The sequence below is a fragment of the Pseudooceanicola marinus genome (assembly GCF_002786295.1).
GTDB lineage: Bacteria > Pseudomonadota > Alphaproteobacteria > Rhodobacterales > Rhodobacteraceae > Pseudooceanicola > Pseudooceanicola marinus.
The window spans coordinates 1-57,671 of sequence record NZ_PGTC01000017.1 but is presented as its reverse complement, the minus strand read 5'-3'; the positions used below and the strand labels follow the sequence as shown (position 1 = coordinate 57,671).

The window sequence follows — 57,671 nt, the reverse complement described above, 5'->3', positions numbered from 1 at the left end:
AGAACGTCACCGCCGAGACGCTGCGCGAGTTCGCGCCCAAGGCCGTGATCTTCTCCGGCGGGCCCGACAGCGTCGTGCGCGAAGGGTCCCCGCGCCCCCCGAAGGAGGTCTATGACCTCGGTGTGCCGATCCTCGGCATCTGCTATGGCCAGCAGGTCATGATGCAGGACCTGGGCGGCATGGTCGAAGCCGGCGAAAGCCACACGGCCGAGTTCGGTCGCGCCTACGTCCAGCCCACGGAAGAGCGGATCGACCTGCTGAACGGCTGGTTCCTGGAAGGCTCGGGCCGCGAGCAGGTCTGGATGAGCCACGGCGACCACGTCAGCAAGCTGGCCCCGGGCTTCAAGGTCTACGGCACCTCCCCCGGTGCGCCCTTCGCCATCACCGCCGACCTCGAGCGCCGCTTCTACGCGGTGCAGTTCCACCCGGAGGTGCATCACACCCCGAACGGCGCGACCCTTTACGAGAACTTCGTCAAGGACGCGGGATTCTCCGGCGACTGGACCATGGCGGCCTACCGCGAGGAAATGATCGCCGCGATCCGCGAGCAGGTCGGCGACGCCCATGTGATCTGCGGTCTGTCCGGCGGCGTTGACAGCTCGGTCACCGCGATCCTGCTGCACGAGGCCATCGGCGAACAGCTGACCTGCGTCTTCGTCGACCACGGTCTGCTGCGGCTGAACGAGGCCGAGGAAGTGGTCACGATGTTCCGCGACCACTACAACATCAACCTGATCCACGCCGATGAAAGCGACCTCTTCCTGGGCGAGCTGGAAGGCGTCAGCGATCCGGAGGTGAAGCGCAAGACCATCGGCCGCCTCTTCATCGATGTCTTCCAGAAGTACGCGGGTGAGATCGAGAACGCGACCTTCCTGGCGCAGGGCACCCTTTACCCGGACGTGATCGAGTCGGTCAGCTTCTCCGGCGGACCCTCGGTGACGATCAAGTCGCACCACAACGTCGGCGGCCTGCCCGAGAAGATGGGCCTGAAGCTGGTCGAACCGCTGCGCGAGCTGTTCAAGGACGAGGTGCGCGCCCTTGGCACCGAACTGGGCCTGCCGGCGTCCTTCATCGGCCGTCACCCCTTCCCCGGGCCCGGCCTGGCCATCCGCTGCCCCGGCGAGATCACCCGCGACAAGCTGGAGATCCTCCGCAAGGCCGACGCGGTCTACATCGACCAGATCCGCAAGCACGGTCTCTACGACGAGATCTGGCAGGCCTTCGCCGCCATCCTGCCGATGCGCACCGTGGGCGTGATGGGCGACGGTCGCACCTACGACTACGCCCTGGCCCTGCGGGCCGTGACGAGCGTGGACGGGATGACCGCCGACTACTATCCCTTCAGCCATGACTTCCTGGGCGAGACCTCGACCCGGATCATCAACGAGGTGCGCGGCGTGAACCGCGTCTTCTACGATTGCACTTCGAAACCCCCGGGGACGATCGAGCTGGAATGACGTGATCCGGGAAACCGGAACGCAAAAGGCGCCACGGGAAACCGCGGCGCCTTTTGTCATGTCAGCTCTGGGCGCGTGGCCGGTCAGCGCGTCGACGCCATATCCGCGCCCTTGCGCAGGTTGCGCAGCTTCTTCCAGGTCACCTCGGGGTCGATCTTGCCGTAGCCCGCGAAGGTGCCGAAGCCGCAGTCGGTGCTGGCGATCACCCGGTCTTCGCCCACGATGTCGATGAAGCGCTGAAGGCGCTGCGCCACCAGTTCGGGACGCTCGACGTAGTTGGAACAGGTGTCGATGACGCCCGGCGCCAGGATCTTGTCCTCTGGGATCGCCGCATCGCGCCACACCACCCATTCGTGTTCATGGCAGGGGTTCGCGCCTTCGAAGAGGATCGTCGACGGGCGCGCAGACAGCACCACGTCGATCACCTTTTCCAGCGGGATGTCGTGGTCATGCGGGCCTTCGTAGTTGCCCCAGCACAGGTGCATCCGCATCCGGTCGGCGGGCAGGCCCTCGGTCGCGGCATTCAGGGCCTCGACGTTCATCGCGGCGACTTTCACGAACTCGTCCTGGTCCATGTCCTGGTAGCCGGTATGCGACGACATGGCGAGGTCGGGGCAGTCGAACTGGATGTCCAGCCCCGCATCGAGGATCGCCTCGTATTCGGGACGCATCGCGTCGGCCAGCGCGGCCAGGTAGGATTCGTGGTCGGGGTAGTACTTGTTCACCTGGAAGGCGGTGATCAGGCCCGGCGAGGCGGCGTTCATGAAGGCGCGGGTGCCCTGCCCCTCGGCCTCCAGCGCGGTCTTGAACCGGCGGATGTCATCCAGAGCGGGCTGCAGATTGACCAGCTTGATCTCGCCCACGCAGGAGGCACGGGTGAATTCCTGGCTGCCCATGATCGCGCTGAGCTTCTTGGCCAGGTTCGGATGCGCGGCGAGGTCCTTGGCGGGCTTGCGGTCGATATGGCCGCCGAAGCCCGACAGGCGTTCCTGCATGTAGGTGGAATAGCCCACCTTGCCCAACTCGCCGTCCGACACGATGGAAACGCCGGCCTCGCGCTGGTGGCGCACCGCCTCCTCGATGGCGGCCTGTACGGTGGCCTCAAACTCGGCCTCGTCATAGGCCTCGCCCTTGTCCTTGGCGATCAGAAGCGCCGACAGGGCGTCGCCGCGCGGCAGGCTGCCGACATGGGTGGTCTCGATGGTCATGGTCTGTCCAGTCCTCTCCCTGATTTTGTCGGCAACAGACCACCAAGGGTCGGAAAAGACAACCGGATGAGGAGGGCAACCCGGGTGGAACCGCGCTGGATGGGCAAAATGCAGACGCCCCGCGTGGTGGCGCGGGGCGTCGCAGGTTGGGCTCGTCCATCGGGGGGCGTGAGGTCAGAACCGCATCCCGGCGGTCAGCAGCACGCCCGCCTTGTCGTTCTCGTCGTACTGCCCTTCGATGCGCAGCGCCCAGGGGCGATCCGCGCCGGCCAGCTCGACCCCCAGGGTCAGTTGCGCGACCGAGCTGTCCGCGCCGGTGGAGAATCGGGTGGTGCCGTCGCCCAGGGTCATCGTCACATCCTCGCCGTCGGTGAACAGCACGTCGGCGCCGATGAAGGGGGTGATCGCCGTGCCATCCCGCAAGGCACGGGTCAGCCGCGCCTCGGCGGAGAGATAGCCGGTGGTCAGGTCGCGATCCCCGAAAGCCGCGCCGCCCAGGCCCGAGACGCGGAAGGCGTCGATTCTCTGGCGTTCGATGCCGGCGCGGGCGGTGAAGGCCAGCCCCCCTGCCGTCGGCGCCGTGGAGAGCGATCCCGCCAGGCCGAAGCTGCGGGTATCGGCCGAACCGTCACCGCTGGCCGTGGCCGCGCTGTCGAGATCCAGCGTGCCGAAGCCCAGGTAGGCCATCCCGGCCAGCGTGGTGCCGCCCGGCAGCGCCGCCGCCGAGGTCAGGCCCAGCAGGACCGCATCGCTGGTCAGGTCATGCCCGTCGGAGACCGTGGTGGCCGCGCGCCCATAGGACAGGAACAGGCCCACCCCGTCGAAATCGTGCCCCAGGGTCAGGCGACCCGATCCGTCCCCGTCAAAGACGGCGGCAGAGCCGGAGACCCACCAGGCCGGCGCGCCCAGGGGGCCCTCGGCGAAGGCCAAGGAACCCGCGCTGCCGGCGTCCTCGCCTATTGGCAGCAAGACGGATTTGCCCAGCGACAGGGTCTGGCCCGCCGCGACGCTGTCCATGCCCGCGAAGGCCTCGGGATCGGCCACCGCCAGCGTCTGGTTGCCGTAGACCGCCTGAGGCGCCTCCGACAGGTCGATCACCTCCGGATCGCTGACGAAACGGACGGCGCCGGCCTGCGCGGACGCGCGGGCGATCAGTGTATCCGTCCCCTCGCCCAGATCCACCACGCCCCGGATATCCATCGAATAGACATCCAGCGTATCGTGCCCCGCGCCCAGTTGCAGCGCCGTGCCGGAATGGCCGATGATCGTGCCGTGGTTCACCACCACCTGCGACTGCGTGTTCGTCGGATCGTGGCCGCCCAGTTCGACGTTGATGCCGATCTTGCCTTCGATCAGCCCGTGGTTGGTGATGGTGGAGACCGCCACCTCGGAGGCGTCGAAGTCGATGCCGTCCTCGCCCCCTTCTGAGATGATGCGACCGTAGTTCGTCACCTCGCCGCTGTCGATGTCGATGCCGTCCTGCGGCCCGGTGACCAGCAGGTCGCCGTAGTTGAAGATGGTCGCGTTTTCACCGGCGTTGATCGCATCGTCCAGCGTCTCGATGCTGCCGCGGTTGGTGATGACCGCGTTGTCCTCGGCCTCGATCCCCTCGGTCAGCGACAGGATCGTGCCTTCGTTGACGACCGTTGCATCGTCCTCGACGGCGATGCCCTTGTCGGCGCTGTCGATCAGCCCGTAGTTCCGAACCGTCACCTCGTCCTCGGCCTGGATGCCCTCGTCACCGGCCAGGATCGTGCCGTAGTTGGTAATCGACCCGCCGGTGCCTTCGAAATGGATCCCGTCGCCGTCGATCCCCTCGATCAGCGCGCCTTCGTGGTTGATGATGATGGTGGCATTGGGATCGCCATCGTCCTCGCCGCTGGTGTCGATGGCGTGGTCCGCGCCCGTGACCGTGCCGTAGTTGTGGATGGTGGCGTCAGCCCCGGTCTGGATGCCCTCGTCGGCGCCCGAAATCTCGCCGTAGTTGGTCACCGCGCCCTCCGCGCCGTCGATGCGCAGGCCGTCGCTGTCCAGCGCGGTGATCGTGCCACCCTCATGGTTGATGACGGTGGTGCGGGCGCCGGTATCGATGCCGCGATCCGTGCCGGTGATGGCGCCGTAGTTGTGGACGGTGCTGTCGTCACCGACCTGCACCCCCTCGTCGGTGCCGGTGATCATCCCGTTGTTGGTGATCAGCGCATCATCATCGAAGTTGATGGCGTCCTCGCCCACCATCTCGCCATCGTCTTCGTACCAGGCGGTCGAGGTGATGGTGCCGTTGTTGGTCAGCGTGGCGCGCTTGTCGGCCTTTATCGCCGGATCCTCGGCCGAGGTGATGCTGCCGTGGTTGGTCAGGGTCAGATCATCATCCACCTCGAAAGCCCGGTCGCCGTCGCCACTGATCTGGGCGCCGGGGTCGACCGTGATGGTCACGCCGTCCAGGTCGTCGTCGGTGAACCCGCTGCCCGTCCCCGTGCAGAGGACCAGATCATCGTCGGACGGCGACGAAGGCGTGCAGGCCGAGGCGACCGGCGCCGGTCGGGCCTGCCCGGCGAGCGGCATGGCAGCCAGGAGGGCAATGAGGGAGACGTGCGAAAGGGCGCGGGGCATAAGGGCTCCTGTGGTCCGGCAAGGCATCTCCGGTGGCACTGCCGCATCAAGGTAACAGGGGCGTGACGGCGCCATGACAATTGCCCGGCCCCGGCTTGACCGCCCGCCAGAAGTGCCAGCCCGCGCAAAGCTCTTGCCGCCCCCGCCCCGCTTTGAGAAAAGGAGGAAAGGGACCCGGGAAGACGATGGCCAAACGCGACACGATCCTTCATCGCTGCGAGACGGCGGGCCTGCGCATGACCGAGCAGCGCCGGGTGATCTCGGACGTGCTGGACGGCGCGCGGGACCATCCTGATGTCGAGGAGCTGCATGCCCGCGCCGCCGCCCGCGACCCGCGGATTTCGCTGGCCACGGTCTATCGCACGGTGAAGCTGCTGGAAGAGGCCGGGATCCTGGAAAAGGTCGATTTCGGCGACGGGCGTGCGCGGTACGAGGATGCGGAACGCGAACACCACGATCATCTGATCGACGTGACCACCGGCCAGGTGATCGAGTTCGTCGACCCGGAGATCGAGGCCCTTCAGGAGAAGATCGCGGCGAAGCTGGGCTATCGCCTGCAGGGCCACCGGCTGGAACTCTACGGCGTGCCCGTCCCCCGCAAGCCTGCCAAGGGCTGAGCCACGCGTCCGCCCATGCCGGGCCGTCGTCCCGAGGCCCGTAACCCTCACAACGCTTGCCGCCCTGCCGGCGCGGTGTTAGCGGGCAGCGTCGTCATTACGGAATACCCAGATGCAGAACGTCAGGGGCATCGCCCTCGTCATCCTCGCCATGCTCTTCTTCACCTTCGAGGACGGGTTCAACAAGTACCTGACCGGCGACCTGCCGCCCGGTCAGGTCATGGTCCTGCTGGGCGTGGGCGGCGTGGTGCTCTTCGGAAGCATCTGCCTGGTGCGGGGCTATCCGATCTTCGGCGCCGAAAGCCGCCGTGCGACGGTGATCTTCCGCACCATCTCCGAAGGCTTTGCCACGCTTTTCTTCATCACCTCTCTGGCGCTGGTTCCGATCGCGACGGTGGCCGCCGTCTTCCAGGCGATGCCACTGGCCATCACACTGGGCGCGGCTCTGTTCCTTGGCGAACAGGTGGGGTGGCGGCGCTGGTCGGCGGTGGCTGTCGGGTTCCTGGGTGTGCTGATCGTGATCCGCCCCGGCATGGCGGGTTTCCAGGTGGAGGCGCTGCTGGTGCTGGGCGCTGTCGTCGCCGTGGCCGCGCGGGATCTGCTGTCGCGCCGCATGCCGCCCGCCCTGCCCTCCACCGTTGCGGCCTTCCTGGCCTTCGGCGCCCTGATGCCGGCGGGCGGGATCCTGATGCTGATCCTCGGCGACAGCTGGGTGGCGATGGACGGGCTGAAAGCCCTGCTGATGCTGCTGTCCTTCCTGTCGATGGCCGCCGGATATTACTTCATGTTGCTGGCCACGCGGATCGGGGATGCCTCGGCGATCACGCCCTTCCGCTACACGCGCCTTCTGTTCACCCTGATCATGGGCGCGCTGATCTTTTCGGAAATCCCGGACGCGCTGACCTACCTCGGCTCCGCGCTGATCCTGGCCTCTGGCATCTATACCTTCCTGCGCGAACGCCGGCTGGCCCGGAGCAACCTGGCCCAGGCCCGCGCGACGCCGCTGCCCTGACGGCTGCGCGGACCCGGTCGAGCGCTCCGCCGACGCCCCCGAGTGGGCGCGGCGGGGCGCCATTCGGGCAAAGATCGCCCTGTTTGCGCTATTCTTTCGGCGCTCGCCTTTCCAAGAGCGCGTGGGCGGCTTACAACCCCGACAAAGGCCCCTGGACAGAGGATATTTCCAGATGAGCACCATTATCGACATCCACGCCCGCGAGATCCTGGACAGCCGTGGCAACCCCACGGTCGAGGTCGACGTGATCCTCGAAGACGGCACCATGGGCCGCGCCGCCGTGCCCTCGGGCGCCTCTACGGGCGTCCACGAAGCGGTCGAGCGCCGCGATGGCGACAAGGCCCGCTACATGGGCAAGGGCGTGCTGGAGGCCGTGGCGGCCGTCAACGGCGAGATCGCAGAGGCCATCGTCGGCTTCGACGCACTGGACCAGGTCGGTCTGGACATGGCGATGATCGAGCTCGACGGGACCGAGAACAAGGGCCGCCTGGGCGCCAACGCCATCCTGGGCGTGTCGCTGGCCGTGGCCAAGGCCGCTGCCGATTTCACCGGCCAGCCGCTCTATCGCTACGTCGGCGGCACCTCGGCCCGTGTGCTGCCGGTGCCGATGATGAACATCATCAACGGCGGCGAACATGCCGACAACCCGATCGACATCCAGGAATTCATGATCATGCCCGTGGCCGCGGAGAACATCCGCGAGGCCGTGCGCATGGGCTCGGAAGTCTTCCACACCCTGAAGAAAGAGCTCTCGGCCGCCGGCATGTCCACGGGCCTGGGCGACGAAGGCGGCTTCGCCCCCGAGCTGGGTTCGACCACCGAAGCGCTCGATTTCATCCTGAAATCCATCGAGAAGGCCGGTTACACCCCGGGCAAGGACATCTACCTGGCCCTCGACTGTGCCTCGACCGAGTACTTCAAGGACGGCAAGTACGAGATGAAGGGCGAAGGCAAGTCGCTGACCTCGGCCGAGAACGTTGAGTACCTGAAGGGCCTCTGCGACGCCTATCCGATCATCTCGATCGAGGACGGCATGGCCGAAGATGATTGGGAGGGCTGGAAGCTGCTGACCGACGCCATCGGCGAGAAGGTGCAGCTGGTCGGTGACGACCTCTTCGTCACCAACCCCGAGCGTCTGGCCATGGGCATCGAGCAGGGCGTGGCCAACTCGATGCTGGTGAAGGTGAACCAGATCGGCTCGCTGACCGAGACGCTGAAGGCCGTCGATATGGCGCACCGCGCCCGCTACACCAACGTGATGTCGCACCGCTCGGGCGAGACCGAGGATGCCACGATCGCGGATCTCGCCGTCGCGACCAACTGCGGTCAGATCAAGACCGGCTCGCTGGCCCGTTCTGACCGGCTGGCGAAATACAACCAGCTGATCCGCATCGAGGAAATGCTGGGCGAGACCGCCGAATACGCGGGCACCTCGATCCTGAAGTAAGGGCCCTGCCCTGACGATGCGCGCGCGTCCCGGCCCCTGGCTGCGGACGCGCGTTGCGTTTGAGGGGCCGCGCTCGGACGGGGCGAGGCCCATGGGCAGGATCGACAAACTTTTGGCTTCCGCGTCGCGCCCCGGGGCGCAGCCCTGCGGAGACCGGGACCGGGCTAACCAAACCGGCCTTGCGTCTCCCGGCTGGGCCCGAATAGCCCGGCCACCCCGTGCCCATCAACGGCACGCTGCGAAAGCCTGCCCTGCGTTCGCGGAACGACATGGGCCGCGCAACGAAAAAGGGCCCGGAGGATCTCTCCGGGCCCCGTGACCCCTGAGGGGCCTCAAGCTGTCTCAGTCAGGCCTCAGTTCCAGAAGCCTTCGTCGACGCCTTCCATCTGCTCCAGCTCTTCCTCGGTCTGGGAAACGACCACGGCATAGCTCTGGTCATCGACCGGAACCAGGCGCACGTCGTTCAGCTCCAGCATCACGTGCTTGTCCGCGATGTCGAGGAAGCCGCCGATCTCGGCAACCACGCCGATCATCTTGCCGGAGCTGTCCAGAACCACATCTTCGATCTCGCCGATGTCGTTCCAGCCGTCTTCAACCATGTCGAATTCGGTGTCGGCGGACCATTCCTGCGGGTCGCCGGTGGTGTAGATGTCGCCACCGGTGATGTCGCGGGTGCGGATCAGCTCCGCGTCAGCGATCTTCCGGGTGTCGGACATGGACTCGTTCATCTCCGAGCCTTCCGTCTGCATCGCGGTTTCGCCCTGGTTCATGGTCTCGGTTTCGGACATCGCGTCGCCGTGATTGTCGGCAAAGGCAGCGCCACCGATCAGGGTGAAAGCAGCAGTCGTGGCCATCAGGATGTTGCGGGTCATGAAGTGTCCTCCTTAACTTGTCTTCAGTGAGGCAACACCGCACTCTCCGCAGAGGTTCCAAAATTTTCTCAGACGGACCAATCTTATCCCTAAGTAAAGAAAGGAAGTTTGGATGACTGCTGAAGAGATCATCGCCTTGCTGGGTCTCGAACCGCACCCCGAGGGGGGCCACTACAGGCAAACCTGGATCGCCGAGACAGAGGATGGCAAGCGCCCGGCGGGCACCTGTATCTACTTCCTGCTGAGGGCCGGCGAACGCAGTCATTGGCATCATGTCGACAGTGCCGAGATCTGGCACCACTACGCCGGGGCCCCGGTCCTGCTTCGCATCTCGGAAACCGACGACGGCCCGGCCCGGCAGATCACCCTGGGCAAGGACCTGGCGAAGGGAGAGCGCCCGCAGGGCATCGTGCCGCCGCATCATTGGCAGGCCGCCGAGGCCGTGGGTGACTGGGCCCTCGTCGGCTGCACCGTCTCGCCCGCGTTCAACTTCGACGGCTTCGTGCTGGCGCCCGACGGTTTCGACATCCCCTCCGCCTGAGGCCCCTCCCCGTCTTCCGCGATTTTTTTCGGCCGGCCCGCATTTTTCGCGCCAGAGGCGAAACTCTCCCGCAGTCCCTACGTACCTTCACCGAGTTCTCCGCGGGACGGTGTGTGTGTACCGGTCCTGTTGTGTGGGTGTCCCGCGGAGACAGTTGTGTAGTGAGTGGACTGTTTCCCCTCGACGCCCGCCTGGCCGGCGGTCGTTCCCAAGATTGCGTGGCCTGCGCGCCGGTGACGTCCCTCCAGGGGCCCTGCCCCCGCCCGGCGCCTCGGCCGCTCTCTCTACGGTCTTCCGCTGCCCGCTCTCCGGGTCGCGGGGCCGGCGGGAGAAAAAACGACTCTGCGCCACATTTTTTGAAACTTCCCCTAAGCGCCTATCGTATCTGGTCAGAGGCTTTTCGGAGCCTGGGGCAATTGCCCTCCTGCGCGGATCACCGGCCCACCCGGTGGTTCGGTCCGAACGTCGTGGGGTCTGGTCGTGCGCCGCGTCCCTGGCGCATTCCCGACGGCCTGATCCGCGGCTGACGGGTGGCCCTTTTCGCATATTCCCACCACGTTTGCGAAAAGGGCCCGCGGACAAAGGCGGGCCCTTTCGGACAATCAGATCTGACAGTCAGACAGGGGTCAGGGCCACAGCCCCGGATCAGCGCGACGCGCGCAGCGCCGTGACAAGCCCCGCGGTCGAGCCGTCCTTGCCTTCGGTGCCTTCCTTGCCCGCCAGGATCGGCGACAGCTTCACCGCCAGTTCCTTGCCCAGCTCCACGCCCCACTGGTCGTAGGAGTTGATGCCCAGGATGACCCCTTCGACAAAGACCCGATGTTCGTAAAGCGCGACCAGCTGGCCCAGCACGTAGGGCGTCAGCTTGGTATAGAGCAGCGTCGTGGAGGGGCGATTGCCCGGGAAGACCCGGTGCCGCGCCTGGCGGTCCAGCTCGGCCCCCTCCAGCCCCTTCGCCGCCATGATGTCGGTCGCCTCCTTCAGAGAGCGGCCGCGCAGCAGCGCCTCGGACTGGGCAAGGCAATTCGCCGCCAGCAGGTCGTGCTGATGCGCCAGGTCGGGTTCATGCCCCTCGGCGCCCAGCATGAATTCGCAAGGCACCACGCGGGTCCCCTGGTGAATCAGCTGGTAGAAGGCGTGCTGGCCATTGGTGCCCGGCTCGCCCCAGACGACGGGGCCGCTGTCGATGGTCAGGTCGCGCCCCTCCATGTCGACGCGCTTGCCGTTGCTCTCCATCTCCATCTGCTGGAGGTAGGCCGGGAAGCGCGCCAGGCGCTGTTCATAGGGCAGCACGGCGCGGGTGGCATAGCCCAACCCCTGATTGTGCCAGATGCCGGTCAGCGCCAGAAGCACGGCCAAGTTTTCCGCGGCAGGCGCCTCGCGGAAATGCTTGTCCATGGCGTGCCCGCCGGCCAGGAACCCACGGAAATCGGTGGCCCCCACGGCGATCATCAGGGCCAGGCCGATCGGCCCCCACATCGAATAGCGGCCACCAACCCAGTCCTCGAATCCGAAGACCCGGCTGGGGTCGATGCCCCATTCCGCCGTCTTCTCGGCGTTGGAACTGAGCGCGGCAAACTGCGCGCCGGGATCGTCCAGCTTGGCCGCCATCCACTTGCGCGCCGTTTCGGCGTTGGTCATCGTCTCGATGGTGGTGAAGGTCTTGGAGGCGACGATCACCAGCGTCCGCGCCGGGTCCAGCCCCTTCAACACGTCATGGATATGCGCCCCGTCCACGTTCGACACGAAATGGCAGCGCGGCCCGTCGCAATAGGGCTTCAGCGCCAGCTCGGCCATGGCCGGGCCAAGGTCGGAGCCGCCGATGCCGATGTTGACGACATCGCTGATCCGCCCGCCGGCCCCGTGGTAATCGCCCGTGCGCACGGCTTCGGCGAAATCTTCCATCCGGCGCAGGGTGGCCAGCACCCCGGGCATCACGTCCTGCCCGTCGACCTTCACCGGATCCCCGGAGAGGTTGCGCAGCGCGGTGTGCAGGACGGCGCGTCCCTCGGTCTCGTTGATCTTGGCGCCGGTGAACATGGCCTCGCGCTTCTGCTCCAGTCCCGCTGCGTCGCAAAGGGCCAGCAGCGCGTCGCGCACCTCGTCGCAGATGTTCGTCTTCGAATAGTCGAACAGCAGCCCTCCGGCCCGCGCCGAGAAATGGTCGAACCGCGCCGGATCGGCGTCGAAGAGCGACAGGATGGAACGGTCACGATGGCGTTCGGCCAGGGCGGAAATGTCTTGCCACATGGGTCAGGGTCCCGTTGCTGAAATGGAATGGACCGGCGACACGAGGCCCCGGCGGATAAGAAACCCCGGCCGCGCAGGCGACCGGGGCAGGTCAGTCACGGCGCCCAGTGGACCACCGCATTGGGCAGGACGGCGGCAATGGGCGCCTCCTCGGGCTTCTTGCCCTGGGCCTCTTCCAGCACCCGCCGCTTTTCATCGCCCATGATGACCACATGGGTGGACAGCGCACCCTTCAGGTAGCGTGCGGTGATGGTGATGCGCGGCTCGCCCGCCCCCTCGGCCCGCATGGGCAGCAGGATCGGCGCGTCGGGCGCCAGGGCCTCGGCCAGGCGATCGGCACCGGGGAAGAGGCTGGCGGTATGGGCGTCGGTGCCCATGCCCAGCAGAAGCACGTTGATCGGCAGATGCGGGCGCAGCCCCTCCGACAGGGCATCCAGCGCCAGATCGGGTTCCTCGGTCTCGGTGTGCAGCGGCAGCATCGTCGCGCTCGCCGCATGGCCGGTCAGCAGCCGCTTGCGCAGCAGCGCGGTGTTCGAGCGCGGAGAGCTTTCGGGCACCCAGCGTTCGTCGTTCAGCACCACGTCGACCCGGTCCCAGTCCAGCGTGACGGCCGTCAGCGCATCGAAAATCGGCCCAGGCGTGGTTCCGCCGGGCACGCAGAAGGTGACCCGGTCATCGTGGCGCAGCGCGGCGCCCAGTTCCGAGGCCAGCGTGTCCGCCAGGTTCAGCGCCAGTAGGTCGCGGTCGGGATATTCCTTGAATTCCATGAGTTTGCCCCTTTCGGGTCCTCTCCCATTCTGGGCGGCCCGTCTGGGCGCGCCCGGTCTTTCAGTGAGGCCAGAATGCCTCAGGCGCGGATCTCGCGCCAGCGGCGGCCATCGCGGTGCATCAGCGCCAGCGCCTCTTCCGGCCCGGTGGAGCCGCTCTCGTAGGCCACCGGCTTGTCGCCGCGTTCCTCCCAGGAGGCGATCAGCGGGTCGGCCCAGGCCCAGGCGGCCTCGACCTCGTCGCCGCGCATGAACAGCGTCTGGTTGCCGCGGATCACGTCCATGATCAGACGCTCGTAGGCATCCGGCACATCCTCGGCATCGGGACCAAGCGCCTCGGCGAAGGTCATGTCGAGGGGCACATCGACCAGACGCATGCCGCCCGGCCCCGGTTCCTTGATGGTGACGAAAAGATCCATCCCCTCGTTCGGCTGCAGCCGGATGGTCAGCACGTTGCGGTGCCGCCCGGCATCTGCGCCGAAGATCGAATGCGGCGTTTCCTTGAAGACCACGGCGATCTCGGAACTGCGCGCCTTCAGGCGCTTGCCGGTGCGCAGGTAGATCGGCGTTCCGGCCCATCTCCAGTTTGACACGCGCAGCTTCATCGCGATGAAGCTCTCGGTCTTGCTGTCGGCGTTCTCGACATGCTCCAGGTAGCCGGGCTCGTCGGCACCGGCGGCGAGGTACTGGCCTCGCACCACGTCCTGCAGGGGCACCTGTTCCAGCGCGCGGATCACCTTCAGCTTCTCGTCGCGCACCGCGTCGTGGTCGAACTTCGCCGGCGGCTCCATCGCGATGAGGCACAGCAGCTGCATCAGGTGGTTCTGTACCATGTCCCGCATCGCGCCGGACTTGTCGTAGTATTCGCCACGCCCGCCAACGCCCACGGTTTCGGCCACGGTGATCTGGATGTGGTCGACGTATTGCGCATTCCACAGCGGCTCGAACAGCATGTTGCCGAACCGCACGGCCATCAGGTTCTGCACCGTTTCCTTGCCCAGGTAATGGTCGATCCGGTAGATCTGGCTTTCGTCGAAATGCGCCGCCAGATCGGCATTCAGCGCCTTGGCCGAGGCCAGGTCGTGGCCGAAGGGCTTTTCCACCACGATCCGGGTCTGGTCATCGGCGATGCCATGGGTGTGCAGCCGTTCCGCAAGCGCGCCGAAGAGGCTGGGCGCGACGGAGAAGTAGAAGGCGCGGACGCGGCCCGGCGACATCAGCGCCGCCAGATCCTGCCAGCCGGCGTCGCCCAGGGCGTCGACCTGGACGTATTCCAGCCGCTCCAGAAACTCCGCCCGCATCTCGGGCGTACCGCTTTTGGGATCGAACTCGGCGATGGCGTCGGCGACCATCTGGCGGAATTCCTCGGTCGAATGTTCCGACCGGGCGGCGCCGATGATGCGGCTGTTGTCTTCCATCTGGCCCGAGCAGAAGCGGCGATAGAGACCCGGCAGGATCTTGCGCCGGGCCAGATCGCCGGTGCCGCCGAAGATGACGAGGTCGAAGGGGTCGACGGGAATCACGCGCGAGACCATCGGGGTTCCTTTCCGCTTGGCTGTCCTCCGCCAGGCCGGGCCACGGCGGTTCGCCTGTTGCTGTGCGGGGCCTTGGCCCCTTGCGTCTCTGCCGGCCCGCAGGCCGATGCCGCATTGCGGCGCTTTCGTTCAGTCGCAGCATAGCAGAGAACCCGTGGCCGACAATGGGGGATGTTAGCGGTAACTCAGCCCACGGCCGTCCCTTGCCGCTGCGATCACGCCGGCGTCCGCGCGGGCGTCGACGGACGCGATATCTCACCTCCGCCGACGGCCATCCGCACCCCCGTCGTGCCTTCGCAGGAGGTCGGCAGCCCGTGCAGCACCCGCGCGGCGAGGAAGGCAAAGGCCTGCGCCTCCAGCATGTCACCGTCAAAGCCTGCGTCCTCGACCGGGCGCACGGGACAATCCAGCGACACCGCCAGCATTTCCATCAGCACCGGGTTCAGCCGCCCGCCCCCGGTGACCAGAAGCTGCGCCGGCGGTTCCGGCAGATGCTCCATCCCGCGCAGGACCGAGGCCGCGCAGATCGCGGTCAGCGTGGCGGCGGCATCGGCGTCCGACAGCCCGGCCACCAGCCCGGGCAGATCCCCGAACTGGTTCCGATCCAGGGACTTGGGCGGAATGCGGTAGAAATACCGATTGTCTAGGAAGGCCTCCAGCGTGCCCTCGGCCACGGAGCCTTGTGCCGCCAGCGCCCCGTCGCGGTCGAAGGGCTGGCCCCGGCGCGCCTGCATCAGGTCGTTCAGCGGCGCATTCGCGGGCCCCGTGTCAAAGGACAGCAGCGCCCCGGGCGCCTCGGGCTGCGCGAGGCGCGGATCGGCCCAAGTGATGTTGCCCACGCCGCCCAGGTTCAGGAAGGCCACCGGCGCCGCGGCCCCCATGTGGCGGGCCAGCGCATGGTGATAGAAGGGCGCCAGCGGCGCGCCCTCCCCGCCCAGCTGAACATCGGCGGAGCGGAAATCCCAGACCACCGGCACGCCCAGCCGGTCGGCCAGTGTCGCCCCGTCGCCGGTTTGGAAGGTACCGCGCCCGCGCGGTTCATGCGCCAGGGTCTGACCGTGGAAGCCCACCAGGTCGATGTCGTCGAACTGCGCCAGAAGATCGGCATGGGCCTCCAGCACCACCTGCTGCGCGGCCTCGATGCGCGGATCCGGGTCAGGCCCGGGCCAGAGGCCAAGCGCGTCCGCCAGCGTGGCGCGTTCAGCGTCGCTGTAGGGGCGGTAGGCGGAGGGCCCGAAGGCGCGGATCACCTGCCCGTCCGTCTCCACCACTGCGGCATCGACCCCGTCGAGCGAGGTGCCCGACATGGCCCCCAGGACACGAAGCACGGGCTTGTCGGTGGTGTGGCGCGTCATGGTCTTTCCCTTGGCTCCTGTGGCGACTATAGAGTGCCGCGCAAACCCCAGAGGGACAAGAGTGATGACATACACCCCCAAATCCGACTTCCTCAACGTGATGCAGGAACGCGGCTTCGTGGCCGATTGCACGGATTATCAGGGCCTCGACGAGGCGCTGATCAGCGGGGTGGTGCCGGGCTATATCGGCTACGACGCCACCGCGGCGTCGCTGCATGTCGGGCACCTGATGAACATCATGATGCTGCGCTGGTTCCAGAAACTGGGCGGCAAGCCGATCACCCTGATGGGCGGCGGCACGACCAAGGTGGGCGATCCCTCCTTCCGCAGCGATGAACGCCCCCTGCTGGGCCCCGACCAGATCCAGGCCAACATCGACGGCATGGGCCAGGTCTTCGCCCGCTACCTCGACTACGGCGAAGGCGACAACGGCGCCTTGATGCTCAACAACGCCGAATGGCTGGACGGGCTGAACTACCTGGAATTCCTGCGCGACATCGGCCGGCATTTCAGCGTCAACCGCATGCTGTCCTTCGAGTCGGTGAAATCCCGGCTGGACCGCGAACAATCGCTGTCCTTCCTGGAATTCAACTACATGATCCTGCAGGCTTACGACTTCCTGGAGCTGAACCGGCGCTACGGCTGTCTGGTGCAGATGGGTGGCTCGGACCAGTGGGGCAACATCGTCAACGGCATCGACCTGACCCGCCGCGTGCTGGATCACGAGATCTACGGGCTGACCACGCCGCTGCTGGCCACCTCGGACGGCAAGAAGATGGGCAAGAGCGCCAATGGGGCCATCTGGCTCAACGGCGAGATGCTCAGCCCGTATGAGTTCTGGCAATTCTGGCGCAACACCACCGACGCCGACGTCGGCCGCTTTGCCAAGCTCTACACCGAGCTGCCGGTCGAGGAATGCGAGCGCCTGGGTGCCCTCGGCGGGTCGGAGATCAACGAAGCCAAGGTGATCTTGGCCAACGAGGTGACCGCCCTTCTGCACGGGCGTGAGGCCGCCGAGACGGCGGAGGCCACCGCGCGCGAGGTCTTCGAGAAGGGCGGCGTGGGCGGCGACCTGCCGACGCTGGAGTTGACGGCCGCGGAAGTGGGCGACGGCATCTCCGTGGCCCAGCTGATCGTGCGCTCGGGCCTGGCCAAGACAGGCAAGGAAGCGAAGCGCCTGATCGCCGACAATGGCGCGAAGATCGACGACGCGCCGCTGACCGATGCGGGCCTCATGCTGGACGCTGCCGCGCTGGCCTCTCCGGTGAAGCTGTCGGCGGGCAAGAAACGTCACGCGCTGGTGAAACTGGCCGACTGATCCGACCCGCAGTTTCTTTCGAAGATCAACGGACGGGCCCCACGGGGCCCGTTTGCTTGTTGGCCCTACCCGCGCGCCCTGTCCCGTCGCCCAAACGGCGAAAAGCAGTGAGAATTTCCCGCAGATCCCCCTTCAAATTCACCTGCCACCGTCCTATATCTGCATTGTCGCTTCGGCGACTATGGGCATAAACGCGCATGTAATAAGCGGATCGGACCCGGGGGCGGTACCCGGCGGCTCCACCAAACATCCCTTGTTGGGGGATCATGGGGCCGAAATAGGATCGACGAACGTGTAAAGATGTAGCTTTGTCCCGGTGAGATACCACCGTTATCGGTTCACTAAGTACAATTGCCAACAACAATCGTGCTCCGGTTGCCGTTGCTGCGTAAGCAGTAACAAGACCGAAATCTAAGTCCTTGCGCCTAGCAGTGTAAGGCGGGGTTCGCAGGTACCTGGCAACAGAAACCTGCACTTTCCTTTCCCCTCCTCCGATGCCAAGCCGCCGTCCGTTCGGGCGGCTTTTTGTTTGATCGCGGCGTGGCACGCATTTCGACCTCGCGGGGGCACGGGAAAGCCTGTATCAGCCCCCTCATGAGCGCCGCATTCGAGATATTCCTGCAAGGCACGCCGGGGCTGGAAGAGGCCCTGGCCGAGGAGGCCCGGGCCACCGGGTTCGCAAAGGCCGAAGCCGTCCCCGGCGGTGCGACTTTGCAAGGCCAGTGGACCACCGTCTGGCGGGCCAACCTGAAACTGCGCGGCGCGGGTGCCGTTCTGGCGCGCATCGGCGGCTTCCCGGCCAGCCACCTGTCGCAGCTCGACAAGCGGTCGCGCGCCTTCCCTTGGGGCGACGTGCTGCGCCCCGGGGTGCCGGTGAAGGTCGAGATGTCGACCTCCGCAAAGTCGAAGATCTACCACGCGGGCGCAGCCCAGGAACGGATCGAACGGGCGCTGAGCGAGAGCTTTGGAGCCACCATCGACCCCGAGGCCACCGTGGTCCTCAAGACCCGCATCCAGCGCGACTACGTCCAGTTCAGCGTCGACACCAGCGGCGAGAGCCTGCACAAGCGCGGACACAAGCCCGCCGTTGGCAAGGCGCCGATGCGCGAGACACTGGCCGCGCTGTTCCTGCGCCAGGCCGGGTTCACCGGCGAAGAACCGGTGCTGGATCCGATGTGCGGCTCCGGCACCTTTCTGATCGAGGCGGGCGAGATGGCCGCGGGTCTCTGGCCCGGGCGCGACCGCCGCTTTGCCTTCGAGGATCTCGCCACATTCAAGCCCGACCTCTACGCCCGCATCCGTTCCGAGGCGCCACAGCCGCGCCCGCTGGAAGAGCTGCCAGGTCTTTTCGGCTCGGACCGCAATGCCGGCGCCATCGAGATGGCAGGCCGCAATGCCGAGGCCGCGGGGCTGGGCGGTGCGGTGACCCTCGCGCACCGGGCCGTGTCGGACCTCGAACGCCCCGCCGGCCCGCCGGGCCTGGTGATCGTCAATCCGCCCTACGGCGCCCGGATCGGGGATCGCAAGCAGCTCTTCTCGCTCTACGGGCGTCTGGGCGCGGTGCTGAAGGAGCGGTTCGGCGGCTGGCGTGCCGCCATCGTCACCTCCGACGGCGGGCTGGCACGCGCGACCGGCCTGCCCATCCTGCCCCCCGGCCCGCCCGTCGCCCATGGCGGGCTAACGGTGAAGCTCTACCAGACCGCCGCCCTGCGCTGAGCCGCGCATCGCGCGTCATCAAAGCTTGGCTTGACCCAGCCGACGGCGCCCGCGACAGTCGCCCGGCTGAAGCGAAGAGGTGCCCATGCCGAGCGATCCCCGCGCGCCTGCCTGGCGCGAACTGTTCCAGGCCTTCGGGCGTATCGGCGTGATGAGTTTCGGCGGCCCCGCGGCGCAGATCTCGGTCATGCATGGGGAACTGGTGGACCGCCGCCGCTGGCTGAGCGAGGACAGCTTCCTCGGCGCGCTGAGTTTCTGCATGCTGCTGCCCGGGCCGGAGGCCATGCAGCTGGCGACCTATTCCGGCTGGCGTCTACGGGGCGTCGCGGGCGGTCTGATGGCGGGCCTGCTGTTCGTGCTGCCGGGCGCCGCCGTCGTGGCCGCCCTGGCCCTGGCCTACGTGCAATGGGGCACGTTGCCGGGGGTGCAGGCGGCCTTCATGGGCATCAAGGCACTGGTGGTGGCTCTGGTGCTGCAGGCGCTCTGGCGGCTGTCGCAGCGGGCGCTTCCAGGCTGGGCCCAGCGGGCCTGGGCGGTGGCCGGGTTCGTCGCGATCTTCGCCCTGGGCGTGCCCTTCCCGCTGCTGATCCTGGTGGCCGCGCTCTGGGGGCTTTGGCGGGGCGGAGCGGCCCGGGCCCAAGCCACACCTGTGCCGCCCACGTCGGGCACCGCGCCCAGCTGGCGCCGTAGCCTGGTCACCGCCACGCTCTGGGCCGTGGCCTGGCTGGCGCCCGTCCTTCTGCTGCGGCTCAGCGGCGCCACCTTCCTCGCCGATCTCGGCGCCTTTTTCGCGCGTCTTGCGGTGCTCAGTTTCGGTGGGGCTTATGCGCTGCTGGCCTGGATGGCACAGGTCACCGTGGACCAGCATGGCTGGCTCACGCCGGGCCAGATGATCGACGCCCTCGGGCTGGCCGAAACCACGCCCGGGCCGCTGATCCTGGTGACGCAGTTCGTGGCCATGGTGGCGGGCGCCGTCCGTGCCGGGCCGGAGCTGGGGCTGGCCGCCGGAGCGCTGACCCTCTGGGTGACCTTCGTTCCCTGCTTCCTCTTCATCTTCGTGCTGGCGCCGCATGTCGAACGCCTGCTGGCTCTGCCCCGGCTGAAAGCCGCGCTGGCCGCCGTGACCGCCGCCGTGGTCGGCGTCATCGCCTCTCTGGCGCTGTGGTTCACGCTGCACGTCCTGTTCGACACGATCCGCGGGGCGGGCGCACCGCCGCTGCCGGTCTGGGAGAGCTTCCAGCCCCTCGCCGCCGCCTTGGTGGCCCTGGCCCTGGCGCTGGTCTTCATCCTGCGCACCGGGCTTCTGACGAACCTTGTCGCGATGGCTGCCCTGGGACTTGCCGCAGTGCAGCTTGGCCTGTGACAACTCCCCGGCCGGCCGCCGTCGCCGGTTACAGAGAATCTTCCCGCATCACCTTCCGTTTTGCTTCGAATCCCCTATGCTCAGCCGAAACTGAGCCCCCGGAAGACAGACATGGCCCAATCTATCGACTACGGAAATCTGATGCACCGCGCCATGCGCAGCCTGATCCAGGATGTGCTGAGCGACGTTGCCGCCAACGGACTGCCGGGCGCCCATCATTTCTTCATCACCTTCGACACGACCCATGAGGACGTGGATCTGGCCGCCTGGCTGCGCGACCGCTACCCCACCGAGATGACGGTGGTGATGCAGCACTGGTTCGAGGACCTGGAGGTCAACGACGAGGGCTTTGCCGTCACGTTGAACTTCGGTGACAGCCCGGAGCGGATGTTCATCCCCTACGACGCCATCGAAACCTTCGTCGATCCCTCGGTCGAGTTCGGCCTGCGGTTCGAGACCCAGGGCCAGGACGATGAGGACGAGGATGACGACGAGCCCACGCCGCCCGACGCCCCCAATGAGGGCGAGGACAGTGACGCCGCGGATGGAGCCGACGAGAAGACCGGCAAGGAGGCCGACGTCGTCAGCCTGGACGCCTTCCGCAAGTGAGCTGACAGCGCCTCTTTCAGGGCGCGCCGCATCCGCCCCCGACAGACTTCGAGACAGCCTCGGCAGACCCTGCCCGGGCTGTTTTCGTTACAGGTGTGGCGCAAGACGCTTGCCCCGCCCGCAGGATGCGGCCCGAATTGTGCCCGGGCGCTGGCGCCGTGTAACAGCGGGCCAAGCGTCCGGTGAATTTTTTGTAAATGCAAAGTATCAGGCTTGTCCGGAGACGACCGGCTTGCCAAACCATCTGCGAACGGCAGGCATTCAAGGGGACAGACCGGTGGCCAGCGACTTCGCAGTATTTCTCGGACAGATGATGCGCAAACCCAAGGAAGTGTCGGCGATCGCGCCCTCTTCCGCCGCAGTAGCGCGCATGATGACCGACGGTGTCGAGACCGTCGAGGGGCCGATCCTGGAAATCGGGCCGGGCACCGGCTCCTTCACCAAGGTCCTGCTGGAACGCGGCATCGCGCCCGAACGCCTGATCCTGATGGAGCTGAACGCCCGCTTCTGCGAGGAGCTGCGGCAGCGGTTCCCGGGGGTCCGGGTGCTGAACCAGCCCGCGCAGCAGATCGGCAGCATCGGGGTGGAGAACCTCGGGTGCGTGATCTCCGGCGTGCCGGTCCTGGCGCGTCCGCAGATCCAGCGCGAGGTGGTGGGCAACGCCTTCAAGGTGATGGCGCCCGACGGGGTCTTCGTCCAGATCACCTACAGCCCGAACGCCCCGATCCCGGAGGATGTGCAGGCCGAGATGGGCATCACCGCCCGCAAGCGCGGCACCGTCTGGGCCAACCTGCCCCCGGCGCGCGTCTTCGAATTCCGCAGCCGCCCGAACTGAGGGCGTCGCGATTTAACGGACCAAGCACACACGGAAAAGGCCGCGTCCCCTGGGGGCGCGGCCTTCTGCCATCCTGGATCCTCGCCGCGGCTCAGACGCGCACGGCGCCGCGTACCTCCGTGTAGGGCATGTCGCGATAGCGGTCGATCAGGCGGCGGAAACCGTCCATCAGCTCGATCACCGAGGTCTCCGCCCGGCGCGAGATCGCCAGGATCTGCACGCCGTATTCCACCGGCACCTCTGGCCCCTCAGGGACGATCTTGCGGAAGATCAGCGAGGTGCGCGGCGCCCCATCAAGGCCCGCGCCCGGTTCCACCCGCATCAGCGCCATTCCGACCTCCGGGTCGACGCCGGTAACGTGAGCCAGGGTCCAGCCCCCCTCGCCAGGGTCCGGCGCCACACGCGCGATCCGGTCCACCAGGCTGCCGCAGGTCTCGCCGTCGAACAGCTGGCGCCAGTCGCGCCCCTCGCTGTTGGGCAACTCCGTGCGGGCCTGTTCCAACACGTCGGTCTCATGGCTGCGCACAACGCGGAACTCCTCCGGCGCGGTGCCGAAACGCAGGAGCCCCTTCTCGTTCTTCTCGAAATCCCCGGCGAGGTAGTAGAGGTATTCTCCCTTGGGCCGGGACTCCCAGAGGATGTGCTCATAGGTGGGCGGCGTCTCGGACTCCGCCGGCTCCTCCACCCAGAGCGGCAGCGACAGGGCCAGGCTCTGCCCCTTGGTCTCCAGGTGGACGACCGGGTGCTGGGCTAGGGCAGTCTTCGGGTTGACCGTGGGGGTGACCTGCCGCGCGCGCGGCCCCGGATCCTGCCCCGCACCGAACAGCTTCTTCCAGAACCCGGCCATGATCGCACCTCTTGATCGTTCAAACCTGGGACTAGAAATGCACCGATGACCGCGGGCTTCAAGGCGGATCGCGCGGCGCCGCCCGCCCCTCTCGCCACGAAGCTGCGCGCCGGGCGGCATACGACGGTGCACAAATGCACCCCTGCGCCGTCCACGTTAGCGGGAACGGCATTGAAACTGGGCCACTTTGCGGTAAACCGGGCGCGACGTTCCTTTTGGGAGATCTGAAATGTCGCAGACCCGCACCGAAACCGACAGCTTCGGCCCGCTCGAAGTTCCCGCAGACAAGTACTGGGGCGCCCAGACGCAGCGGTCGATCATGAATTTCCCCATTGGCTGGGAAAAGCAGCCGGTTCCGATCATCCGCGCGCTCGGCGTGATCAAGAAGGCCTGCGCCATGGCCAACAAGGAGCTGGGCAACATGGACGCCGAGATCGCCGATGCGATCATCGCCGCCGCCGGTGAGGTGATCGAGGGCAAGTTCGACGACAACTTCCCGCTGGTGGTCTGGCAGACCGGCTCGGGCACCCAGTCGAACATGAACTCGAACGAGGTGATCTCGAACCGCGCGATCGAGATGCTGGGCGGCGAGATGGGGTCGAAATCCCCCGTCCACCCGAATGACCACTGCAACATGGGCCAGTCGTCCAACGACACCTTCCCGACCGCCATGCACGTCGGCATCGCCATGTCCGCCCGCGACACCCTGCTGCCGGGCCTGCGCAAGCTGCACGCGGCGCTGGAGCAGAAGTCGGAAGACTTCAAGGACATCATCAAGATCGGCCGGACCCACACCCAGGACGCCACCCCCCTGACCCTGGGCCAGGAATTCGGCGGCTACGCCCATCAGGTGGCCAAGGGCATCGAACGGGTCGAAGCCGCGCTTGGCGACATCTACGAACTGGCCCAGGGCGGCACCGCCGTCGGCACCGGGCTGAACACGAAGAAGGGCTGGGCCGAAATGGTCGCCGCCAACATGGCGGAAATCACCGACCTGCCCTTCGTCACCGCGCCGAACAAGTTCGAGGCGCTGGCCGGCCATGACGCCATGGTCATGTTCTCCGGCGCGCTGAAGACGGTCGCGGCCTCGCTGTTCAAGATCGCCAACGACATCCGCCTGCTGGGCTCCGGCCCGCGCTGCGGCCTGGGTGAGCTGATCCTGCCGGAGAACGAGCCGGGCTCCTCGATCATGCCGGGCAAGGTGAACCCCACCCAGGCCGAGGCGCTGACCATGGTCTGCGCCCACGTCATGGGCAACGACGCCGCCGTCGGTTTCGCCGGCAGCCAGGGTCACTTCGAGCTGAACGTCTACAACCCGATGATGTCCTACAACGTGCTGCAGTCGATGCAGCTTCTGGGCGACAGCGCCTCGGCCTTCACCGACAACATGGTGGCGGGCATCCAGGCCAACGAGCCGCGCATCGAAAAGCTGCTGCATGAAAGCCTGATGCTGGTGACCGCGCTGGCACCGACCATCGGCTACGACAATGCCACCAAGGTCGCCAAGACCGCGCACAAGAACGGCACCACGCTGAAGGAAGAGGCCATCGCCCTTGGCTTCGTCGACGAGAAGACCTTCGACGAGGTGGTGCGCCCGGAGAAGATGATCGGTCCGAAGGACTGACCCGCCAGATCGGCAGGACGAACGAAAGGGGCGCAGCCATAGGGCCGCGCCCCTTTTGCATGCCCTGATGGTGATGAAGGACAGGCGAGGAGGTCGCCACCCGTGGGGCTTCTGGACGGGCCCGTTCTGGCGCTCTGAGGGCGCTTGCCCCGCCCCCCGGGCGCTGGCACTATGGCCCCATGTCGAACGTCACCAACCTCAACCGCTTCCGCAAGGAGAAGGCCCGCGCCGAGAAACGCGCGCGGGGCGATGAAAACGCGGTGAAGTTTGGGCGGACCGGCGCGCAGAAGGCGGCGGAGAAAACCGAGGCCGACACGGCCCGCCGTCACCTCGACGGGCACCGCCGCGACGAGGACACCCCCGAGGCATGAGCGGTCGCCCCGTCAAACGCTCGCTGACGCTGCGCGGGCACCGTACCTCCGTCTCGCTGGAAGATGAGTTCTGGGCCGAGTTCCGGCGCCTCGCCGAGGCGAAGGGGTGCCCGATCAACCAGCTGGCCGCCGAGATCGACGCAGAGCGCGGGCTGGAGCTGGGCCTGGCCTCGGCCATCCGCCTTTACGTTCTGCGCGCGCTGAAGCGCGAGGCGGCTGCACTGGACACCAACGGATGATCGCCGTCTTGGTGCTGGCCGCCGGCGCCTCTCGCCGGATGCGCGGGCGCGACAAGCTGCTGGAAGACGTCGACGGGGAACCTCTGCTCAGGCGGCAGCTGCGCCGTGCGCTGGAGGCCGGCATCGGCCCTGTGCTGGTGACGCTGCCCGGCCTAGAGCATCCACGCGCCAGCACCCTGGACGGGCTGCACGTGACGCCAGTGCCGGTGCGCGACGCGGACGAAGGCATGGGCGCCTCGATCCGGACAGGCGTGGCCGCCCTGCCCCCGGACCTGGGTGGCGTGATGATCCTGCCCGCCGACATGCCTGATCTGACGGCAGAGGATTTGCGCAGCGTGGCCAGCCACCTGACAGGCGACCCCACCCCCATCCTGCGCGGCGCCAGCGGCGAGACGCCCGGCCACCCGGTGCTTTTCCCGGCGGACCTGTTCCCGGCCCTTGAAACGCTTGGCGGCGACCGCGGGGCCGCCCCCGTGATCGCCGCCAATATCTCTCGACTGACGCTGGTGCCCCTACCCGGGGCCCATGCGCTTACCGACCTCGATGCTCCCGAGGCATGGGCAGAATGGCGCCGCCAGCGGGGCGGCTGACGATCCCGCCCTCGGCGCGCAGCACCTCGGCCTCATGTTTTTTCAGGCTGCGGCGCGCGGCGCTGAACCCGCTCAGGGCACGCGGCGCGGCCAGTTCGGGGAAGAGATAGTGGATCTCGGCGCGCTGCGCGTGGTCCAGCGTCTTCATCGAATAGTCGCCGGGCTGGAAGCTCTCGGACCAAGCGCCATTGGCCAGGATCACCTCGTGCTGGTCAAACAGCAGGTGCAGGTAGGTCACCTTGCGATTGTTCAGCCGCTCGACGCCCGGCATACCCACCAGGTCCTTCGCCGCCACCAGAACCTCGCTCTCCTCGTAGAGGAGCGACGCACGATCCGAGCGGATCAGCATGCGGTGCTGCGGGCTGACCACCAGGTCAGAATGCGGCAGGCCCTGGCCCAGGGCACCGGCACGCACCAGAACGGGCTGAAGATGCGGCATCGTCGCCAGGTCCTTCGGGCTGAGGTCACGGCGGCCGATCCAGCGCAACTCCTGCATGCCGTTGTCGCGGGTGATGACCCGGTCGCCCTCGCGCAGTTGTTCCACCGGGATCTCACCACGCATGGTGGCGATCAGCGACCCCGGGGCGAAACAGATCGCGCCCGGCGGCTCGGTGGTTATTTCCTCGATGTCCTTGTAATAGATCCGGCCCAGTTCCCGCCCGTCGCCGGTCTTCAGCAGGACTGTTCCGTCTTCGCCGTGATTGCTGACGTTGGAATAGATCAACTGCAGGCCGGGATAGCGCGCCTTCAGCTCCGACAGGTCGAGGATGTCATGATCTGTATCGCAATGGTCACGGCCACCGTAGACGTAGAGATTGTTCAGATTGCCGTCATCCGCGATCACGGTAAAGAGGTCATCCCCGGATCCGCCGTAGAGCCTATCCTGGTTGCCGTTGGAGCGCAGCGTATCGTTGCCTTCGCCGCCGTAGAGCGTGTCGGTCGAGCGGTTCCAGGCGGTATCGCCGGCCTCCAGGAAGTCATCGCCGGACTCGCCATAGATCGTGTCCTGGCCCTGGCCGCCATAGACGGTGTCGTCGCCTCTCCCGGCCTTGATCAGGTCCTCTCCGTCACCGCCGTCGATGAAATCTTTGCCATCGCCGCCATAGATCGTGTCGCGGCTTTCGCCGCCGTAGATCGTGTCGTTGCCGTCGCCGCCCACGATCAGGTCTTCGCCACCCTCGCCATGAAGCTCGTCGTCGCCCTTGTCGCCTTCGATGAAGTCGCGGCCGTAGCCACCAAAAATGGTGTCGTCGCCACTGTCGCCAATCAGCTTGTCGTCGCCATCGCCGCCGTAGATCTCGTCATGGCCATCGTCGCCGTAGACAGTGTCGTTGCCGGAGCCGGCATAGACCAAGTCGTCGCCGGAGTCCGCGTCGAGCTTGTCGTTGCCGTCGCCGCCGATCAGCGTATCATCGCCATCCTCGGCGTCGATGTAGTCGTGCCCGGTGCCGCCGTCGAGATAATCGTCGCCGCTGTCGCCATACAGGTCGTCATTGCCGTCACCGCCATAGAGGACGTCGTTGCCACGTTTCCCGAAGAGATTGTCGTCCCCCTGGTAGCCGGCGAGCGTATCGTCGCCGCAGCCGCCGTAGAGGTTGTCATCCCGATAGGTGCCGTTGATGCTGTCACCCTTGCCGGATCCGCCGCCATATGTCGTCATCTCGACCTCTCAAACGCCATTTCATGCGCCGACCCCCGATGGATCGACTCGCCGTCCCGAAACTCTGTGCAGGACCGGTGTGTCGACTTGCGTCGACGGCGCCCGGTCACAGCGCCCCCACCGTCTGTTAGCTCACGAAAGCAGGCGCTGACAAACACTTGCTGACGATGTCGCTGCAGGGCGGCGCAATGCGGGTATAGAAACAACATATGTTTCCAGAATGGAAACGAAAGCTCATCCAATGATTGCAGTGCGTGACCGCAAGCTCCACTTTTGCGCAGCCCGACCATGCCCCTGAAGCAACCCACACGGAGCGAGCGCCGCCTGGTGATTCGGAACCACCTCAGATTTAGCTCTGATTTGCCTGAACTGCCGCACAGTTCCGTCGCGATATTGTCGCATTTCGGGAAACACGAGCGCCGGGGCCTCCTGCGATCTTCGCGCCCCTGCGCCGCGACGGGGCCCGGTACGGGCCGTGGTCCCGCACCGCCCGGGGCAGGTTGCGACACCTCAGGGCACTGTCCCCATCCCTGACGGCGATGTCCCGGGCGGCCGACGTCGCCGGGGTCCCCACCCCGGCGACGCACCACGCCTTCCCCGAAGGCGAGGCAGACCTCTCACGGCTCAGCTCAGGGCGAGCAGATCCGCCTCGTGTTTCTTCAGCGTCTTGCGCGCGGCGTGGTAGTCCTCCAGGCCCCTGCGCACCCGCAGGTCCGGGAACAGCTCGAAGATCTCGTTGCGCTGCGCGTTGCCGAGGCCGTCCATCGTCTGGCGACCCGGCTGGAAGGTCTCCGACCAGGCGCCGTCGGACAGGATGACTTCGTGCTGATCGAAGAGGAAGTGCACGTAGGTCGTGCTCTTCGCCGTCAGCCGCTCGATCCCGTCGAGGCCGGTCAGATGCTTGGCCGCCACCAGCACCTCGCGGTCCTCGAAATACAGCGCGGTCTTGTCGTTGTTGATCAGCATCCGGTGGTTCGGGCTGACGACCATGTCGCGTTCCGGCAGGCCGTAGCCAAGCGCGCCCCTGCGGATCAGCACCGGCTGCAGGTGACGGGCCTTCAGCAGCTCTTCGCCCTTCAGGCGGCGACTGCCCTTCCAGCGGATCTGCTGCATGCCGTTGTCGCGGGTGATGACCCGGTCGCCTTCCTGCAGCTCTTCCACTGGAACTTCGCCGCGCGGCGTCGCGATCAGCGTGCCGGGGGTGAAACAGGGCACCACGTTCTCGATGTCGTGGAATTCCGCCGTCCCGGCCAGGGTGCTGTCGGGGTTGTAGAACTCGACGATGCCGTCCTCGCGGTCGGCGGAGGCGTAGTTGATCTTGATATGACCGCCGGGCACGCCGTAGCCACGCAGGTCCAGCGTGTCGTAGTCGTCGCCAGAGCTGCCACCGTCGATGTAGTCGCCGGTGGTCGCGCCCACGATGCTGTCACGGTCGGCGCCGCCGTAGACCTGGTCGGCATCGGCCGAGCCGAAGATCGTGTCGGCGCCGATCCCACCGTAGACCTCATCTTCCTGATCCGAGCCATACAGCAGGTCGTCGCCGCTTTCGCCCAGGATCGTGTCGAGACCGGAGCCGCCGTAGATCTCGTCATTTCCGGCGCCGCCCTCGATCAGGTCGTCGCCCGCATCGCCGGCGATGAAGTCGTTGCCGTCCCCGCCTTCGATACTGTCGCCTGAGGTGCCACCACGGATGCTGTCGTCGCCGGAGCCACCGGAAATCGTGTCGGCCCCCGATCCGCCGATGATCGTGTCGTTGCCGGCACCGCCCTCCAGCGTGTCCTCGCCATTGCCGGCGGTCAGGCTATCGTTGCCGTCACCGCCCGACAGGCTGTCGGCACCCTGGCCGCCATCCAGCACATCGTCGCCTGAGCCGCCGAAGAGCGCATCGGCCTCGTCGCCGCCGTAGAGCGTATCCGCCCCCTGGTTACCGTAGAGCAGATCCTGGCCCGCGCCGCCGGTCAGCTCATCATTGCCGTAGTCGCCAACCAACGTGTCTTCGTCGATGCCACCGTCCAGCACGTCATCGCCTGAGCCGCCGTGCAGCATGTCATCATCGTCACCGCCGAAGACGGTGTCGTTGCCGTGACCCGCATAGACTTCGTCCATGTCGTTTTCCGGCACCGGATCGCTGTCGTCCGGCGCGTTGGGATAGTCCATCCCGCTGGTCTGCGCGCTGGCGTCGATGCTGTCGTCGCCGGAGCCGCCCAGGATCGTGTCCGAGCCATGGCCGCCGAGGATGACATCTGCCCCCTGGCCGCCTTCGACATAGTCGTCGTCGATACCCGCGTTGATGCTGTCTTCGCCGGATCCACCGTAGAGCGCGTCGGCATCATCGCCGGAGATGATCGTGTCATCGCCGATGCCGCCATAGACGGTGTCCTTGCCGTCCGCGGTGTTGGGGTCGGACAGGTTGCCGTCGGCATCATAGGGATTGGGCAGGTTCGGATCGTCGCCCTCATAGTCCGAGAAGGCGTCGACGCCCGCCACCAGGCTGTCATCACCGGAGCCGCCGAAGATCAGATCATTGCCCAGCGTGCCGTCAACGATGCCGTTCAGGCTGCCGTCCACGGTGTCATTGCCGGCGCCGCCGTAGATCTCGTCGTCGTCCAGGCCGCCGTCGATGCTGTCGGCCCCGTCACCTCCGTAGATCGTATCCGAGTCCTCCCCGGTCGAGATCGTGTCGTCGCCCGAGCCGCCTTCGACGTAATCGGTGTCATCCAGCTGTGCATCGCCGGTCTCAAAGGGGATCCCCGGGAAGGTCTCGTGATCGTTGACCTGATCCGCCGATCCGGTGGAGATGCTGTCGTTGCCCGCCCCGCCATAGACGTCGTCGCTGCCCTCGCCCGCGATGACCGTATCGTCGCCGGAGAAGGCCAGCACCACGTCGTCGTCACCGCTGTCGCCGGGCAGGATCGCGTCGTCGGCGTCGATCATGTCGCCATCCGGATCGCCATCATAGCCCGCGTCGATCACGTCGCCACCCGCGGTGCCCTCGACATAGCCGTCAAGCTGCGGATCGGGGTCGGTCAGCACGGTCTCGATGTTCTCGAAGGTCATCGTGCCGGTGACGTTGTCGTCATCATCCAGGAATCTGACGGTGCCCGCCTCGGGGTCGTCATCTTCGTATTCGACCGCCACGTTCAGGCCGCGCAGGTCCAGTGTATCCTCGTCCACGCCGGCCTCGCCACCGTCCACGTCGTCCCCGACCGAACCGCCGACGAAGGTGTCGCGGTCGGCGCCGCCATAGGCCAGGTCCGCGCCGGCGCCGTCGATGATCGTGTCATCGCCCCCCTCGCCGAAGAGCGTGTCTTCGCCGGAGCCGCCGTCGATCACGTCGTCGCCGTCGGACCAATGGGTCTGCGAGCCGCCTTCGTAGTCCGGCGTCACGTCGTAGTAGATGTCGCTGACGGTGATGCCGGTGGTGCCGTGGCCGACCTGCGTATGGGTGATCTCGATCCGCGAAATCGGCCCCGAAATGCTGACGAGGGCGGAATATTGCGCGCTGTCGTCCGAGGCCCCGCCATTGGGCGTGGAGGAGATCAGCGTCTCGGTGCCGCCTGCCCCATCCTCGTCGGTTGCGGTGATCAGCGAGCCTGCGTCGATGTCGATGTCGACCAGGTTGCCCTCGGCGTCATAGGCGCGGATAGTCACCTGCGACAGGTAGTCGATGTCATTGATCCGGAAGGAGACGTCATCGACGTCCTGCGAGAAGTCGAGCTTGTAGGTCGCGCTTTCGCCATTGGCATTCAGGTAGGACGACATCGTGGAATTGCGGTCCACGCCGTTGCCGTCGTCGACGATGCCGTCGATGTTGCCGTTGACCTCGTAATAGGTCGTCTCGGGTGTGCCGGTGGTCTCCTGGGTGAAGGTGACGTTTACCTCGCCCGCGTCCTGATGCAGCGTCCCGTAAAGCGGATCGTTGTGATCAATGCGGCCGCCGCAATAGTCCGGGTCCGGCAGCTTGTCCCATTCAAAGCTCTCGCGTGGGCTGTCCGGCGCCTGGCCACTGTCGCCATAGATGACGTCGTTGCCGCTGTCGCCCGACAGATCATCGTCGCCCCGTCCACCGGAGATCTCGTCATCGCCGGACCCGGCGGACACGCTGTCGTCGCCGGACCCCGCGAATATCTCATCGTCGCCCGCCCCGGCGAGGATGGTGTCGTTGCCGCCCCCAGCCCGCACGATGTCGTCGTCGCCGGTCTCGCCGGGCAGAAGTGCGTCGTTGTTGTCGATGTAGTCGCCATCGGGATCGCCGGAATAGGCCGCGTCGATCATGTCGCCGCCCGCGGTGCCGTCGACGTAGCCATCAGGGGACGTGCCGCCATAGGGATAGCAATCGTCGTCGTGGCCGCCGTACCCGCCGTAATACTTCCCGGTCATGTCGTCACCCTTCCATCGCGTCCGGGACTGGCCCGGCCCGCACCCGGCCCGGTCGACCGGCACACGGCAAACTGTTTCTACCCGAACCATGGAGATGCGCGGCGCGCCGATGTTGATCACCTGACGTGGTCGCCTGGTCCGGCCAAAGCCGGGTCCCGGGCTGATACCCGGTCCTGCATCTCCACGATGCATGCAATTCGAAGGACCGCCCCATGGCCCAGAAAGGTGCCCATCCCAGTCGGGCAAGACAGGTGATACCCCTTCCCCATGGCTCGACAAAGAGAAAAAGAGGCAGCAAAGTGGCGATGAAAAGGCAGGGCGCACGTAGGAAATGCCCCAATTTTGCCGCATTTCATCCGGTCACGATGCGCATTGTTCACCCGCAGTGAGACCGGGACCCCAGCCTAAACACCGCAAAAATAGCAATAATATTAGCTTTCCCGATCAGCGCCTCAGGTGATCTACCACCGATCCGTTTCCGCAACGGAAACATTGACCCAAAGGTCAACGGCCTTATTTGCCCCACATTTCGACCACTTTTATCTGCCCCGGCGCCCGCGTGTCAGGCACTGGCCGATACAAATGCACACCTTTAGCGGGAATTTCCCTCAAATTACAGCGAGCAGCGCGTGATTGGCCGAATCGTCCGAGCCTGGAACACCGCCGCTACCGGGCCGCGTCCTACTCTGCGGCGCGGTGGTGTAGAACGCGACCGATCAGGTTCATCAGGATCTGCGCCGCCAGCGTCGTGGTCGAGCCCGTGGTATCGTAGTCCGGCGCCACTTCGACCAGGTCGATACCGACCACCTCGTTGCGCCGCGCCAGCCCGTCCAGCAGTTCCAGCACCTCGTAGTAGAGGAAGCCCCCGTGGCTGGGCGTGCCGGTGCCGGGCGCGATGGACGGGTCGAAGGCGTCGATGTCTATGGTCAGGTACACCCGCGCGCCTTCCGGCACCCGGCGCAGCACGGCCGCGGTGCCCAGGGCCCGCGCCTGGCGCACCGACAGGATGTCAGAGCCCATGGCGCGGGCGTCGTCATAGCCGTCCTTTGCCGTCGACGAGACGTTGCGGATTCCCAGCTGGGTCAGACCGGTGACATAGGGTTTCTCGGCAGCGCGGCGCATCGGATTGCCGTGGCCATACCGGACCCCGTGGCGTTCATCGACGAAATCCAGGTGGGCGTCGATCTGGACCACGTGGAACGGCTCCTGCCCCTCGAAGGCGTTGATGCAGGGAATACTGATCGAATGGTCTCCGCCGATCACCACCGGCAGCGCCCCGGCCGCCAGGATCCGGCGCACGCCATGTTCGATGTTCTCATGGCTGCGGATGGTATCGGTGTGCACGATGTCCGCATCGCCGATGTCCACCACCGTGACCTTGGCCGGATCGAGGTAGGTGACATCGTCCTCGTGGTCATAGGCCCCGGCATGGCCGAAACTGAACAGCGTCGAGGCCTCGCGCACCCCGCGCGGGCCCATCCGGGCGCCCGCGCGCCACTGGGTGCCGGCATCGAAGGGCGCGCCCATCACGGCCACGTCGGCATCGATCTCGTTCCAGTCCTCGACCAGCGGATACTTCCCGAAGGTGCAGATCCCGACGAAGGGCAGGTTCAACCGCCCCGTCTCATAGCCATGTCGTGCCATCACTTGCCCCCTGTCTGTTGCCGGCAGGCTAGCCGGGGATGCCGACGCGGGTCGAGTCCCCTCCGCGCCGCTTCCGCCTGGCCCCCCCTCATTCCCACTGGACGTCGCCCGATCGCAGCGATAAACCGGAGGCCCGAAGCGATGGCTTCCGGGCCCAAGTGGCGGAATGGTAGACGCAGGGGATTCAAAATCCCCCGCCGCAAGGCGTGCCGGTTCGAGTCCGGCCTTGGGTACCAATGACTTAGCGGAAATCCGGGCGACTCGGATATCACGGGGTCACAGAGTTGGGTCACAGAGTCCCTTTTTATTCTCGTTCTGTTCCGCATCTCAAAAATCTAGCCCGGCCCTGCAAGGGCCTCGGGAAGCGAAGAGCACAAGTGTCGTCCAAGAGAACGCCATTCGATGCAGACGCCTGATGAACACTGCAGAAATCGGCACTATCGTTCCATAGCAGACATTGGCGCCAAACGCAGCGAACGGCCCCAGGCAGCCCTTCTATGACATTCGTCCCTGGCGCAGCATGACGCTAGCCACCGACACGAAGGGCGGGAAGCGGAAGTTCGCTGCATTTGCGAACGGTCCGTTCCCTCAACTGCGTAGCAGACATTCTGACAGGATCATTCCACTGAGCCGAGTGCGATCTACTCATCGGGCGAGCAGCGGTCGCTTTCTACAGCTGTCATGAGGGTCTCAGGTCCGAGAAAGTGGCAATGGAACTCGTTGTCGAATGTCGATTTTTGTGTACACTCGAAAAACGTCACTGACTTGGAGCCTGCGGCCCTCATGAGTAATCCTGTGGTATTAGAAGTGCCTGAAACGATGGCCGCCGAACTTCGTCGCAGTGTGGCAATTGGGCAGATCGTGGAGATCTCAGAGGATGGCAATCACCGTTATTACATCACCGATGCGGTGGTGGATCGAGTCCGCGGTTTGAAAATTGAGATATATGCCAATGAGCATCCGCCGCCTCATTTTCACGTCATCCAGAATGATGGAAGGGCAGTGTTTGCCCTAGACGATTGCCGTATGCTGGAAGCCTCGGGCGACATCAGGAACTTCAGAAAAAACATTGAAGTCTATTACGCTAAGAACCGAAATAAGCTCATTGATTTTTGGAATAACACTCGGCCTGATGGGTGCAGCGTTGGGCCTTTATCAATTTGAGAAAATCAGGATCGCCAGCCTTTATCTCTTCGAGGCGCAAGAAATCTCTAACGCTCTCGGTCGGGTGAAGATCTTTTGCAGTGTAGAGCAAGGATAATAGAATGATTACAACCGAAACACATGTACACGGCGTGCAGGACCGTATTGGAATCGCATTCGCGCAAGCGGGTGTTATTAACAAAGGGACGACTTGGGGGAAAGCGCCTGCCGGGTCGTTCTTTAGCTTGCATGAAGCGCAATCTGACGTTCTACGCCAGCTTCTAGAAAAGCGTGACGTGGAAGGTGGCGATGCCGTCATCGCAGTGCGCTTTCAGCATGACTTGGAAACCACGGCGCTTGGTGCGGTAACGATGATTTATGCTCAAGGTACAATCGTCACTCTCTCTAATTCATTGTCGTAGCCTGTCAGAGTTCGCATGGAGATTGCAGGTATTCAATAAGGTCGATGCCGACCTCGAAAATCGTTCACCACATGTCGCCTTCGCATTAATTGCGGCCAGAAGCTAAACGTCAAGCGACCCTTTTTTGCCTCACCAAAAGGATGAACCGTGACTATTTTTCGCATGAGCGGAGCTGTGCTGGACGACGAGTTAGGACTTCTTGAAAAGATTCTGGCTTTGCTGGATGAAGAGTTATTCAACGTGAAATCTTCAATTGAGAAATCTCAAGACCCTGAGAGCGACGGGTTGCTGGATCTGGGGGAGTTCTTGATTGGGAGTGGATTTATTGCGGTGCAGCGCTACCTGAATGCGACAAGGGCGGATATTGGGATGTCTAGGGATGATGCCTACCGAAAGCAGCCGATGTTTAATGAGGGCATCTCAATGGCCCGCGCGATTAATGCAATTGCAAATTACTGGAAGCATTGCTCAGATTGGGATGAGGACGAACGCAATGGGCGGCGTCCAAGTGAGACGAAACCCTCCAAGTGGACAATAGCCGACCTAGAACGCATGGGGGATCTGAGCGACTACCCCTGTTCCAACGCCCTTGCCTCAATGTCTCCAAGGAATGACTTGGCGCTGTCCAACCTTGTGTCGGTGTTGATTGAGTGGCGAGAGGAACTGTGGGCAGCCAGATCAAGCCCCGCCGAATGAAAGCTTCATGCGCCCTTTCGCCTTCGCATGCCGTGACATGCTGCTGGAGGGCGTGAACGACCGGTTTGGTGAAGCTGCACCATAGCGAAGACCTGTTTGCGCAAAGGCGGCAAAGGGCCGGAACCGACGTAGCACCAAAACCTGACCCCATGGGCACGCCGCGAGCCCACGAGCCCTCCGCTGACCGCGGTGCCGCCGTTCGCGTTTGCATGTGCAGCGATGTGCTGCCCTCTCGCGGCCCAATCACAGTCTTTATTCGTGGATGGCGCAGAGAAGGACTGAGGCCCAAGGCGGTCTTGAGAAGGCTTAACGTCGTTCATAATCGTGTTGCCTTGAGGAATTCCTGGAAATGAAAATTTAGGGCAGCGCCAGAGAGCTGGTGCTCCACGACCCGCCCCTCCAACTCAGCGTAAAAGGAGTGGACGAGTTGTGGAGACACACGAATGCGGCTGGTGTCAGGGTCAATACTCAATAGGAAAAGATCAAAAAGAGCGTGCACGTCTCGACGTAGCAGAAGGCTGTTCTCGGGGCGCTCGAACTGCTGCGCGCCCGTATGGGGAATGACGTGGGCGGCCTCCAATGTTTCGATAACCCGCGTCTTGGTAAAAACACACCGTCCACCATGCCGTTCGATAGCTACCTGTCGAAAGGCCGCCTGCCGTGGTCGCGGCTTGATAAGGGCCGATTTGCGTTCCAGCACAGCTCTTGCGATATTGTCTGCTTGCTGAAGCAATGCTTCGGCAATTGGATCTTCATCTGTCGGCTGCTGGAACCCGCCGTACTCGTCGATCAGGGCATCGATCGCCGTCAAATCTTCTTCATCGAGGGCCCAGATGCGTTCGAGACGATACCGCTTCATCTCACGCAAGAGATTCGACGAAGGTTTCGAGGTGAATGCCTCGTCCATAGACACCTCTTTCTTCATCAGTGTCAGACCCGAAAGCTGAAGGCGATACCTCTCGTTTTCTGCAGTTATTGTATCGATCGAAGCGCGTGCCGTTAGGCCAAGACCGTGGCTGTCTTTGCCCTTCTCATTGACCCAAATATAAACGCGATCGCCCACCAATGGCTCTGGCCCGGCTTTGCCGTCGGCATATTTAGAAGCAGCCGAACTTATGCGTTTGCAAAAAAATGTTCCTGACGCCCAGTCATAGACTGAAGCAGGGCGGCTAATCCCGTCAGGGCATCGCGTGTTTCCATTGATCTTGAGTATGAAGGATCTCACTACTTCTTCTCCTCTCTGATCAAGCAGAGCTGGTCGGGGACGGCGGCAAGTCGTTTTTTCCATTTCCACGAATGCTTCGTTCGGGATCGCAGCACAAACATTGACGTTGCTTAGGGTAATTTATGCCATCACCTACCGTGTTGCGCTTCTCATCGATCACTGTTTAGCATGCTACAGGCCATTAGAAGCTACGATTTCAAAATCGTTCTGGCATGCTCGTCTTCGAGAAGTATTAGGTGTTGGCTGCGAAGCCAATGACCGATTGGACAGTGCTGCGCTTCTACGCAGTCAGTTCGCTGAAGGTCGGCTCAGGGCCGGAAGTGTCCAGGTCGCGACTGGAACCAGCCCGTCTAGCCTGTCCGATTCCTGCGCATAGCGGTCATCCAGGCGCTCTTGCTCGAACGGCAGCTCCCTGCGCTTAGCCGCCGTTCGTGCCAGGCGCAGCGAACGGCCGCAGACAGCCCAAACCGGAGATGGCCTCGGTCACTTCGAGCGGGAAATTGTCCTCTTTGGGACGAAGCATGAAAACCCTTCCGAAGGGTGAAGCATGCATACTCTTTGGCTGAAAGCGGTTCCCTAAGTCACCCCAAAATTGAAAGGACCTCTCACATATCGAACACCGGCTTGAGACGGCAATGAACCTGACGAAACAATGAAAACTATCTCGCAATCCAAAAAATGAGAAATGGAGAGCGAAAATCGACCATAGGGATGTCGACCTATTGGCAAGAAAAAGTAACTCCCGAACAAAGTGGGTGGACGGTACGATTGATCAGATCGACAAAATATTGCGGCGCGCGGCTACAGCAACGGCCTCGGACATCGTGAGCGCCGAAAGCTTGCGTCGTAGGTTGCGGCAATGCAGATCGACCGTCGGCATTGAAATATTGAGGTGGTGGCCGATCCGGTCGCGTCGCAGCCCCGCAGCAGCCAACTCCAGGACGGCGCGTTCGCGTGCGGTGAGAGAGGTGATCTGTTCGCTGGCGAAGGCCGCATCGGGATTGTACCAAAACACCACAATGCGCACTCGCTCAGGCTTAAATGGCAGGATATTGATCTGCACGGGCCCGTTCGCAGAGGGAGTCTCGGGAAAGAGGACCGTCGAAGCGGGTGCCACCTGCCGGCTGGCGCTACATAGCGCCGAATCGAACGCTGCAGCAGGGTCAATGTCGAGCCGCTCCGCCTCATCGCGTCGACAATAGCACGGATGGAGCTCAAGAAACCGCCGCGCCATCGTATCACAGGAAAGAATCCGCGCCCCCAGATCGACATCAAGACAGGCCATCGCGTTCTTCTCGCGCAAAAGAGCGATCTGGTCCGAATCTGGCAATGTCGTGGTCAGTGTCATGATGTGATGCCCAAAGCAGCAGGTGAAGAAAATATCCGATATTGATCCGACGTTAATCTGCCGCAGAATGGATCACGCCCCCCTCAAGGGGGGGGCAGAGTACGGAAATCAAGCTGGAAGAGATGGTTCTCTATATTTCACCACACGTTCTGGTAGATCTTAGGGGCATCCCCATTGCCCAGATCGTCGCGTAGGAACAACATGATGCGACACCCCAAGAAGCAAAAACGATCGGAGCCCATGGCGCGCCCCTCTCAATTCATCCAAATCCTCGCGACCGCGCTCAAGAAGGCGCCTGGGGCGCTCCCTTCTGAAGACGCGCTCCTGCTCAGTCCGAAAAATGAGGCCCAGAGCGAGCGCTTTTTCTTTCGGCATTTCGCCCAATGTCGCCTGTCGATCAATCTCTATGACTCTGCTGGCACGCGGCAGATCAACACCTATGCCCCCGAGAGCAAGATGGTCTTTCCCGCGCAGCTTCAGATGACGCGCCAGTCGGTTTCGGGCTGCGCCTTTGTTGTCATCGAAGACAAACTCTTTTTTCTCTATGACCATGTCGAACGCTTTCACGATGTCCCCAATCATATCGCCTTTGTCGCGGTGCATCTCGAAAGCTCCCATCTCGCCGCGCTCTCGGAGGACGCCCCGACAATGGCGCTTACACCTTCGGAATATGTTCTTCTGGCACATCTTTTGAGCGGCAAGGACTTACTCGCGGCGGCCGAGGCGACGGGCGCCTCTTACGACACCAAACGCAAACAGATCCGCACCGTGCTGGACAAGTTCGGAGCCAAAACCCAGACCGCTTTGCTCCGGACCCTCTCACTCGACATCACCGCCGCGGTACTCGACGAGATTTTGCCGCTGCAGGACCGTCGTCCCGAGACCGCCCAGATCAAGCGTCAGTTCGGTCGCGCTGTGATCGTGAACCACATCTCGATTGGGGAGAACGATGAGTTTCCGATCTGGGAATTCGGCGCGCGTCGTGGCCAACCGGTGCTCTATTTTCACAGCATGCTCTCCCCCGTGCTGTTCGAGGATGAATTGATCCGAAGTCTGAAGGCACAAAATCTGCGCCTGCTGCTGGTCCCTCGACATTTCCTGAGCTTCACCCTCGAGGGAGCGCCTGAGGCCCGCATGGGCCGATTTTCCAAGGCGATGGCTGAAATCGTTGATTATATGAGCGACACGCCGGTTCTCTGTCTCGCGGAAAGCGCCGGCGTACCCTGGGCAGCACATTTCCTGCGCCATCATCCGGATTGTGTTTCCAAACTCGTGCTCTGCGGTACTCCGCAGTTGTTCAAAGCCGTAAAAGACAGCTCCTCTCCGACCATCTTTGTTGATATGTCGCACCGGCTCCGTTCGGATCCCCGCGTCCTCGTTGGGCTCACACAGGTCTATAACGCGTTGAGCCGCGTGCCCGCCTTTGCACAAAAGGGGCTTGGCCATTTGTTCCGAAAGTCAGAGGCCGATCTTGCCTGTCTGCATACGCTGTTCGAGCGAGCGCATCTTGCCGATTGGCTGCGCCTGATCGCCAATCACGCGACTCTCGCTTCGATTGACGAGATGATCAGCCTGCAACGTGACTGGCACGCCGACCTTCTGGCTACACGCTGTCCAATGGTCATGCTCCACGGGTGCGAAGACCCGATCAGCCCGATCGAGGATGCCAAAGCCATTGCCAAAGACATGCCTGACGCACGGTTCGAGCCTGTCGAAAACGCAGGACACCTCATCTTCAGCGAGGCCATTCATCGTGTCCTGCCGCACTTGATCTGCGACTAGATCCAGGCGGAGGCGGCCCCTCGAGCTCATCAGCTCTTAGAACTGATACTGCCAGCCGATCCGGCAATCCGTCGTTTCCGACGAATAGAGAGCGATGTTGGACGTCTGCACCCTGTAGCCACAGGACAGTTTCGGCGTGCTGCCCATAATCTTGATCCGGCTGCTCGAGAATGACACCCCGATGCGGTTAATCCTGTCTCGACGTGCAAAATCGACCGAGGGAAAATCCGTATCATACTGGCGCAGCTTGGTGTCGAGATCGAAGCCCGCGCGCACACTATCGGAAAGATCAAAATTATACCCCGCCCGCAGACTCGCCCCCCAGTAGCGATGATATGCAAGCGACGGCTCACTGCGCTCAAGCGTCCCGCCAAGCGTCATAACGCTGGAGGAATTTGTCCGTTTGCTCCAGCCGAGACCAAGCGACCCGTAGCGCCCTGACAGCGTGTCTTTGTCGAAATAGTCACGATATTCGATCAGCCCGCTCGCACTCAGGGTCTCGACACCCGACAGGCGGCGAGACCAGACGCCGTGCACACCGGTCGAGATCCGATCCGGACTGGGTCCTTTCACGTCGGAATAATAGGTTCTGACGACATGCAGCCCCACCCGGAAACTGCCCGTCTGCCCTTCGGATTTCAGGTCCGCCGAAAGACGCCCGCGCCAATAGCGCAGATCAGGATCTGGATACCAGATGCGGTGCAGAGACGACCCAAGCTCGAGGCGTATCTCCTGTGAAATCGGACGTCGATAAATCAACTGAGCCCCCGCCTCGACACCAACGCCAGAGGTCTCTTTGCCTCCGTCCTCAATCGAGAACCGCCCCCAAAGCGTATCGAAATAGGGTTCGGACGACGTGTTTTTTATGTTCGTGCTCGGCAAGAGCGCGAAAGAGGCGGAAAACTGGAAAGGATAGCGTCGCGCAAGCTCGGACAACGCTGCGAGATAGAGATCGGCATTCTCTTTCTGCTTCGGGTCTGCCAAGAGATGCCGCAGGAATGCGTCTGCCCGCCGCCGCTGCCCCGCTTGAGCCCAGGCCTCTGCAATCGCCAGCTGCGCTGATGGCACGGTTGGGAGCAAGCGCCAGGCTTTGGAAAAATACGAGATAGATTTTGCGGGCGCACCCTCGGCCAGGACCGCGCGCCCCTTTTGCATCAATATCTCATAGCTCCCTGAAACGCTCATGGTCACCTCGGCTGAAACGCCCTTCGCGAGGGACAGGAAGATTAACAGGAGGGCTCTGCACAGCGCCTGTCGAAACACATTTCTTTGTCGGGAAGGAGGACGTCTCATGTCACCTGACCTGTGGTGGTCGCGCCGCGATTTCCCGCGGCACGATGATGGTTCCACATCGCACTTGTCAAAACGAGGGACGTAGGGTCAGTCCTCGATCGCAGCAAAACCACCTTCGTAGTAGTCGCCGTCTACCGTCCCCTCAAGATCGCCATAGAGCGCAAGCTCCCCTTCGTAATCGTAGAAAGTGCCATCCATATCCATATCTACGATATGCGCTTCGTCGTCTGTCAGCGTCCCCGAGGCATCGGCGGCCAAGGTCGTACCGGAGATCGTGCCGCTGATCGCAAGCGAGCCGGTCAGCTCGTCTTCAAGCTCTTGCGTGTCGTCGTTGTAGAGACCGAAACCGTCAGCCGTACCGGTCACTGTGCCGCCAGTGAAATCCGCAGTCAGGGACATGTCCCCGATAGCCTCGAGGTCTTCAGCCTCGCCCACATCGCTGATCGCCATCGCGCCCGACAGGGTCGCGGTGCCGCTCATCTGGCTTTCGGAAGCCTCTTCGAGTTCTGCATTCTCTGCTTTCGAGACGAGATCCTCAAGGCTGGCGTATTTCTCAGGAAGGTCGGCCTCGGACATATCACCATCGACAGATGAGCCCCCGCAAGCAGCCAAAGATAGAGAGGCCGCCGACAAGGCCGCCATCGCTAAAAATCGCATCATATTTCTCCTAAATCTCTGCGCGTCGTTTTACTCAGATCCCTCGAGATCCGAAAAAATCATCCAAGATTTAAGAGAGCGGACAACCTATGAGAAACTATAGGTCCATAGACCTTTGTGCAAAACTCAGCATCATATTCCGCAATTTTTTCTTAAGACGCGTATAGTCACAGGACTCAGGATCTGGATCGGCACCCGATTATTCTTAGTGAGAGGTGCCGCAGGGCGCGACCAAAGATCACTTCCTGCGCATAGCGGTCACCCTACCGCCCTTGATCGAACGGTAGCTCTCTGCGCTTAGCGGCAGTTCGCCCAAGATGCAGCGAACGACGGCTGCCCGCCCTTCGTATCGGCTGACCTGCGCCCCTCAAAAGTCCGCGCGTTGAAGTAGCCTGTTCTCCAAACGAGAATACAGGTGATGCGGACGAGCCGTTTCAGCAAAGAGCGGATCAATGGCATCCCGAAGGAACATCAAGCCGGCATAGGCTCCAAAGAACTCTGCCGGCAGAACGGGACAAGAGATGGCACGTTCTGCAAGTGGCGCTAGAAGTATGGCGGCCTGGCTGCGCTTCTAGCGCAGGCCGTCGCGGCGTGTCAGGACAAGCAGAAGATAGGCGCCCCCCAGGCTGCCGGTGACCAGCCCGATCGGCATCACCAGGCCAAAGCTGGCCACTTGGCTGATCAGATCCGCTGCCAGCATCAGAACCGCCCCACACAGCGCCCCGGTTACCATCGGCACGTCCGAGGAACGGGACAGCGCCCGGGCGATCTGCGGCGTGGCCAGGGCGATGAAGGCGATCGGTCCCGCCGCGGCCGTAGCCAGCGACGTCAGGCCGACGGCGGTGACGACCGTCATGATGCGAGTCGCGGCCACAGGCAGGCCCAGCTGGCGCGCCATGTCCTCACCCATTTCCAGCACCGCGAGGCGGCGCGACAGGGCGACCAGCACCGGCGCGAAGAGCATGAGGCCGGTGCCCGCGATCCAGACATGGCCCCAATTGCGGGCGTTCAGCGACCCCGCCAGCCACAGCTGCGCCGACATCACCCGGTCCAGCGCGCCCTTGGCCAGGAGCAGGGTGTTCAGTCCGATCAGCACCGCGCCGACGCCGATCCCGATCAGCACCAGGCGGTAGCCGCCGCCCGCCCCACCCCGGCCCGAAAGGAGCAATACGGCCAGCGCCGTCAGCATCCCCGTTGCCACTGCGGCGGCGGCGGTGTCGAAGGCCCCGGGCGTGCCGAAGACCAACAGGGCGATGGCCCCGGTCGCGGCCCCGGTGGTGAAGCCGATCACATCGGGCGAGCCGAGCGCGTTGCGCGAGATCGATTGGAACGCCGCCCCCGCCATGCCAAGCGCCGCACCGACGCAAGCGGCGGTCAGCAGGCGCGGCAGACGCACATATTGCAGGATGCGGTTGGCAACCGGGTCCTGGCCGCTGCCCGACAGGACCGACAGGACTTGTGCCGGGGATAACTGCATCGTCCCGGTGCCCAGCAAGAGCAGCGCCAGACCGAGCGCCAGCATCAGCGCGCCCAGCCCGACCGCCAGGGCGCGTGGACGCCACAACAAGCTGACGCGACCGACGCGCAGCAGGCGTTGCCCCCCCGGCGTCACAGCTGCACCAGGCGGTAACGCCGCACCACATGCACGAAGAACGGCCCGCCGATCAGCGCCGCCACGGTCCCGGCGGCCACCTCGCCTGGCATGGCAACGACCCGGCCCAGGATGTCGGCGGCCAGCAGCATGATCGCCCCCATCAGGGCCGACAGGGGCAGCACGCTGCGGTTCGCGGGCCCGGCCAGCATCCGCGCCACATGGGGCGAGATCAGCCCGACAAAGGCGATGGGTCCGGCGGTCGCCGTGGCCGCGCCCGCCAACAGCATCACCGCCAGGCAGGCCAGCGCCCAGATCCGGCGCGGGTCCAGCCCCAGGGTACGGCCAAGGTCCTGGCCAAGCGCCAGGGCATCCAGTGCGGGCGCCACGATCACGCTGGCCACCCCCCCTGCTAGCAACGCCAGCGCCATGACACCCGCCGCCGCGTAGCCGCGCCCGTCCAGCGTTCCGGTCTGCCAGTTGCGGAGGATGTCGAGGACCCGCAGGTCCGAGTTGAGCATCAACAGGCTGGTCATCGTGCCCAGCAGGATGGTGAGCCCGGCCCCGGCCAGGATCAGACGGACCGGGTCGGTGCCGCTGTCATGGGCGCGGCCCAGGACGAAGACGGCGACGCCCGCAAGGCCGGCGCCGAGGAAACCGAACCAGACATAGCCCGCAACGGAGGTCAGCCCGAAGGCCATGGTGCCCAGCACCACCGCCAGCGCCGCGCCCGCGTTTACCCCCAGAAGCCCGGGCTCCGCCAACGGGTTGCGCGTCAGCGATTGCATCAGGGCGCCCGCAAGGCCGAGCGCCGCACCGGCACTGACTGCCAGGAGGTCGCGCGGCAGCCGCAGGGCCTGGACGATCACGTGCAGATCGCTGCCCGGGTCAAAGGCCACCAGCGCGCGCCAGACCTCGACGGGCGGGATGGGGCGTGACCCGATGGCGAGGCCCAGCACGAAGAGAAGGGCCAGCACCGCAAGCCCTGTCAGCGCCCCCGTTCTGACCCGTTGCACGCGCCCTGCCCCGGTCATTCGGCGAACTGCGCCGCGACCCTGTCGACCATCGCCCGGCCGGAATAGTAGTCCATCCGGAAGGACGTGGCCCCCAGCGGGTAGACCCGGCCGGCCTTCACCGCCGGAAGATTGGCCAGCACCGGATCGTCCAGCACCGCCTGCACATCCTCCGGCTCTGCCGCCAGAAGGAAGATCGTGTCGCCGCTGATCGCCGCCGAGAGGTTCTCATGCGAGACGAAGTCGAACTCACGCGAGGCCTGCACCAGACCCTGCGCCGCCTGCGGCACGCCGGTCACCTCGAAGCCCATCTCGACCAGGACACGGGCCTGGGCGCCCTCCGGCTTGCTCACGCCGTAGGAGCCGTAGAAGTTGTAGGAGATGATGCTGACGCTGCCCGCGGGGCGGGTGATGGCACGCCCCGCCGCCCGGGCATGCTCAGCGAAGGCCCGGGTGACGGCCCGGGCTTCGGCCTCTTCCCCGGTGGCGTGACCCAGGGTCTTCGCCAGCGCCTCCCAGGGGTGGATACCGTAGTTCAGCACCAGCACCGGAAAGCCCATGGCCTCCAGCTCGGGCACGAACTCGACCGCGCTGTCGCCGCCGGTCTGCGAAACGACGATCAGATCGGGATTGGCCAGGATCACCGCCTCGATGTCGAAGCTGAGGTCGGGGTACAGCACCTCGACCCCGCGGGCGTGGGCCACGTCGGCCCATTGGTGAAAGAACCCGTCATCGTCGGACAACCGGCTGCGGGTGGCCGCAGCGGTGGCGATCAGCGGCGCATCAATGGCCAGCAGTGTGCCGGTCAGGCTGGGGGACGTCGACACGATCCGCTCGGGCGGCGCGGGCAGGGTCAGCGTGCCGTTGGCATGCTCGATCCGGCGCGGCCAGCCCTCCTCGGCCTGGGTCAGCGCGGGCAGCAGGGCAAGGGCAAGGGCGGCGAAGGTCTGTCTCAACATGCGTCTGTCTTTCGGTTCAGATGTCGAGGTCGGCGTCGCTGAGGTTGTCCAGCCCCACGCCACGCGCCTTCAGCGCCTCATAGGTGGCCAGGCGGTGGCGGTCGATCTCGGAACTGCTCATCCCCAGCTTCCAGTAGCCCATGATCTGCTGGCCCTCACGGCCGATGCCATGTTCGGCGCAGACAGCGCGGATTTCGCGCATGTCGCGCCTCTCTCCCGCAGCCCAGACCGTCCAGTTGCCATCGGTGATCGCCGCGCGGGCGGCAGCGGCCAGGGCACCGGTGGTGCCGGCGGGCGCTTGGGCCGCGCGCGGCAGGTGGTGCAGGGTCACGCCCCTGGGCCGGGGCAGTTCGTCAAAGGCCGCGCGGTCGGCGGTCTCGATCCAGGCCTCGGCGGTTTCTCCCTCGGGCCAGGCATCGAGGATAGAAAGCACGGCGGGAATGGCGGTTTCATCGGCCAGAATCGCGATCCTTTTGCCCGCCTCGAAAGCGGGAGAGAAATGCGGGCGCGGCCCAATCATCAGTGCCGTGGTGCCGGGGCGGGCGGCGCGCAGCCACAGCATCGCCGGACTGTCGCCCTCGTGCAGCACAAAATCGATCTCGGCCTCGCAGGTCTCGGGATCGAAGCGGCGGATGGTGTAAATGCGAGAGATCGGACGATGCCCCTCGATCTCCGCCACTTCCAGCCGGACGGCGACATTGGGCACGCTCCAGGCGGCGGGATCCTCGGTGTGAATGCGGACCGTCAAACGAGCTATCGTCGGGAACGGGTGATCGATCTTCAGCACGGTCAGCTGCACCCGGGTCATGTCGCCCATGTGATCCTTGCCCGCCAGCGCATTGGTCCGGTCTTCTACAACTTCATTTCGCAAATCTGGCATGACGGCCTTTCTTCCGGGCGTGAAGGGGCCCGGTTCGCGTGGAGGAGTGGTGATGATGGCTGGCTGCCGCAAAGCGAGGCGCGCACGGCGTCGCTTAACGTGGCTACAACCATATTGCAGAGCGCATTCCGCAATGCAATACGGATCCCGACCGGCAGCAAGGCCGGAACGCCACCGGAGTCGGAGATGACGGATCGCCTGAGTGCCGAAGACCTGACACTGCGCTACGAGTCGCGGGTGATCTCGAAAGGGCTGTCGCTGTCCATTCCCGATGGCGGGTTCAGCGTGATCGTTGGCCCCAATGCCTGCGGAAAGTCGACCCTGCTGCGGGCCCTGTCCCGCCTGCTGCCACCCGAAGCCGGGCAAGTCATCCTCGACGGCAAGGCAATCAGCGAACTGCCCTCGCGCGAGGTCGCGCGGCGTCTGGGCATGTTGCCGCAATCGCCCGTGGCGCCTGACGGCATCACCGTTTCGGACCTGGTGGCGCGCGGGCGCTTCCCGCATCAGAGCTTTCTGCGCCAGTGGTCCCCGGAGGATGAGCGCGCCACCCGCGACGCCCTGGCGCTGACCGGCACGCTGGATCTGGCGGAGCGCCGCATGGCAGAGCTGTCAGGCGGCCAGCGCCAGCGGGTCTGGATCGCCATGGCACTGGCCCAGGAAACGCCCATCCTGTTGCTGGACGAACCCACGACCTTCCTCGACATCGCGCATCAGATCGAGGTGCTGGAGCTCTTGTCGCGGCTCAACCGGCAGGGGCGCACGGTGGTTGCGGTGTTGCACGAACTGAACCTGGCGATCCGCTACGCCAGCCACCTGATAGCCATGCGTGACGGTGCCGTGGTGGCCCGGGGCGCGCCCGAAGAGATCGTCACCGAGGCACTGATCGAAGAGGTCTTCGCCCTGCCCGCCCGCGTCATGGCCGACCCCGAAACCGGTCGCCCCATGATCATTCCGCGCCGCCCGCCCGCGGGCTGAGCCCGCCCCGTTCAGCCCAGCCAGGCCCGCTTACCCTAGCCAGGTTTGACCACCCGTAGCGCGATTGACCAGCCGAGCCACGTCTTGCAGCACCAGCCGGTCATCGGCGGCGCGCAGGCGGCCAAGGTCAGTCGTCGTGGTCACGACGCAGGCCAGCTGCCCCTGGGCATCCAGGATCGGCGCGGCCTGCCCGGTCACATGCGACAGAAGATGGTTGGTCAACTCGGCCCAACCCGCGCTGCGGATGCGGGCGATCTCGGCTTTAGAGGGGGCCTGGCCACGGAAATGATCTGGCTGCTGCCGCCGTGCGGCCTCGACCCGGGCCGCCGTCAGGTAGCCCTGAAACACAAGACCGCAGGCCGTGTTGTCCACCGGCAGGACATCCCCGAGGCCAAGCGGCGTGATCGAGAACTCGGCGCTGCGATACCAGCGCACCAGCGTCGGGCCGCGCTCGGTCCAGATTGCCACGCCACCGCTCATAGGATGGGTTTCGGCCAGGATCTTCATCTGGGCCCCGGCCAGCTCGACCTCTTCGACCCGCCGCAGCGCCGCGATGCCAAGGCTCAGCGCCTCCGCGCCCAGCTCGTAGCGGCTGCTGGCCGGGTCCTGTCGCACCAGGCCCTCCTTCACCAGCGACTGCATGTAGCGATGCGCCGTCGACCGGCCCGTCTCGGCGCCACGCGCCAGTTCGTTCAGCGGCATCGCGGTATTGGAGCTGGCAAGCAGACGCAGGAATCGCGCGGCCATGCTGATCGACTGGATCGTGCTGGACCGTCGCGGCTCGGTCGCGTCCTCGTCGGATTGATCGGCGAAGGCCTCTTGCATGGCTGGTCCCCTCCCGGCTGGCTGTCAGGTTGTGACCTTAATCAGACAGCCGGCCTCGGGTAAAGGCTTTCCACCGCTAGGCGGTTTGACATACGGGATGCGTCATGCAATGCGAACCGCATTATCGCGCCAGCCGGACCCCTCCACGCCAGCCGTTTTCCATGCAAGGACCCGGGGGTCACAATGAACAACACCAATCGCGCCCGGCTCGCGCGCCATGCGAGCTTTCTGTCCCTGACCATCGCCCTGGCAGCCGGCGGCGCCCAGGCCCAGACCGGGCCGACGATCACGCTGGCGCCGATCACCGTCACCGGTGAAAAGGTCGATCGCGACATGATGGACACCGCCTCCTCCGTCGCTGTGCTGTCAGGGGAAGAGATCGAGGCGAAGACGGGCAAGTCCGACGTGGCCTCCGCCATCGCGGGAACGCCCAACGTGATCTACACCGACAGCGTCAGCACGCCGATCATCCGCGGCCAGAACTCGGAAGGGCCGCACACCGGGGCGAACGCCTTCTTCGGCGGCACGGTGCCGCGCGCCACGGTCAACCTTGACGGTCACTACCTCGACTACAATGAGCTCTACTTCGGCGCGACCTCAGCCTGGGACGTGGACAGCGTCGAGGTATTCCGCGGCCCGCAAACCACCTCTCAGGGGGCCAATGCCATCGGCGGGGCAATAATCGTCAACACCAACGATCCGACCTTCGAACAGGAGGGCGCCTACCGCCTTGAGTTCGGCAACTACGATCATCGTCGCGCCTCGCTGATGTGGAACACGCCCCTCGGAAGTGATTTCGCCGCCCGCGTCACGCTGGATTACAGCGCCCGGGACACCTTCATCGACTATGTCGAGCCGAACTTCATCCAGAACGAGATCGGCGAGGATTTCGAGACCCTGAACGGCCGGGCGAAGCTGTTGTGGCAACCCTCGGAACTGCCGGGGCTGGAAATGCTGCTGACCTACAGCAACACCGACACCACCCGCCCCAGTGCCGAGGGCGCCTCGCCGCCCTATAACGACCTCGACACGATCACCACCATGATGCCCGGTTGGCACCAGCTGACCGATACGCTGGTCTGGGACACCACTTATGACTTCGCCAACGGCATCACCCTGACGAACCAGATGCAGGGCTCGACACAGACCATCCACCGCCGCACCGGCGCGGCGGGTCGGGGCGACGCCGACATCAGCCGCGACAGCTGGAGCAATGAGACCAAGCTTACCTTCGGCCAGACCGGCGACCTGGTCAGCGGCGTCGCGGGCCTCTACTACGCCCACGTCACCCAGGATGACTGGCTGGACCAGGGCGGCGTGTCGACCTTCGAAGACGACAAGAAGAACCTTGGCGTCTATGGCGAGGTCAGCTGGCGCCTGGCCGACCGCTGGACCCTGACCGGCGGGCTGCGTTACCAGCGCGACGAGGTCAGCCGCAGCGGTGAGGTCTCGCCGCTGTTCGCCAACAGCGATCTGGATTACTCCGAAACCTTCGAAGAGCTGCTGCCCAAGCTGACCCTGGCCTATGAGGTCAACCCCGAGCTGACCATCGGCGGCCTGATCTCCAAGGGCTACAACCCAGGCGGCGTCTCGCTCGATTTCACCGGGTCGAACGACTGGACGGAATACGATGCCGAAACCGTCTGGAACTATGAACTCTTCGCCCGCGCCAGCCTGATGGATGACCGGCTCCAGCTGAACGGCAACCTGTTCTACATGGATTACCGCGATGCGCAGAATTCGATCACCCAGGTCGTCGGCGGCGTCGCGAATATCCACACCATCAACGCCGACGAGGCGGAGGCCTACGGCCTGGAGATCTCGGCCACCTACCAGCCGAATGAAGATCTGCGGCTGAACGCCGGGCTGGGCCTGCTGCACACCGAGGTGACGAAGTTCGTCGCCGCCCCGGATTACACTGGCAACGCCTTTGCCCGCGCGCCGGGCGGCATGGTCAGCCTGGGGGTCGACTGGCAGGCGACCGAGGCCCTGACGATCGGTGGCCAGGCCCGCTACGTCGGAGGCTACGAGTCCGACATTGGCAATACCGATAGCTACGAGATCGACAGCTATAGCCTGGTCGACCTCAACGCCAGCTATGCGCTGTCGGGCGGGCTGGAACTCTACGGCTACGTCAACAACCTGTTCGACGAACGCGCGCCCGTGCTGAAACAGGCCGCCCGGGGCAGCGCCGCGCCCTTCACCCAGGCCAGCATGACCGCCCCGCGGATGATCGGCCTGGGCCTGCGCGGTCAGTTCTGAGCGACGCCCAGACGACCAGAAAACCGGGCCGGCCTGTCAAGGGCCGGCCCTTCGCGATCAGCAAGGATCCCCTCGATGAAACTGCGTGACACCCTGTGCATTGGCATGTCCCTGGCCCCGACCTGGCTGCGCGATGAAGGCTGGCGGCGGCCCGACAGCGGGATCGAGGGGTTGTTCTCGGCCGAGTTCGCCCTCGACATCGCGCGCCGGGCCGAGGCCGCGCATCTCGATTTCGCCTTCCGACCCGATACCCACAGCCTGCCGGTGCCGGTGATGGAAACCTCCTTCGGCTTCGCCAGCCTGGATTCGGTGCTGATGATGGCGGCGCTGGTGGAGGGCACCTCGCGGATCGGGCTGGTTCCGACGATCTCGACCACCTTCGGCCACCCCTACCTGACCGCGCGGCAGCTGATGTCGCTGCACTGGATGAGCCAGGGACGCGCCGGGTGCAACATCGTCACCGCCTTGCAGGGGCAGCAGAACTTCGGCCTGACCGAGATGCCCAGCTCGGCGGAGCGCTATGCCCGGGCCGGCGAGTTTGTCGCGGCGATGCAGGCCCTGTGGCAAAGTTTTCCGGCCGAGGCCCTGCGCATCGACCGCGCGACGGGACAGTTCGCAGATACCGCCCTGATCCGCCCCGCCGACCACCACGGCGCGGCCTTCGACATCGAAGGTCCGCTGAACATTCCCGCCTTTCCCGGCCCCCACATCCCGATGATGCAGGCCGGGGCCTCGGCGGGCGGGGTCGCCCTGGCCGGGCAGATGGCGGACATGGTCTTTGCCCAGACCCTGACCCTGCAAGACGCCCTCGCCGCCCGTCAGGCCCTGTCGCGGGCGGCCAAAACCGCCGGGCGGGCGTCCCGGGACGTGCGCCTGCTCCCAGGGCTCAGCCTTTACCTGGCCGACAGCCGCGCCGAGGCGCGCGATCTCTTCGAGGCCAATCACGCCCGGGTCGACCGCCCCGCCCGGCTGGCCCGGCTGCGCGAGGCGACGGGCCTTGACCTGGCCGCCTGGCCCGAGGATCGCCCCGTGCGCTCCGCCGATCTGCCCGCTGTGCCGCCGCCCTCGCGCTTCCCCTCCTACGGGGCGCTGCTGCGTGCGCTGATCGCGCAGGAGGATCTGACGGTGAACGGCCTTCTGGCGCGGCCCGAGCTGCTGGCTTCGGTCCACTGGCAGATCATCGGCACGGTCGAGGACGCGGCCCGGACCATCTCCCACTGGTTCGAGGCCGGGGCGATCGACGGCTTTGTCGCGGTGCCCGGCGGCGCCCCCCGCTCGATGCATCTGACGCTAGAGCAGCTGGTGCCGCGCCTGGCCGAGGCGGGCCTGTTCCGAAAGCGCTATACGACCAGCACCCTGGCCGAGCATCTCGCAGAGGGTTAAGACAAGCAATGGGCCACGAACACTTGGGGGCTGTCCTGACGGGCGCGCCGCAGAGCGCAAGCTGGAATTCCAAAGGGTCAGGACGGCAAAGACCAAGGGAACACGCAAGATTGAGCATGGGTCATAGATCGACCCGGTGGCATCACAAGACCCTGCCAGCTCAACTACGCCGCTCCACCACCGAGCCCCAACAAACATCATCGCAATCGGAAAATCGCGCTCAGACACCGCCTTTCGTTTCGCTTTGACCCGCTTTCCCAAGTGGGCTTTTTTCTCCAATTAGCCGCGCACGAAAACAGCGGTCCCCTCACCGGTCAGGAGCATTGCGCCCAGATTTTCAGGGTACCCCCGGGGGGTGAGGTGCGCGGGAGCGGACGCTCAAGTACCGCGCAGCGAAAGTTCACTCTTAGCCTTTCCACTGCATTCGTGATCCACGCGACATGACGCTAGACACTGGCACGAATGGTGGAGAGTGGAGGTTCGCTGCAAACCTAGACTAACGGCAGCTTTGCGCAGGAAGCGGACATGCACTCGGGCGAGCCATTGTCCAGACGGCCTGGGGCTTTCGGCCCCTTACCGCCATTCGCGAGTTGGCCCGACGCTGCGGTGCAGCCCGGAATAGTGGACTTTCAGGTAACTCGCAGCTCAAGCTGGAGCCGACACATGGGTCACCAGTCCGGTCGTTTGGGGAGAAACTTGAAAAGTGATCTTTTTGAGCCCATATAAATACCACAAGTTTTTTCGGCGGAAACGCCGTGTGGAAAACGTCATACATTTAAGTCGATAATTGCTGTTTTGCTTCTGGCGACCGGCATCCTCTACGCACTTGGAAATTTCGGCATTGGGCCGATGTCAATGATAGGAGGACTTGCCACGGGAAAAGAAATCAATTCGCTGATTGGAAACTTTAGCATCGGATACTGCGCAAGCTACATTTGCAACTTGACGTTTTCGCCGAAAGGACTTGGTAGGTAGCATTTCCTCCGGCAGCCTCGGCACCAAGGTTGATAGGGGCTAGCGAGCGATAGATTTACGCATCATATAGTCTGCGGTGTTAGCCGAAACAAAGAGGGTAACATGATCAAGGCATCGTTAGTCTCTGACCTCGTAAGCCGCCTGCTTTCGGTCAAGACTCAAGCTTCCATGGTGTCGCTGCTCCGAAATGAGGAGAGACATCCAGTGACAAAGGCGCTTTCGGCAGACGTTAAGGCGCATGTATCTGTTCTTAATAAGCACTTAGCTGAAAATCGGCCGAGTGAGGCGATAGCGACCGCTATGGCGATGATCTTCCTCGATCCTGATCACGCGATTTCCTGTATGCGGCGCAATGGCGTGCTCCGTGCGTCACGATACGAATACAGAGGTTCCCTGATCGGCAGGATCGCGAAGGCGGTACTAGGCGTCCGTGACGTTTTCGCCATGTCGCCGGATCGTATCGTTTATCTTGAATCGGTTGAGGCGCTGTCACGCATTGCGGGAAACGCCCTGACGCTGAAAAATGAGATCGAGGCGACAGTACGGGCGCGTAGATCAGTGGTGCTGAAAACCGTCTTCGTCAAAGTTAACAGCCTTTTTTATCAAGGGTGGTTTAACGACCATGAAGCCAGTTCGCTGGATGGTCGTCGCTATTCGTCCGAGGAGTACGCCGAGGCTGCCTCATTCGTATTACATATCTACGCGTCGATGTTCCCGGTCGATGGTATGTCCTTCGCACATGTGGATACCGATGCCGCGGGGAAGAATGCGCTCGTCTACGAACGACTGTTGGTCGCCGCAATTCGGCTTGCGAAATTCAGGGAGGCGGAGCAACTCATCGATGGGTTGCCATACCGTGCGGACCGCGAAGGGGGGGAGGTCACGATCTCCTCAATGGATCCGGATGTCGAGCGTGCGGTGCGCCTTGGCTTCATACAGCAGCGGACGCAAGCTTTAATTCGGCAGTTCCACCTGCAGGAAGCAGATAAGCCAATCTCCATCCGAACGCTGATAGACACGGGGTTTGACCGTGGCAGCTTCGACAATCTTCTTGAGATTAAAGATCATCCCATAAGACGCTTGGTTCTGCTGATGCCTGCGATCCCGGTAGTATTCAATGCCTGGTTCGCAAACGATGAGCTGTTTCGCGATGAGATCCAGATGCTCATGGAACTGGACGTCGACTACTTCGGAACGTTCGATGACCTTGTCTTCCCTATCACAGACCGAATCTCATCGCTGGACGTCCTCAAGGTGCAGCGCTACTTCAATTTCATAAGTTGCGCGTACCAGCGTCGACTGGCAGACATCCAAGACCCAGTCGAGCGCGAAGAGTTGACTTTGACTTCGACACTCTTGGCTATTTCGCACGATGCGATGGTTGAGCATATGCAGCTAATCCTCGGCAACGAGGACAAGGCGCGTGAAGTTATCGAGCTTTTGAAGATGGTTCCTGGAGATGGGCATCTCGATCTCCAATACCGTCCATTTGTAGACGCCGGTGGCTACTACGTGATCGCCCCGCATGTGGTGGCGGTCTCCAACCTCGTCCGCAACACCATCGTCGCCAACGGCCTCCGGTCAGCAGCGATCGGTTCGAAGGACCTCATGGTCCACTCTGTCACCGAAGCGCTCCGCTCCGCAGGGTTCGAGGTCGAAAGCGACTTAACGGTGAAAGTCGCCGGGCAGAGTCCCGAGCTGGATATCGTCGCAAGACGCGATGACGCGCTCATCCTTCTCGAATGCAAGAATGCTTATCACCCTGTGTCTGTCCATGAGACGCGTAACAGTTGGGAACATATCCGCAAGGCCCGGAAGCAACTCGACATACGGCGGGACATTTTTGCGGACCCCGCAAACCAGTCAAAGCTATTCAAAAGACTCGGCTGGAAGGCCAATTCAGAATGCGTGGTTCACACAGGCATCGTCATAGCAAATCGGGTGTTCCACGGAGCCAGTCTCAACGGGCACCCGATCCGGCAAGCACACGAACTGATCAATGTGCTGACAAGCGGACGCATCGTCGCGAGAAAAGGGCCGGAAGAAGAAAGTCTGTCATTCTGGCTCGGGTCCGATTTCCAGACTGCCGATCTCACCGACTATCTTGGTAACAAGTCCATCGCCTCCGACCAGTTGGCGGCGCTCGACACCCGATCGTGGCGCTACTCAATCGGATCCCGCGATCTCATTTTCTCGTCATACATTCTTGACATGTTCAAGTTAGACAAGGAATTGCGGGAACGGCATGGACCGCCAGTAAGAGAAGCTCGTCGGTAAAGCTAAAGATAGGCAACTTTTGGGAAGCTCTGCGGACTGACTCTCTGTCACGCTATTCCGGCGTCACTTTCGTCTTCATCCCAGCCAACTTCCGCTTCACGTCTTTCGCGTCGAATATTACTGCTCACGTCTCGAAAGCCTGGCCGAATGTCCGCTTCCGCGGTTAATTCCGGTTGCGTTCGCGCCCGCAGCGAACTTCCGCTTCCCGCCCTTCGTGTCGGCGCCTGGCGTCATGCTGCGGCCTGCATGAATGTCGTGGAAGGGCTGGAACCGGTCATCCGCCGCGCCCAGCACGAACGGCAGCAAAGGGACGAAAGCGTCGAGGTCGCTTGGCGTCGTGGTTGGTCACCGCGTTGCCGTGCGCCTCGTAAGTACCCCGAGCGGATCAGCCTTCGTCAGCGTTCCTTGCCGCGTAGTCGCGCCGCGCGCATTCCACTTTATCAAAGTTCGCTTCTGCCCAAAGCCAGACGCCGCAGAAAGCCTTACTCAGACCAAGGCCAAGGTCAGTCAGCCGATATTCCACCTTCGGAGGCACGACCGGATAGACTGTTCGGGTCACGAAGCCGTCGCGCTCCATTGCGCGCAGCGTCTGCGTCAGCATCTTCTGGCTGATCCCCGTGCAGGCCCGGGAAAGCTCGCCGAAACGGCAGCACTCCCGCTCCGTGAGGATTTCGATCAACAGCATCGTCCATTTGTCGGCGACCCTGCCGATGACCTCTTCGACGAGACGGTCCACGGCGGGGTCGGTTGGGCCAGTATCCTGCAGCTCCTGCCGCAACGAACGGTCTGTCATCGGCTTCATACTCTCTTTTGGGTAAGTATAAATCTTTTGGGTGCCTACTTTCCAGCTGGCAGCGTGACAGACATGTAAGGGCCAGTTTTTCAGAAGGACAAGACGAAATGGCTCTGACACATCGCACGATCCTGATCACCGGTGGCAATTCCGGTATTGGTCAGGCCCTTGCCCGGGATCTTCAAGCCAAGGGCAATCGCATCATCATCACCGGTCGCAAACCGGACAGCCTGCAGGCTGTGCTGGACGAGAACCCAGGCATGGTCGGCTACGTCCTTGACGTGACGGATCGCGACGCGCTTGCCGCCTTCCCGCCAATGGTCGTGGCCGAACATCCCGAGCTCGACACGGTCATTCTCAACGCCGGCATCATGGAGAGCGAGGACTACACGGCAGACCCCGTCGATCTTGACGTGGCCGAACGCACGATCGCGACAAACCTGACCGCGCCAGTTCACCTGGCCGCAGCATTTCTGCCGCATTTACAGACCCGACCCACAGCGGCGCTGCTCACGGTATCTTCGGGACTGGCCTTCGTTCCGAAGGCTGCCAACCCGGTCTACTCCGCCACGAAAGCCGCCATCCATTCCTGGACCCAGTCGCTCAGGCATCAGCTGCGCAATACCTCAGTGGCCGTGCACGAGATCGCCCCGCCGCTTGTTGCAACCGAACTGACCCCCGGCCAGTCGCAACAGACCGCGGCCATGCCTCTGGAAGACTTCACGGCCGAAGTCATGGACATCCTGTCGCGTGAAGATATCCCAGACGAGATCCTCGTAAGCCGCGTCGCCTTCCAGCGAAAGGCCGAGGCCGAAGGTCGCCATGCAGCCGCATTCGAGGCGATCAACGGTTGATAATCTTGGCTTGAGCGCAGATGCACTGCGCTTCGCGTGGGGCGACCTCCGAAAGAACTCTGTAACGGGCCGGAGACCCTGTTGGCTTCACGAGGCCTTGGACGCCTGCATCAACCTGGAAGCCTCTTCGGCCTGACCTGCGAAGAGAGAGGGCCGAGGCTTCCACCCCGGCCCTTTCTCGGCTCCAATTGGTGTCAGGCTCGCCTCAAGCCGCCCGCCTGGCCCTCTCCCCCTCCCAGGGCTTCATCGGCGGCAGCGCCTCGGTGATCTGGTGCGCGGTCAGCCCGCCGTAGATCCGGAAGGTGTCGCGGAGCTCTTTCAGCGCCGCCCACCACAGCAGATAGTCCCGCCGCGCCCGCGCCTGGTCCCGCGGGTGGTTCTCGATGGTGATCGGGCAGCAGCGCAGATCCACCTCGCGGACCCTGCCGCGGCTGGTGTAGCGCGCCTTGCCGCAGGTCTCGGTGACGGCGAAGCGCCCATGCTTCGTCTGCTTCCAGTCGATGGGCTGGACCTGCGGCGCGAGGTCCGAGCCCCAGCCCAAGGTTTCGCCGGCCCGGCAGAGATCCGCGATCACCAGCGCCATGCGGCGGCCACCAACGCCCTCGGGCAGCTGCGCCAAGGCATCGGCCACCGCGTCTGCGTCAGGGTGCGGCTCAGACGTTCCCCCGCCCTGAACCCGGCAGCCAAGCTCCGCCTGCCGCATCAGGATGTGTTCCATGCCGTAGCCCTTGAGCGCCCCCTGCGGCCGCTCAGTGGCGCCCTGGTCGAAGTCGATGCGGATCTTCTCCTTCTGGAAGGCCCAGTCGAGCAGCTGCAGGATCGTCACTTCGCGTGGGGAGGCGCTGCTCAGGCCCCGGGGGCGGTGTCGGAGGGCCATGGTCATGCTGCCTCTCCCTGCGCCTGGCCGCGCCGCACCAGCTCGCGCGCGGCGTCCTGGTGCGTCTCATAGGCGTGGAGCCATTCCCGATCCGTGGCATCCACCGGCAGACGCAGGCCAAGGCGCTCGCGCAGGCGGGCGACCTTCGACTGCGCGGCCCCTGCCCTGTCCGCGATGATCCGGCGTTCCTGCGGGTTCAGCGGCGGGCGGTGTTTCGCCAGCCACCAGCGGTATTCCTCGACCAGCCGCCCCTCGGCCAGTGCGGCGCGCCCGGCCGCGCTGCCGAACCAGGAGGCGAGGCCAGGCATTTCTTCGAGAGGCCGCGGCTGCGCCAGCTGCGCCAGAGCCACGAAGGCCGCATGGCTGGGCCAGAAGTCCCGGGCCCTCCCCTCGCCCTTCGAGCGCATCGCCTCGAACAGCCGCCGCAGGTTGGCGTCGCTCATGTAGCCCAGCTCGTCCGCCAGCCGGTCGAGGCGCTTGCGGCCCTCCTCCGGCTCCACCGCCTTCGGGAAGCGGAACCCGATCCCCTCCAGCGGCCCCAGCAACAGCCGGCGCACCCGGTCCCGCTTCGTCT

General features: G+C 64.4%; 47 protein-coding genes, 1 tRNA gene and 1 other RNA gene (1 of these 49 running past the window's edge). 26 read left to right on the top strand and 23 right to left on the bottom strand.

The features are described from left to right. A protein-coding gene (guaA, locus tag CVM50_RS12275; protein ID WP_085886710.1) for a glutamine-hydrolyzing GMP synthase crosses the window boundary here: on the top strand, positions 1–1,457 show its 3' portion. It extends 115 nt beyond the left edge of the window; only the last 1,457 of its 1,572 coding nucleotides appear in the window; its start codon lies beyond the left edge, outside the window; its stop codon occupies positions 1,455–1,457. An 83-nt stretch (positions 1,458–1,540) separates the two neighbouring features. Here guaA and CVM50_RS12270 read toward each other — a convergent pair whose 3' ends face one another. Further along, positions 1,541–2,665, bottom strand: a complete 1,125-nt coding sequence (locus CVM50_RS12270; protein WP_085886709.1) for a cobalamin-independent methionine synthase II family protein — start codon at positions 2,663–2,665, stop codon at positions 1,541–1,543. A 174-nt stretch (positions 2,666–2,839) separates the two neighbouring features. After that, a complete protein-coding gene (locus CVM50_RS12265) occupies positions 2,840–5,275 on the bottom strand; it encodes an autotransporter outer membrane beta-barrel domain-containing protein (RefSeq protein ID WP_085886708.1) in 2,436 nt (811 codons plus the stop codon). Positions 5,276–5,460: 185 nt separating this feature from the next. Between CVM50_RS12265 and CVM50_RS12260 the strand changes: the two genes are divergently transcribed. From CVM50_RS12260 to eno, 3 genes are all read left to right on the top strand, one after another. Then, positions 5,461–5,892 carry a Fur family transcriptional regulator gene (locus CVM50_RS12260; RefSeq protein WP_085886707.1) on the top strand — a complete coding sequence of 144 codons (432 nt, stop codon included), beginning with the start codon at positions 5,461–5,463 and terminating at the stop codon, positions 5,890–5,892. A 112-nt stretch (positions 5,893–6,004) separates the two neighbouring features. Beyond that, a complete protein-coding gene (locus tag CVM50_RS12255; protein WP_085886706.1) occupies positions 6,005–6,904 on the top strand; it encodes a DMT family transporter in 900 nt (299 codons plus the stop codon). A gap of 172 nt (positions 6,905–7,076) precedes the next feature. After that, positions 7,077–8,351, top strand: a complete 1,275-nt coding sequence (gene eno, locus CVM50_RS12250) for a phosphopyruvate hydratase (RefSeq protein ID WP_085886705.1) — start codon at positions 7,077–7,079, stop codon at positions 8,349–8,351. Between the two features lie 353 nt (positions 8,352–8,704). On the opposite strand, the gene CVM50_RS12245 is transcribed toward eno, so the two are convergent. Next, complete coding sequence (locus CVM50_RS12245) at positions 8,705–9,223, bottom strand: PRC-barrel domain-containing protein (RefSeq protein WP_085886704.1); 519 nt, start codon at positions 9,221–9,223, stop codon at positions 8,705–8,707. A gap of 112 nt (positions 9,224–9,335) precedes the next feature. Between CVM50_RS12245 and CVM50_RS12240 the strand changes: the two genes are divergently transcribed. Then, positions 9,336–9,764 (top strand): cupin domain-containing protein, encoded by a 429-nt coding sequence (locus CVM50_RS12240; RefSeq protein WP_085886703.1) that lies wholly within the window; start codon positions 9,336–9,338, stop codon positions 9,762–9,764. Positions 9,765–10,409: 645 nt separating this feature from the next. Here the strand turns inward: CVM50_RS12240 and pgi are convergent. From pgi to CVM50_RS12220, 4 genes are all read right to left on the bottom strand, one after another. Further along, positions 10,410–12,014, bottom strand: a complete 1,605-nt coding sequence (pgi, locus tag CVM50_RS12235; protein ID WP_085886702.1) for a glucose-6-phosphate isomerase — start codon at positions 12,012–12,014, stop codon at positions 10,410–10,412. A 95-nt stretch (positions 12,015–12,109) separates the two neighbouring features. Then, a complete protein-coding gene (pgl, locus tag CVM50_RS12230) occupies positions 12,110–12,781 on the bottom strand; it encodes a 6-phosphogluconolactonase (protein ID WP_085886701.1) in 672 nt (223 codons plus the stop codon). Positions 12,782–12,861: 80 nt separating this feature from the next. Next, complete coding sequence (zwf, locus tag CVM50_RS12225) at positions 12,862–14,316, bottom strand: glucose-6-phosphate dehydrogenase (RefSeq protein WP_085886700.1); 1,455 nt, start codon at positions 14,314–14,316, stop codon at positions 12,862–12,864. A 215-nt stretch (positions 14,317–14,531) separates the two neighbouring features. Further along, positions 14,532–15,671: an anhydro-N-acetylmuramic acid kinase gene (locus CVM50_RS12220; protein ID WP_085886699.1), complete on the bottom strand. Its 1,140-nt coding sequence runs from the start codon at positions 15,669–15,671 to the stop codon at positions 14,532–14,534. Between the two features lie 64 nt (positions 15,672–15,735). Here CVM50_RS12220 and tyrS point away from each other — a divergent pair, with 64 nt between their 5' ends. From tyrS to CVM50_RS12190, 6 genes are all read left to right on the top strand, one after another. After that, a complete protein-coding gene (tyrS, locus tag CVM50_RS12215; protein ID WP_085886698.1) occupies positions 15,736–16,989 on the top strand; it encodes a tyrosine--tRNA ligase in 1,254 nt (417 codons plus the stop codon). 127 nt (positions 16,990–17,116) lie between these two features. Beyond that, positions 17,117–17,465: a transfer-messenger RNA gene (ssrA, locus tag CVM50_RS12210) on the top strand. Positions 17,466–17,583: 118 nt separating this feature from the next. Further along, positions 17,584–18,705, top strand: a complete 1,122-nt coding sequence (locus CVM50_RS12205; RefSeq protein ID WP_085886697.1) for a THUMP domain-containing class I SAM-dependent RNA methyltransferase — start codon at positions 17,584–17,586, stop codon at positions 18,703–18,705. An 85-nt stretch (positions 18,706–18,790) separates the two neighbouring features. Next, positions 18,791–20,068 carry a chromate efflux transporter gene (chrA, locus tag CVM50_RS12200; RefSeq protein ID WP_085886696.1) on the top strand — a complete coding sequence of 426 codons (1,278 nt, stop codon included), beginning with the start codon at positions 18,791–18,793 and terminating at the stop codon, positions 20,066–20,068. Positions 20,069–20,179: 111 nt separating this feature from the next. After that, positions 20,180–20,677, top strand: a complete 498-nt coding sequence (locus CVM50_RS12195) for an SspB family protein (RefSeq protein WP_085886695.1) — start codon at positions 20,180–20,182, stop codon at positions 20,675–20,677. Positions 20,678–20,990: 313 nt separating this feature from the next. Further along, positions 20,991–21,512, top strand: a complete 522-nt coding sequence (locus CVM50_RS12190; protein WP_232618233.1) for a class I SAM-dependent methyltransferase — start codon at positions 20,991–20,993, stop codon at positions 21,510–21,512. A 91-nt stretch (positions 21,513–21,603) separates the two neighbouring features. On the opposite strand, the gene CVM50_RS12185 is transcribed toward CVM50_RS12190, so the two are convergent. Next, on the bottom strand, positions 21,604–22,359 hold the full coding sequence (locus tag CVM50_RS12185) for a hypothetical protein (RefSeq protein WP_085886693.1): 756 nt from the start codon (positions 22,357–22,359) through the stop codon (positions 21,604–21,606). Positions 22,360–22,588: 229 nt separating this feature from the next. On the opposite strand from CVM50_RS12185, the gene fumC reads away from it, so the two are divergent. From fumC to CVM50_RS12165, 4 genes are all read left to right on the top strand, one after another. Continuing rightward, a complete protein-coding gene (gene fumC / locus CVM50_RS12180; RefSeq protein WP_085886692.1) occupies positions 22,589–23,983 on the top strand; it encodes a class II fumarate hydratase in 1,395 nt (464 codons plus the stop codon). A 179-nt stretch (positions 23,984–24,162) separates the two neighbouring features. Further along, a complete protein-coding gene (locus CVM50_RS12175) occupies positions 24,163–24,354 on the top strand; it encodes a DUF4169 family protein (protein ID WP_085886691.1) in 192 nt (63 codons plus the stop codon). Then, positions 24,351–24,593 carry a ribbon-helix-helix domain-containing protein gene (locus CVM50_RS12170; protein ID WP_085886690.1) on the top strand — a complete coding sequence of 81 codons (243 nt, stop codon included), beginning with the start codon at positions 24,351–24,353 and terminating at the stop codon, positions 24,591–24,593. The genes CVM50_RS12175 and CVM50_RS12170 overlap by 4 nt, the downstream gene beginning before the upstream one ends. Further along, on the top strand, positions 24,590–25,183 hold the full coding sequence (locus CVM50_RS12165) for a nucleotidyltransferase family protein (protein ID WP_085886689.1): 594 nt from the start codon (positions 24,590–24,592) through the stop codon (positions 25,181–25,183). Before CVM50_RS12170 ends, CVM50_RS12165 begins: the two co-directional genes overlap by 4 nt. Here the strand turns inward: CVM50_RS12165 and CVM50_RS12160 are convergent. The 3 genes from CVM50_RS12160 to speB all read right to left on the bottom strand — a co-directional run bounded on the left by CVM50_RS12160 (position 25,125) and on the right by speB (position 32,867). Further along, entirely contained in the window at positions 25,125–26,843 is a 1,719-nt protein-coding gene (locus tag CVM50_RS12160; protein ID WP_085886688.1) for a Hint domain-containing protein, read from the bottom strand. The genes CVM50_RS12165 and CVM50_RS12160 overlap by 59 nt on opposite strands. A 624-nt stretch (positions 26,844–27,467) precedes the next feature. After that, the gene (locus tag CVM50_RS12155) at positions 27,468–31,223 is read right to left on the bottom strand and encodes a Hint domain-containing protein (RefSeq protein WP_085886687.1); all 3,756 of its coding nucleotides are present in this window, start codon (positions 31,221–31,223) and stop codon (positions 27,468–27,470) included. Positions 31,224–31,904: 681 nt separating this feature from the next. Continuing rightward, positions 31,905–32,867: an agmatinase gene (speB, locus tag CVM50_RS12150; RefSeq protein ID WP_085886686.1), complete on the bottom strand. Its 963-nt coding sequence runs from the start codon at positions 32,865–32,867 to the stop codon at positions 31,905–31,907. Positions 32,868–33,019: 152 nt separating this feature from the next. On the opposite strand from speB, the gene CVM50_RS12145 reads away from it, so the two are divergent. The 4 genes from CVM50_RS12145 (at position 33,020) to CVM50_RS12135 (ending at position 35,128) form a co-directional block, all read left to right on the top strand. Further along, positions 33,020–33,103 (top strand) — tRNA-Leu (locus tag CVM50_RS12145). 547 nt (positions 33,104–33,650) lie between these two features. Next, entirely contained in the window at positions 33,651–34,031 is a 381-nt protein-coding gene (locus tag CVM50_RS12140; protein WP_157792181.1) for a DUF4160 domain-containing protein, read from the top strand. A gap of 101 nt (positions 34,032–34,132) precedes the next feature. Beyond that, positions 34,133–34,432, top strand: coding sequence for a hypothetical protein (locus CVM50_RS21355; RefSeq protein WP_143515568.1), 300 nt, complete (start codon positions 34,133–34,135; stop codon positions 34,430–34,432). A gap of 147 nt (positions 34,433–34,579) precedes the next feature. Then, positions 34,580–35,128 carry a hypothetical protein gene (locus CVM50_RS12135; RefSeq protein ID WP_143515567.1) on the top strand — a complete coding sequence of 183 codons (549 nt, stop codon included), beginning with the start codon at positions 34,580–34,582 and terminating at the stop codon, positions 35,126–35,128. Between the two features lie 316 nt (positions 35,129–35,444). Here the strand turns inward: CVM50_RS12135 and CVM50_RS12130 are convergent, their stop codons facing one another. Both CVM50_RS12130 and CVM50_RS12125 read right to left on the bottom strand, forming a co-directional pair. After that, positions 35,445–36,416 (bottom strand): HNH endonuclease, encoded by a 972-nt coding sequence (locus CVM50_RS12130; protein ID WP_085886683.1) that lies wholly within the window; start codon positions 36,414–36,416, stop codon positions 35,445–35,447. Positions 36,417–37,125: 709 nt separating this feature from the next. Continuing rightward, positions 37,126–37,701, bottom strand: coding sequence for a helix-turn-helix transcriptional regulator (locus CVM50_RS12125; RefSeq protein ID WP_085886682.1), 576 nt, complete (start codon positions 37,699–37,701; stop codon positions 37,126–37,128). A gap of 204 nt (positions 37,702–37,905) precedes the next feature. Between CVM50_RS12125 and CVM50_RS12120 the strand changes: the two genes are divergently transcribed. After that, a complete protein-coding gene (locus CVM50_RS12120) occupies positions 37,906–39,483 on the top strand; it encodes an alpha/beta hydrolase (RefSeq protein WP_157792179.1) in 1,578 nt (525 codons plus the stop codon). Between the two features lie 36 nt (positions 39,484–39,519). Here CVM50_RS12120 and CVM50_RS12115 read toward each other — a convergent pair whose 3' ends face one another. Together CVM50_RS12115 and CVM50_RS12110 are read right to left on the bottom strand one after the other, a co-directional pair. Next, a complete protein-coding gene (locus CVM50_RS12115) occupies positions 39,520–40,668 on the bottom strand; it encodes a porin family protein (RefSeq protein ID WP_157792178.1) in 1,149 nt (382 codons plus the stop codon). 195 nt (positions 40,669–40,863) lie between these two features. Beyond that, entirely contained in the window at positions 40,864–41,433 is a 570-nt protein-coding gene (locus tag CVM50_RS12110; RefSeq protein WP_143515565.1) for a hypothetical protein, read from the bottom strand. A gap of 418 nt (positions 41,434–41,851) precedes the next feature. Here CVM50_RS12110 and CVM50_RS21960 point away from each other — a divergent pair, with 418 nt between their 5' ends. Next, positions 41,852–41,980, top strand: a complete 129-nt coding sequence (locus CVM50_RS21960; RefSeq protein WP_408634060.1) for a transposase — start codon at positions 41,852–41,854, stop codon at positions 41,978–41,980. A gap of 24 nt (positions 41,981–42,004) precedes the next feature. On the opposite strand, the gene CVM50_RS12105 is transcribed toward CVM50_RS21960, so the two are convergent. From CVM50_RS12105 to CVM50_RS12090, 4 genes are read right to left on the bottom strand one after another with little or no spacing between them, the layout of a single operon-like run. Next, on the bottom strand, positions 42,005–43,000 hold the full coding sequence (locus CVM50_RS12105) for a FecCD family ABC transporter permease (protein ID WP_232618232.1): 996 nt from the start codon (positions 42,998–43,000) through the stop codon (positions 42,005–42,007). 41 nt (positions 43,001–43,041) lie between these two features. Next, positions 43,042–44,040: a FecCD family ABC transporter permease gene (locus CVM50_RS12100; RefSeq protein WP_232618231.1), complete on the bottom strand. Its 999-nt coding sequence runs from the start codon at positions 44,038–44,040 to the stop codon at positions 43,042–43,044. Positions 44,041–44,054: 14 nt separating this feature from the next. Continuing rightward, complete coding sequence (gene fepB, locus CVM50_RS12095; RefSeq protein ID WP_085886676.1) at positions 44,055–44,996, bottom strand: Fe2+-enterobactin ABC transporter substrate-binding protein; 942 nt, start codon at positions 44,994–44,996, stop codon at positions 44,055–44,057. A 16-nt stretch (positions 44,997–45,012) separates the two neighbouring features. Next, positions 45,013–45,876 (bottom strand): siderophore-interacting protein, encoded by an 864-nt coding sequence (locus CVM50_RS12090; RefSeq protein ID WP_085886675.1) that lies wholly within the window; start codon positions 45,874–45,876, stop codon positions 45,013–45,015. 186 nt (positions 45,877–46,062) lie between these two features. On the opposite strand from CVM50_RS12090, the gene CVM50_RS12085 reads away from it, so the two are divergent. After that, positions 46,063–46,851: an ABC transporter ATP-binding protein gene (locus tag CVM50_RS12085; protein WP_085886674.1), complete on the top strand. Its 789-nt coding sequence runs from the start codon at positions 46,063–46,065 to the stop codon at positions 46,849–46,851. Between the two features lie 30 nt (positions 46,852–46,881). On the opposite strand, the gene CVM50_RS12080 is transcribed toward CVM50_RS12085, so the two are convergent. Then, positions 46,882–47,676 (bottom strand): IclR family transcriptional regulator, encoded by a 795-nt coding sequence (locus tag CVM50_RS12080; RefSeq protein WP_085886673.1) that lies wholly within the window; start codon positions 47,674–47,676, stop codon positions 46,882–46,884. 183 nt (positions 47,677–47,859) lie between these two features. Between CVM50_RS12080 and CVM50_RS12075 the strand changes: the two genes are divergently transcribed. The 3 genes from CVM50_RS12075 to CVM50_RS12065 all read left to right on the top strand — a co-directional run bounded on the left by CVM50_RS12075 (position 47,860) and on the right by CVM50_RS12065 (position 54,573). Beyond that, positions 47,860–49,938, top strand: a complete 2,079-nt coding sequence (locus tag CVM50_RS12075; protein ID WP_085886672.1) for a TonB-dependent receptor — start codon at positions 47,860–47,862, stop codon at positions 49,936–49,938. A 75-nt stretch (positions 49,939–50,013) separates the two neighbouring features. Continuing rightward, positions 50,014–51,321 (top strand): NtaA/DmoA family FMN-dependent monooxygenase, encoded by a 1,308-nt coding sequence (locus CVM50_RS12070; RefSeq protein WP_085886671.1) that lies wholly within the window; start codon positions 50,014–50,016, stop codon positions 51,319–51,321. A gap of 1,077 nt (positions 51,322–52,398) precedes the next feature. Then, entirely contained in the window at positions 52,399–54,573 is a 2,175-nt protein-coding gene (locus tag CVM50_RS12065) for a hypothetical protein (protein ID WP_085886670.1), read from the top strand. 385 nt (positions 54,574–54,958) lie between these two features. Here CVM50_RS12065 and CVM50_RS12060 read toward each other — a convergent pair whose 3' ends face one another. Further along, positions 54,959–55,375 (bottom strand): winged helix-turn-helix transcriptional regulator, encoded by a 417-nt coding sequence (locus tag CVM50_RS12060; protein WP_232618230.1) that lies wholly within the window; start codon positions 55,373–55,375, stop codon positions 54,959–54,961. 98 nt (positions 55,376–55,473) lie between these two features. On the opposite strand from CVM50_RS12060, the gene CVM50_RS12055 reads away from it, so the two are divergent. Next, a complete protein-coding gene (locus tag CVM50_RS12055) occupies positions 55,474–56,220 on the top strand; it encodes an SDR family oxidoreductase (protein ID WP_085886669.1) in 747 nt (248 codons plus the stop codon). Positions 56,221–56,425: 205 nt separating this feature from the next. On the opposite strand, the gene CVM50_RS12050 is transcribed toward CVM50_RS12055, so the two are convergent. Continuing rightward, positions 56,426–57,103: a hypothetical protein gene (locus CVM50_RS12050; protein ID WP_085886668.1), complete on the bottom strand. Its 678-nt coding sequence runs from the start codon at positions 57,101–57,103 to the stop codon at positions 56,426–56,428. Beyond that, positions 57,100–57,671: hypothetical protein (locus CVM50_RS12045; RefSeq protein ID WP_100148498.1), on the bottom strand; the 572-nt coding region annotated here is incomplete at its 5' end. The genes CVM50_RS12050 and CVM50_RS12045, both read right to left, overlap by 4 nt.

Excerpts from the sequence above, each read along its gene's own strand:
- CVM50_RS12270 (WP_085886709.1), bottom strand. The coding sequence starts at position 2,665 with ATGACCATCGAGACCACCCATGTCGGCAGCCTGCCGCGCGGCGACGCC.
- CVM50_RS12265 (WP_085886708.1), bottom strand. The coding sequence starts at position 5,275 with ATGCCCCGCGCCCTTTCGCACGTCTCCCTCATTGCCCTCCTGGCTGCC.
- CVM50_RS12260 (WP_085886707.1), top strand. The coding sequence starts at position 5,461 with ATGGCCAAACGCGACACGATCCTTCATCGCTGCGAGACGGCGGGCCTG.
- CVM50_RS12255 (WP_085886706.1), top strand. The coding sequence starts at position 6,005 with ATGCAGAACGTCAGGGGCATCGCCCTCGTCATCCTCGCCATGCTCTTC.
- eno (WP_085886705.1), top strand. The coding sequence starts at position 7,077 with ATGAGCACCATTATCGACATCCACGCCCGCGAGATCCTGGACAGCCGT.
- CVM50_RS12245 (WP_085886704.1), bottom strand. The coding sequence starts at position 9,223 with ATGACCCGCAACATCCTGATGGCCACGACTGCTGCTTTCACCCTGATC.
- CVM50_RS12240 (WP_085886703.1), top strand. The coding sequence starts at position 9,336 with ATGACTGCTGAAGAGATCATCGCCTTGCTGGGTCTCGAACCGCACCCC.
- pgi (WP_085886702.1), bottom strand. The coding sequence starts at position 12,014 with ATGTGGCAAGACATTTCCGCCCTGGCCGAACGCCATCGTGACCGTTCC.
- pgl (WP_085886701.1), bottom strand. The coding sequence starts at position 12,781 with ATGGAATTCAAGGAATATCCCGACCGCGACCTACTGGCGCTGAACCTG.
- zwf (WP_085886700.1), bottom strand. The coding sequence starts at position 14,316 with ATGGTCTCGCGCGTGATTCCCGTCGACCCCTTCGACCTCGTCATCTTC.
- CVM50_RS12220 (WP_085886699.1), bottom strand. The coding sequence starts at position 15,671 with ATGACGCGCCACACCACCGACAAGCCCGTGCTTCGTGTCCTGGGGGCC.
- tyrS (WP_085886698.1), top strand. The coding sequence starts at position 15,736 with ATGACATACACCCCCAAATCCGACTTCCTCAACGTGATGCAGGAACGC.
- CVM50_RS12205 (WP_085886697.1), top strand. The coding sequence starts at position 17,584 with ATGAGCGCCGCATTCGAGATATTCCTGCAAGGCACGCCGGGGCTGGAA.
- chrA (WP_085886696.1), top strand. The coding sequence starts at position 18,791 with ATGCCGAGCGATCCCCGCGCGCCTGCCTGGCGCGAACTGTTCCAGGCC.
- CVM50_RS12195 (WP_085886695.1), top strand. The coding sequence starts at position 20,180 with ATGGCCCAATCTATCGACTACGGAAATCTGATGCACCGCGCCATGCGC.
- CVM50_RS12190 (WP_232618233.1), top strand. The coding sequence starts at position 20,991 with ATGCGCAAACCCAAGGAAGTGTCGGCGATCGCGCCCTCTTCCGCCGCA.
- CVM50_RS12185 (WP_085886693.1), bottom strand. The coding sequence starts at position 22,359 with ATGGCCGGGTTCTGGAAGAAGCTGTTCGGTGCGGGGCAGGATCCGGGG.
- fumC (WP_085886692.1), top strand. The coding sequence starts at position 22,589 with ATGTCGCAGACCCGCACCGAAACCGACAGCTTCGGCCCGCTCGAAGTT.
- CVM50_RS12175 (WP_085886691.1), top strand. The coding sequence starts at position 24,163 with ATGTCGAACGTCACCAACCTCAACCGCTTCCGCAAGGAGAAGGCCCGC.
- CVM50_RS12170 (WP_085886690.1), top strand. The coding sequence starts at position 24,351 with ATGAGCGGTCGCCCCGTCAAACGCTCGCTGACGCTGCGCGGGCACCGT.
- CVM50_RS12165 (WP_085886689.1), top strand. The coding sequence starts at position 24,590 with ATGATCGCCGTCTTGGTGCTGGCCGCCGGCGCCTCTCGCCGGATGCGC.
- CVM50_RS12160 (WP_085886688.1), bottom strand. The coding sequence starts at position 26,843 with ATGACGACATATGGCGGCGGATCCGGCAAGGGTGACAGCATCAACGGC.
- CVM50_RS12155 (WP_085886687.1), bottom strand. The coding sequence starts at position 31,223 with ATGACCGGGAAGTATTACGGCGGGTACGGCGGCCACGACGACGATTGC.
- speB (WP_085886686.1), bottom strand. The coding sequence starts at position 32,867 with ATGGCACGACATGGCTATGAGACGGGGCGGTTGAACCTGCCCTTCGTC.
- CVM50_RS12140 (WP_157792181.1), top strand. The coding sequence starts at position 33,651 with ATGAGTAATCCTGTGGTATTAGAAGTGCCTGAAACGATGGCCGCCGAA.
- CVM50_RS21355 (WP_143515568.1), top strand. The coding sequence starts at position 34,133 with ATGATTACAACCGAAACACATGTACACGGCGTGCAGGACCGTATTGGA.
- CVM50_RS12130 (WP_085886683.1), bottom strand. The coding sequence starts at position 36,416 with ATGGAAAAAACGACTTGCCGCCGTCCCCGACCAGCTCTGCTTGATCAG.
- CVM50_RS12125 (WP_085886682.1), bottom strand. The coding sequence starts at position 37,701 with ATGACACTGACCACGACATTGCCAGATTCGGACCAGATCGCTCTTTTG.
- CVM50_RS12120 (WP_157792179.1), top strand. The coding sequence starts at position 37,906 with ATGCGACACCCCAAGAAGCAAAAACGATCGGAGCCCATGGCGCGCCCC.
- CVM50_RS12115 (WP_157792178.1), bottom strand. The coding sequence starts at position 40,668 with ATGAGCGTTTCAGGGAGCTATGAGATATTGATGCAAAAGGGGCGCGCG.
- CVM50_RS12110 (WP_143515565.1), bottom strand. The coding sequence starts at position 41,433 with ATGCGATTTTTAGCGATGGCGGCCTTGTCGGCGGCCTCTCTATCTTTG.
- CVM50_RS21960 (WP_408634060.1), top strand. The coding sequence starts at position 41,852 with ATGCGGACGAGCCGTTTCAGCAAAGAGCGGATCAATGGCATCCCGAAG.
- fepB (WP_085886676.1), bottom strand. The coding sequence starts at position 44,996 with ATGTTGAGACAGACCTTCGCCGCCCTTGCCCTTGCCCTGCTGCCCGCG.
- CVM50_RS12090 (WP_085886675.1), bottom strand. The coding sequence starts at position 45,876 with ATGCCAGATTTGCGAAATGAAGTTGTAGAAGACCGGACCAATGCGCTG.
- CVM50_RS12085 (WP_085886674.1), top strand. The coding sequence starts at position 46,063 with ATGACGGATCGCCTGAGTGCCGAAGACCTGACACTGCGCTACGAGTCG.
- CVM50_RS12080 (WP_085886673.1), bottom strand. The coding sequence starts at position 47,676 with ATGCAAGAGGCCTTCGCCGATCAATCCGACGAGGACGCGACCGAGCCG.
- CVM50_RS12075 (WP_085886672.1), top strand. The coding sequence starts at position 47,860 with ATGAACAACACCAATCGCGCCCGGCTCGCGCGCCATGCGAGCTTTCTG.
- CVM50_RS12070 (WP_085886671.1), top strand. The coding sequence starts at position 50,014 with ATGAAACTGCGTGACACCCTGTGCATTGGCATGTCCCTGGCCCCGACC.
- CVM50_RS12065 (WP_085886670.1), top strand. The coding sequence starts at position 52,399 with ATGATCAAGGCATCGTTAGTCTCTGACCTCGTAAGCCGCCTGCTTTCG.
- CVM50_RS12060 (WP_232618230.1), bottom strand. The coding sequence starts at position 55,375 with ATGAAGCCGATGACAGACCGTTCGTTGCGGCAGGAGCTGCAGGATACT.
- CVM50_RS12055 (WP_085886669.1), top strand. The coding sequence starts at position 55,474 with ATGGCTCTGACACATCGCACGATCCTGATCACCGGTGGCAATTCCGGT.
- CVM50_RS12050 (WP_085886668.1), bottom strand. The coding sequence starts at position 57,103 with ATGACCATGGCCCTCCGACACCGCCCCCGGGGCCTGAGCAGCGCCTCC.